General features: G+C 63.1%; 39 protein-coding genes and 1 tRNA gene. 21 read left to right on the forward strand and 19 right to left on the reverse strand.

Features of this window, described 5'->3' with window-relative positions:
- The 10 genes from VNS12_RS14395 to trxA form a co-directional block, all read left to right on the forward strand.
- The coding region (locus VNS12_RS14395; RefSeq protein ID WP_325488544.1) for a stimulus-sensing domain-containing protein at positions 1–1,310 on the forward strand (1,310 nt) is incomplete at its 5' end.
- Positions 1,307–1,774 carry an HPr kinase/phosphorylase gene (locus tag VNS12_RS14400; protein ID WP_325488545.1) on the forward strand — a complete coding sequence of 156 codons (468 nt, stop codon included), beginning with the start codon at positions 1,307–1,309 and terminating at the stop codon, positions 1,772–1,774. The genes VNS12_RS14395 and VNS12_RS14400, both read left to right, overlap by 4 nt.
- A 160-nt stretch (positions 1,775–1,934) precedes the next feature.
- Positions 1,935–2,333: a PTS sugar transporter subunit IIA gene (locus VNS12_RS14405; RefSeq protein ID WP_325488546.1), complete on the forward strand. Its 399-nt coding sequence runs from the start codon at positions 1,935–1,937 to the stop codon at positions 2,331–2,333.
- Complete coding sequence (locus VNS12_RS14410) at positions 2,330–2,653, forward strand: HPr family phosphocarrier protein (protein ID WP_325488547.1); 324 nt, start codon at positions 2,330–2,332, stop codon at positions 2,651–2,653. Before VNS12_RS14405 ends, VNS12_RS14410 begins: the two co-directional genes overlap by 4 nt.
- A 152-nt stretch (positions 2,654–2,805) precedes the next feature.
- The gene (gene ahcY / locus VNS12_RS14415) at positions 2,806–4,209 is read left to right on the forward strand and encodes an adenosylhomocysteinase (protein ID WP_325488548.1); all 1,404 of its coding nucleotides are present in this window, start codon (positions 2,806–2,808) and stop codon (positions 4,207–4,209) included.
- 356 nt (positions 4,210–4,565) lie between these two features.
- A complete protein-coding gene (locus VNS12_RS14420) occupies positions 4,566–7,037 on the forward strand; it encodes a sensor histidine kinase (protein ID WP_325488549.1) in 2,472 nt (823 codons plus the stop codon).
- A gap of 2 nt (positions 7,038–7,039) precedes the next feature.
- On the forward strand, positions 7,040–7,507 hold the full coding sequence (tsaE, locus tag VNS12_RS14425) for a tRNA (adenosine(37)-N6)-threonylcarbamoyltransferase complex ATPase subunit type 1 TsaE (protein WP_325488550.1): 468 nt from the start codon (positions 7,040–7,042) through the stop codon (positions 7,505–7,507).
- A gap of 106 nt (positions 7,508–7,613) precedes the next feature.
- Positions 7,614–10,688: a double-strand break repair protein AddB gene (gene addB / locus VNS12_RS14430; protein ID WP_325488551.1), complete on the forward strand. Its 3,075-nt coding sequence runs from the start codon at positions 7,614–7,616 to the stop codon at positions 10,686–10,688.
- Positions 10,688–14,119 (forward strand): double-strand break repair helicase AddA, encoded by a 3,432-nt coding sequence (addA, locus tag VNS12_RS14435; protein WP_325488552.1) that lies wholly within the window; start codon positions 10,688–10,690, stop codon positions 14,117–14,119. The genes addB and addA overlap by 1 nt, the downstream gene beginning before the upstream one ends.
- Before the next feature lie 110 nt (positions 14,120–14,229).
- Positions 14,230–14,553: a thioredoxin gene (trxA, locus tag VNS12_RS14440; RefSeq protein ID WP_325488553.1), complete on the forward strand. Its 324-nt coding sequence runs from the start codon at positions 14,230–14,232 to the stop codon at positions 14,551–14,553.
- Positions 14,554–14,657: 104 nt separating this feature from the next.
- Here trxA and VNS12_RS14445 read toward each other — a convergent pair whose 3' ends face one another.
- The 10 genes from VNS12_RS14445 to VNS12_RS14490 all read right to left on the reverse strand — a co-directional run bounded on the left by VNS12_RS14445 (position 14,658) and on the right by VNS12_RS14490 (position 22,542).
- Complete coding sequence (locus tag VNS12_RS14445; RefSeq protein ID WP_325488554.1) at positions 14,658–15,950, reverse strand: bifunctional folylpolyglutamate synthase/dihydrofolate synthase; 1,293 nt, start codon at positions 15,948–15,950, stop codon at positions 14,658–14,660.
- Between the two features lie 79 nt (positions 15,951–16,029).
- On the reverse strand, positions 16,030–17,025 hold the full coding sequence (gene accD, locus VNS12_RS14450) for an acetyl-CoA carboxylase, carboxyltransferase subunit beta (RefSeq protein WP_325488555.1): 996 nt from the start codon (positions 17,023–17,025) through the stop codon (positions 16,030–16,032).
- Positions 17,026–17,101: 76 nt separating this feature from the next.
- Entirely contained in the window at positions 17,102–17,929 is an 828-nt protein-coding gene (gene trpA / locus VNS12_RS14455) for a tryptophan synthase subunit alpha (protein ID WP_325488556.1), read from the reverse strand.
- Positions 17,930–18,075: 146 nt separating this feature from the next.
- Positions 18,076–18,258, reverse strand: coding sequence for a hypothetical protein (locus VNS12_RS14460; RefSeq protein ID WP_325488557.1), 183 nt, complete (start codon positions 18,256–18,258; stop codon positions 18,076–18,078).
- A gap of 172 nt (positions 18,259–18,430) precedes the next feature.
- Complete coding sequence (gene trpB / locus VNS12_RS14465) at positions 18,431–19,651, reverse strand: tryptophan synthase subunit beta (protein WP_325488558.1); 1,221 nt, start codon at positions 19,649–19,651, stop codon at positions 18,431–18,433.
- An 8-nt stretch (positions 19,652–19,659) separates the two neighbouring features.
- Entirely contained in the window at positions 19,660–20,316 is a 657-nt protein-coding gene (locus tag VNS12_RS14470) for a phosphoribosylanthranilate isomerase (protein ID WP_325488559.1), read from the reverse strand.
- Positions 20,316–20,666, reverse strand: coding sequence for a lipopolysaccharide assembly protein LapA domain-containing protein (locus VNS12_RS14475; protein ID WP_325488560.1), 351 nt, complete (start codon positions 20,664–20,666; stop codon positions 20,316–20,318). Before VNS12_RS14475 ends, VNS12_RS14470 begins: the two co-directional genes overlap by 1 nt.
- A 52-nt stretch (positions 20,667–20,718) precedes the next feature.
- Positions 20,719–21,000 (reverse strand): integration host factor subunit beta, encoded by a 282-nt coding sequence (locus tag VNS12_RS14480; protein WP_325488561.1) that lies wholly within the window; start codon positions 20,998–21,000, stop codon positions 20,719–20,721.
- Positions 21,001–21,055: 55 nt separating this feature from the next.
- Positions 21,056–21,997, reverse strand: coding sequence for a signal peptide peptidase SppA (gene sppA / locus VNS12_RS14485; RefSeq protein ID WP_325488562.1), 942 nt, complete (start codon positions 21,995–21,997; stop codon positions 21,056–21,058).
- 41 nt (positions 21,998–22,038) lie between these two features.
- Positions 22,039–22,542, reverse strand: coding sequence for a GNAT family N-acetyltransferase (locus tag VNS12_RS14490; RefSeq protein WP_325488563.1), 504 nt, complete (start codon positions 22,540–22,542; stop codon positions 22,039–22,041).
- A gap of 221 nt (positions 22,543–22,763) precedes the next feature.
- Between VNS12_RS14490 and VNS12_RS14495 the strand changes: the two genes are divergently transcribed.
- The 4 genes from VNS12_RS14495 (at position 22,764) to VNS12_RS14510 (ending at position 26,938) form a co-directional block, all read left to right on the forward strand.
- Entirely contained in the window at positions 22,764–23,972 is a 1,209-nt protein-coding gene (locus VNS12_RS14495; protein WP_325488564.1) for an MFS transporter, read from the forward strand.
- 121 nt (positions 23,973–24,093) lie between these two features.
- Complete coding sequence (locus VNS12_RS14500) at positions 24,094–24,963, forward strand: division plane positioning ATPase MipZ (protein WP_325488565.1); 870 nt, start codon at positions 24,094–24,096, stop codon at positions 24,961–24,963.
- Positions 24,964–25,243: 280 nt separating this feature from the next.
- Positions 25,244–25,951 carry an adenylate/guanylate cyclase domain-containing protein gene (locus tag VNS12_RS14505; protein WP_325488566.1) on the forward strand — a complete coding sequence of 236 codons (708 nt, stop codon included), beginning with the start codon at positions 25,244–25,246 and terminating at the stop codon, positions 25,949–25,951.
- A 63-nt stretch (positions 25,952–26,014) separates the two neighbouring features.
- On the forward strand, positions 26,015–26,938 hold the full coding sequence (locus VNS12_RS14510) for a TIR domain-containing protein (RefSeq protein ID WP_325488567.1): 924 nt from the start codon (positions 26,015–26,017) through the stop codon (positions 26,936–26,938).
- Positions 26,939–27,278: 340 nt separating this feature from the next.
- Here VNS12_RS14510 and rpsA read toward each other — a convergent pair whose 3' ends face one another.
- The 3 genes from rpsA to aroA form a co-directional block, all read right to left on the reverse strand.
- Positions 27,279–28,985: a 30S ribosomal protein S1 gene (gene rpsA / locus VNS12_RS14515; protein WP_325488568.1), complete on the reverse strand. Its 1,707-nt coding sequence runs from the start codon at positions 28,983–28,985 to the stop codon at positions 27,279–27,281.
- A 209-nt stretch (positions 28,986–29,194) separates the two neighbouring features.
- Positions 29,195–29,839 (reverse strand): (d)CMP kinase, encoded by a 645-nt coding sequence (gene cmk / locus VNS12_RS14520; RefSeq protein ID WP_325488569.1) that lies wholly within the window; start codon positions 29,837–29,839, stop codon positions 29,195–29,197.
- Entirely contained in the window at positions 29,836–31,182 is a 1,347-nt protein-coding gene (gene aroA / locus VNS12_RS14525) for a 3-phosphoshikimate 1-carboxyvinyltransferase (protein WP_325488570.1), read from the reverse strand. Before aroA ends, cmk begins: the two co-directional genes overlap by 4 nt.
- 276 nt (positions 31,183–31,458) lie before the next feature.
- Between aroA and VNS12_RS14530 the strand changes: the two genes are divergently transcribed.
- The 3 genes from VNS12_RS14530 to VNS12_RS14540 all read left to right on the forward strand — a co-directional run bounded on the left by VNS12_RS14530 (position 31,459) and on the right by VNS12_RS14540 (position 33,229).
- Positions 31,459–31,899, forward strand: a complete 441-nt coding sequence (locus VNS12_RS14530; RefSeq protein ID WP_325488571.1) for a TIGR02300 family protein — start codon at positions 31,459–31,461, stop codon at positions 31,897–31,899.
- A gap of 322 nt (positions 31,900–32,221) precedes the next feature.
- Positions 32,222–32,297: transfer RNA gene (locus VNS12_RS14535), tRNA-Ala, on the forward strand.
- A gap of 320 nt (positions 32,298–32,617) precedes the next feature.
- On the forward strand, positions 32,618–33,229 hold the full coding sequence (locus tag VNS12_RS14540; RefSeq protein ID WP_325488572.1) for a YdeI/OmpD-associated family protein: 612 nt from the start codon (positions 32,618–32,620) through the stop codon (positions 33,227–33,229).
- A 27-nt stretch (positions 33,230–33,256) separates the two neighbouring features.
- Here VNS12_RS14540 and VNS12_RS14545 read toward each other — a convergent pair whose 3' ends face one another.
- The 3 genes from VNS12_RS14545 to VNS12_RS14555 form a co-directional block, all read right to left on the reverse strand.
- Complete coding sequence (locus VNS12_RS14545; RefSeq protein ID WP_325488573.1) at positions 33,257–34,912, reverse strand: pilus assembly protein TadG-related protein; 1,656 nt, start codon at positions 34,910–34,912, stop codon at positions 33,257–33,259.
- A 3-nt stretch (positions 34,913–34,915) separates the two neighbouring features.
- Positions 34,916–35,356, reverse strand: coding sequence for a TadE/TadG family type IV pilus assembly protein (locus VNS12_RS14550; protein WP_325488574.1), 441 nt, complete (start codon positions 35,354–35,356; stop codon positions 34,916–34,918).
- Positions 35,357–35,537: 181 nt separating this feature from the next.
- Complete coding sequence (locus VNS12_RS14555; RefSeq protein WP_325488575.1) at positions 35,538–36,383, reverse strand: glycosyltransferase family 2 protein; 846 nt, start codon at positions 36,381–36,383, stop codon at positions 35,538–35,540.
- Positions 36,384–36,500: 117 nt separating this feature from the next.
- Here VNS12_RS14555 and VNS12_RS14560 point away from each other — a divergent pair, with 117 nt between their 5' ends.
- Both VNS12_RS14560 and VNS12_RS14565 read left to right on the forward strand, forming a co-directional pair.
- Positions 36,501–36,923, forward strand: coding sequence for an Hsp20 family protein (locus VNS12_RS14560; protein ID WP_325488576.1), 423 nt, complete (start codon positions 36,501–36,503; stop codon positions 36,921–36,923).
- A gap of 13 nt (positions 36,924–36,936) precedes the next feature.
- Positions 36,937–37,239: a DUF1150 family protein gene (locus VNS12_RS14565; protein WP_325488577.1), complete on the forward strand. Its 303-nt coding sequence runs from the start codon at positions 36,937–36,939 to the stop codon at positions 37,237–37,239.
- A 147-nt stretch (positions 37,240–37,386) separates the two neighbouring features.
- On the opposite strand, the gene ptsN is transcribed toward VNS12_RS14565, so the two are convergent.
- A complete protein-coding gene (ptsN, locus tag VNS12_RS14570) occupies positions 37,387–37,854 on the reverse strand; it encodes a PTS IIA-like nitrogen regulatory protein PtsN (RefSeq protein ID WP_325488578.1) in 468 nt (155 codons plus the stop codon).
- Between the two features lie 104 nt (positions 37,855–37,958).
- A complete protein-coding gene (hpf, locus tag VNS12_RS14575) occupies positions 37,959–38,528 on the reverse strand; it encodes a ribosome hibernation-promoting factor, HPF/YfiA family (RefSeq protein WP_325488579.1) in 570 nt (189 codons plus the stop codon).
- A gap of 301 nt (positions 38,529–38,829) precedes the next feature.
- Between hpf and irrA the strand changes: the two genes are divergently transcribed.
- The gene (irrA, locus tag VNS12_RS14580) at positions 38,830–39,279 is read left to right on the forward strand and encodes an iron response transcriptional regulator IrrA (protein ID WP_325488580.1); all 450 of its coding nucleotides are present in this window, start codon (positions 38,830–38,832) and stop codon (positions 39,277–39,279) included.
- Positions 39,280–39,296: 17 nt separating this feature from the next.
- Here the strand turns inward: irrA and VNS12_RS14585 are convergent, their stop codons facing one another.
- The gene (locus VNS12_RS14585) at positions 39,297–39,860 is read right to left on the reverse strand and encodes an SH3 domain-containing protein (RefSeq protein WP_325488581.1); all 564 of its coding nucleotides are present in this window, start codon (positions 39,858–39,860) and stop codon (positions 39,297–39,299) included.
- Positions 39,861–40,077: 217 nt separating this feature from the next.
- Between VNS12_RS14585 and VNS12_RS14590 the strand changes: the two genes are divergently transcribed.
- Positions 40,078–40,487 (forward strand): Rossmann-fold NAD(P)-binding domain-containing protein (locus VNS12_RS14590; RefSeq protein WP_473964703.1); only part of this gene is annotated, 410 nt, incomplete at its 3' end.

Genomic DNA, 40,487 nt, shown 5'->3' on the forward strand with positions numbered 1-40,487 from the left:
CCCGCACCCGCGCCCGCATCTATGACCGCGACGGGCTGATGATCCTCGATAGCAACAACATCTATGCCAGCGGTCAGATCCTGCGGACCGAACCGGCAGAGGCCGACCCCGCCGCTCCGCCATTTTTCTTTTCCGCCTGGAATTGGTTTTCCCGGCTGCTGCGCGGGGGCGATTACCCGCTCTATCAGGATTATCCGGCCCATGAGGGCCTGCGCTATCCGGAAGTCGCCTCGGCCCTGAACGGTTCGCCCGCCGATATCGTCCGGGTCGATGCGCGCGGGCAATTGGTGGTGTCGGTCGCGGTGCCCGTTCAGCGCCAGCGCTCCGTGGTGGGCGTGCTGCTGCTCTCCACCAGCCCGGGCGAAATCGACGCCATCGTCACCCAGGAGCGCTGGTCGATCCTGCGACTGTCCCTGGTCGCCGCGCTGGTCACCGGCACCCTGTCCGCCCTGATGGCGAGCACCATTGCCGGCCCGATGCGCCGCCTGTCGGCTGCCGCCGAACGGGTACAGCGCTCGATGAAGGCGCGGGCCGAAATTCCGGACTATACCGACCGGTCCGACGAAATCGGGCACTTGTCCGGCGCGCTGCGGGCCATGACCAATGCGCTCTACAACCGGATCGAGGCGATCGAACGGTTTGCAGCCGATGTCGCCCATGAGCTCAAGAACCCGCTGACCTCCCTGCGCAGTGCCGTCGAAACCCTGCCGCTCGCCAAGACGGCAAAAGATCGCCAGAGGCTGGTCGACATCATCCAGCACGACGTGCGGCGGCTCGACCGGCTGATCTCGGACATTTCCAATGCCAGCCGGATCGATGCCGAATTGGCGCGCGAGAACACCGAAACTGTGGATATGGCCGAGCTCGCCGCGGCCATCGTGTCGATCCAGTCCGACCTGGCCGCCAGCCGCGACGTCGCCGTGGCGCTGGTGATCGACAAGGGGCGCTACGCTCCGCTGATCAAGGGCCATGACACGCGACTGGCGCAGGTGTTCACCAATCTCATCGACAACGCCGTGTCGTTCTCGCCCGCCGGAGGCACGGTGACGGTGCGGATCGCGGCCGATGCCGAGCACGTGACCGCCACGGTCGAGGACGAGGGGCCGGGACTGGGCAGCGACAGCGCCAAGGTGTTCCAGCGCTTTTATACCGACCGGCCCGAAACCGAGAGCTTTGGCGACCATTCCGGGCTCGGGCTGTCGATCTCGCGCCAGATCGCCGAGGCGCATCAGGGTACGCTTGACGCGGGCAGCCGAACCGGGGCAACTGGGGCGATCTTCACTCTCATTCTACCGCGAGCGAAAGCGTGACGGCGCGACAGCACAACACCCACGGCACCGGCATTCTGATCGGCGAGCATGGCCTCCTGCTCACCGGGGTTTCGGGGGCCGGAAAATCGTTGCTGGCGCTCGACCTGATCGAACAGGCGCGGTTGCGCGGCGAAACTGCGCTGCTGATTTCCGATGACCGGGTGCTGTTGTCCACCGATGAGGACGGGCTGGTGATGGAAGCGCCCCCGGCCATTGAGGGCATGATCGAATTGCGCGGGCGCGGCATCATCACGCTGCCCTTTACCAAAAGGGCCCATGTGCATCTGGTGGTCGATCTGATCGAGGACGGACACCGCCTGCTCGAAGAAAACGAGTTGACCACGCAGTTGCACGGGATCTGGGTGCCGCGCTGCCCGGTTCCCCGCCGGGGGCAGATCGACGGGCTGCACCAGCGGTTTCTGGTCCATGCCGCCTTGCGCGCCCTCGGCACCGACCTTGGTTAAGCGCGAAATGCCTTGGTGGAAAAGACTTGAAACCTGCGCCCAGCCGTTCAAGACTGCCCTTTGGGCCTAGCGCCGGGCCAACATGTACTGCTTCTTTTCGACGCTCACCAACACCGTTCGGTGGTGTCGGGAACGCTCTAGACAAAAGGTTTTCAATCCGATGATGGGCTTGGTCCTTGTGACCCATGGAAGGCTGGCCGAAGAATTTTGTTCGGCGCTCGAACACATCGTAGGCCCCCAGGAGGCCATTGCGGCGGTCTCGATCGGACCGGAAGACGACATGGAAGGCCGCCGCAACGACATCGTGGCTGCGGTCGAGCGGGTTGATGGCGGTGATGGCGTGGTGATCCTGACCGACATGTTCGGCGGCACCCCCTCCAATCTTGCCATCTCGGTGATGCAGGATCGCGATATCGAGGTGATCGCCGGGCTCAACCTGCCGATGCTGGTCAAACTCGCCCGCATTCGCGCCGATACCGAAATCCGCGAAGCGGTTCGCCTTGCGGCGGATGCCGGGCGCAAATACATCAACGTTGCCAACGACGTTCTGGGCAAATGAGTACCTGTGTGACCGAGTCGGGCCGGGCGATCTGCCAGCAGCTCACCATCTGCAACAAGCGCGGCCTGCACGCGCGGGCCTCCGCCCGCTTCGTGCGCACCGCCGAGCATTTCGACGCCGAGGTCAGCGTTACCCGCGATGGCGTGACCGTGGGCGGGACATCGATCATGGGCCTGATGATGCTCGCCGCAGGGCCGGGCTCGACTATCCTCGTTCAGGCCTCCGGCAATCAGGCGCGCGAGGCGATCGATGCCCTCACCGATCTGGTCAACAACGGCTTTGACGAGGATCAGGACGCAGGCGGCGACGACATGCCCTGATCGGGGACCCCGCATCGCGCCCATTGAGGGCCGGTTGCGAACCGTAGCGCGCAAGGATATAAACTATTCTTTATGTCCCGGTTGCAGGACCGGCCCACCCTCGCGTATAAACGCGGCACAAAAAGCGTACTTTGAAAAATTGGAGATCGGGCATGAGCGCCGTAGCCCCCGACTATGCCGTCAAGGACATTTCGCTGGCCAATTTTGGCCGTCAGGAAATCGAGATGGCCGAAATTGAAATGCCCGGCCTCATGGCCATAAGGCGTGAATTCGCCGCTGCCCAGCCCTTGAAGGGCGCGCGCATCGCCGGGTCGCTGCACATGACCATCCAGACCGCCGTGCTGATCGAAACCCTGGTCGCGCTGGGCGCCGATGTCCGCTGGGCTTCGTGCAATATCTTTTCCACCCAGGACCACGCCGCTGCCGCCATCGCTGCCGCCGGCATTCCGGTCTTTGCCCATAAGGGCGAAACGCTGGAAGAATACTGGGATTTTGCCGACCGTATCCTCGACTGGGGCAATGGCGAAGTCGCCAACATGATCCTCGACGATGGCGGCGACGCCACCATGCTGGTGCTGCTGGGCGCCAAGGCAGAAACCGACCCCTCGGTGCTGGCCAATCCGAAAAACGAGGAAGAAGAAGCCTTCTTTGCCACCATTCGTCGGCGCCTCGACCGCGAACCGGGCTTTTATTCCAAATGCCGCGCCGCCATTCAGGGCGTTTCGGAAGAAACCACCACCGGCGTCATGCGCCTCTATCAGCTCCAGGAACGGGGCGAATTGCCGTTCCCGGCGATCAACGTCAACGACTCGGTGACCAAGTCCAAGTTCGACAACAAGTATGGCTGCCGCGAAAGCCTGGTCGATGCCATCCGTCGGGGCACCGACGTGATGATGGCCGGCAAGGTCGCCATCGTTTGCGGCTATGGTGATGTGGGCAAGGGCTCGGCAGAATCCCTGCGGGGCGCGGGCGCGCGAGTGCTGGTCACCGAGATCGACCCGATCTGCGCTTTGCAGGCGGCCATGGACGGTTACGAAGTGGTGACGCTGGACGACGACGTCGAACGCGCCGACATCATCGTCACCGCCACCGGCAACAAGGACGTGCTCACCATCGATCACATGCGCCGGGTCAAGAACATGGCCATCGTGTGCAATATTGGCCATTTCGACAATGAAATTCAGGTCTCGGCCCTGCGCAACCTGAAGTGGACCAACGTCAAGCCGCAGGTCGATATCATCGAATTCGCCGACAACAAGAAGATGATCCTGCTCTCGGAAGGCCGCCTCGTGAACCTGGGCAACGCCACCGGCCACCCCTCTTTCGTGATGAGCGCCTCGTTCGCCAACCAGACGCTGGCCCAGATCGAGTTGTGGACCAAGGGCGACCAGTACGAGAACCGGGTCTATGTGCTGCCCAAGCATCTCGACGAGAAGGTCGCGAGCCTGCATCTCGACAAGCTGGGCGTCAAACTCACCACGCTCAGCCAGGAACAGGCCGCCTATATCGGCGTCGAGCAGCAGGGCCCGTTCAAGGCCGATCATTACCGCTATTGACGGGTCGCGGGGCCTGCCCCCGCGTTAACCTTTCCCATGTTCAGGGGCGCTACGGCGCCCCTTTTTTCGTGGCAAACGCAGAACAAATCAGGACCGGACAGCCCCGGAATTCCTGTGCAAGAGCGAAGTTATCCACGCCCGGACAGTTTGACTCTTTTTCCCGATTCGCAGGGCTTGTATGGTTAACTGATTCGGGGGGCCTTCCCGGCCATCCCAAAGGGCGGTCCGGGGCAGTTTATCGCAAACGCGCTGAAATGCACCGGGTTCTTGTTTGGTCGCGCTTCCGAACCGCAAAGGTGAATCCCACCCTTGCAGGAAACGCTTTAGGTCAAATCATTGGAAAAGGGGCATCAGGCATGCAGCCGGCTCGATTCCGGAAATTTGCGGGATTGGTGTCCGTTTCGGTTGCAACCAGTGCCCTGTTTGCTGCCTCCCCGGCTCTGGCGGCTCCCCTCGCCACCATCACCATGTCCGGCGCGACGCCCTATGCCATGATGCTGGGCGCGGCAGGGTTTGGCCTGGTTGCCACCCTGTTTGCGGTCAAGTGGCGCCGCGAGGCCGATGCCGCCCGCTTCGATGCGGGCAAGAAGCTTGGGACCATGCGCGCCGCCCTCGACGAGTTCGAGAGCCTTCTGGCCGGCATGCCGGAAGTGACGGTGATCTGGCGCGACACGGGGATCGAACCTTCGGTGATCGGCCCGGTCGCGGCCCTGCTGCCCGGCGAAACCCGGGCCCATGCGGTGCTTGAATTCCGCACCTGGCTGGAGGATGAAGCGGCGCGGGCGCTGGCCACCCGCCTCACCGATCTGCGCATCGAGGGCAAGGTGTTTGAAACCTCGGTCACCGCCCGCGATGGCCGCATCATCCGCGCCACCGGACGATTGGTGGGCGGCGCCGCCGTGGTGCGATTGCGCCCCTCGGGCACCAGCATCGAACCGCCGCTGAAGGGCGCGGACCTCACCCGCCTGCCCTCGCCCGCCGAAACCCAGGCCGTGCTGTCCAATCTCACCATCCCCGCCTGGCTGCGCGACAAGGATGGGCTGCTGATCTACGCCAATGCCGCCTATCTGCATTTCACCCGCACACTTGGCCTCAAGGGCGACCGCGGCACCGCCCCCGATATTTTCGATGCCCCCACCCGCGAGCGCCATCTCAAGGCCCTTGAAGATGCCGCCGATACCATCGCGCTCGCCGATGAGCACCCGGTCGCCGGTGCACTCGATCTGGTGCTGTTTCCGCTCTCGGGCGGCAGTGCGGGCTATTGCTATCTGCCGGTCGCCCGCCCCAAGCCGAGCGAATTTACCGCCTCCGAGCCCGATCTGGGACACCTGACCACGGTGATCGATGCGCTGGCCACCCCGATCGCGGTGTTCGACCGCCGCCAGATGCTGTCGCATTACAACACCGCCTATGCCGAGTTCTGGGGGCTGGACCCGAACTGGCTCAACACTGCGCCGGACGAAAAATCCATCCTCGACCGGCTGCGCACCCAGGGCATGCTGCCTGCCGAAACCGATTATCGCGACTGGCGCGGCAAACATTTGATGAGCTATGCGCTGACCGCGCCGCGCGAGACCCCCTGGTATCTGCCGGACGGGCGTTGCGCCAACGTCATTGCCGCCCCGGCCACCGGCACCGGTGGCGTCATCTATGTCTTTGAAGACATGACCGAGCGCCTTGCGCTCGAAACCCGTCACAACGCCCTTATTCACGTGCAGCGCGAAACCCTCAACGCGCTGACCGAGGGAGTCGCGGTGTTCGGCACCAATGGCCGTTTGCGGCTGCACAATCCGCGCCTGTCGCATCTGTGGAAGCTGCCGATGAACGAATTGGGCAGCCATCCCCATATCGACGATATCGCCCGCAGCTGCGCCGCCGCATTCCCCGAGGATGGCCGCCGCATCTGGGACGGCCTCAAGCACCGCATCATCGATCTCAACCCCAACCGCACCGATACCAAGGGCCGGATTTCGCGCACCGATGGGCGGTTGCTCGATTATGCCGTGGTGCGGCTGCCGGACGGGCAGACGATGATGACCTTTGTCGATGTTTCGGAAAGCGCCAATTACGAACGGGTGCTCAAGGAGCGCAACGAAGCGCTGATCGCCGCCGATCGGCTCAAGGACACGTTTGTGCAGAACGTGTCCTACGAATTGCGCTCCCCGCTCACCAACATCATCGGCTTTGCCGATCTGCTGGCGTCGGGCGAAGTGGGCCCGCTCACCGAAAAGCAGCGCGCCTATACCGACTACATCCGCGCATCGAGCGCCAATCTGGGGCTGCTGATCGACAATATCCTCGATCTGGCCACCGTGGATGCGGGCATTGCCGAACTCCACCCCGAAGCGCTCGATATCGCGGCCCTGATCGAGAAGGCCCGCGCCGGGCTCGACGCCACCTTCTCGGGCGGCGCTGAAAAGGTCGACCTGCGGGTGTCGATTGCCGACGATCTGCCGGTGTTCGTTGCCGATGGCACGCGGATCGTTCAGGTGCTCTACAATCTGTTGTCCAACGCCGCGCGGTTCTCCGATCCCGGCGCGCAAGTGCGGCTGCGGGTTTTTGCGCGCGGTGAAGACCGGATTGCCTTTGCGATCGAAGATGACGGGGTCGGCATCCCCGAAGACATGCGCGGCTCCATGTTCCAGCGCTTTGAAGGCCAGTCGGTGGATGGCCGCCAGCGCGGCGCCGGGCTGGGCCTTGCCATCGTCAAGACCTTCGTCAACCTGCACGGGGGCACGGTGCTGATCGAAGGGCTGGAGCCGCGCGGCACCCGGGTGACCGTGCTGCTGCCCGCCAATGCGGCGCTGGCGCTCAACGCGGGCGAATAGGCGTGATCACGCTTCTGGCGACCAGCGAATCAGCAACATTGGCCATCGGCACGGTCATCGCTGCGCACCTGAACCCAGGCGATGTGGTCACCCTCGATGGCGATCTGGGCGCAGGCAAGACGGCGCTGGCCCGCGCCATCATCCGCGCCCGCCTCGCCCAGCCCGATCTCGACGTGCCCTCGCCCAGCTTTGCCATCGTTCAGCCCTATCCCGGCATCATCCACGCAGACCTCTACCGGCTGGCCGATGACTCCGAACTTGACGAGCTGGGGCTGTTCGAGGACGAGGCGGCAATCGTGCTGGTGGAATGGCCCGAGCGCGCGCCCGACGTGTCGCGTCATGCCGGTCTGGGCATTACCATCACCCTCCTGCCCGGCGGGGACGCGCGCCGGATCACCATCGAAGGCCGGGGGCGGCCAATGGCAGACCTTGAGGCGGCGCTTGCGAACTGGCGTGAGGCCGGGCCATAACTGGGGCCATGGCCGATTCGTTTCCCGCCCGCCTTCCGCATGGTCTGCCCCTGTCCCGTCCTGACGCCGCGCCGGGCCACGCCCCAAGGCGCGAGGAAACCCGCCGATGACGCGCCACGGATCGATCTTTTCCATCGCGCCGCATGCGCCGTTTCTCCATACCCTCGCTTCGGCGCTGCTTGACGGACGGATCGCGCCCGGCTGGGCCCGCACCGGGCCGTTCTGGCTGTCGGACATGACCGTCTATCTGCCGACACGCCGCGCCGCCAATGCGCTCTCGCGCCTGTTGGCTGATCGGCTCGCCGACCAGCCGCTGTTGCTGCCCGATATAAGGCCTCTGGGCGGTGAAGACCCTGAGCAGGAGCCCTTCCTGCCGCCCTATGAGCCGCTTGATCTCCCCCCGCCGATCAACCGCTTCAAGCGCCGCCTGCTGCTGGCGGAACTGGTCGAGCGCTGGCTGGCGGTGCGCAGCGACAACCCGTTTTCCTCCCCCGGCCTGGGCGGGGTCACCGGTGCGCCCAATGGCGCTGAAATCCTCGCCCTCGCCGATTCGCTGGGCACGCTGATCGACGATTTCACCATCGCCCGTATCGATCCGGCCACCCTGATGCAGATCGAGAGCGATTTGCTACCCGCGCAATGGCACGAACATCTCGATTTCGTGAAATTCGTGCTCGACGCCTGGCCCTCCATTCTCGCTGCCGAGGGCGAGATGGAAGCGGCGGCGCGCACCAATTTCCTGCTGGAACGCAAGGCGTCCTCGCTGGCTGAAATCCACGGAGACAGGCCGGTGATCGTCGCCGGTTCCACCGGGTCGATGCCCGCCACCGCCGACCTGATCGCCGCCATCGCCAATCTGCCCAACGGGGCGGTGGTCCTTGCCGGTCTCGATACTAACCTCAAGGATGCGGCCCTCGACAGCCTGCATGCGCCGGAGCGCAATCCGCATGGCCACCCGCAATACGGGCTGGCACGTCTGCTGCGCCGGTTGGGCACCCCGCCCGATACCGTGATCGAACTGGCACCCTCGGCCCACCCGCGCACCGCGATCCTCAACACCAGCCTTGGCCTGCCCGACGAAACGGCGCGTTGGCCGCTGATCGTCGAACACCTGGGCCCGGCGCTGGACGAAGGGACGTCCCGGTTATCCCTGATCCGGGCGCGCACACCCGAGGAGGAGGCGCGGGCCATTGCCGTATGCGTCCACGATGCCCTCGATAGCGGGCAGAGCGTTGCCATTCTCGCCCCCGACCAGACGCTGGCCCGGCGCATCTGCGCTGAGCTTGCCCGCTTTTCCATCGCGCTTGACGACGCCGCGGGCACGCCCTTGCTGCTCTCGCCCGCCGGGCGGCTGGTGCAGCAGGCCATTTCCGTGCTGGCCAATGGCCTTGCTGCGGTCGATGTGATGGCGCTGTTGCGCAACCGCCACGTCGCGCTGGGGCTGGGCCGCGCCGATGTGGCGCTGGCGGCGCAATGGCTCGATCTGGGGGTCTTTCGCGGCCAGCGGCCCCTGCCCGGGTTTGACGGGCTGCGCCGGGCCGTCGCCGACAATCGTGATCGGACCACCGCTCGCCCCGCCCTGCGGCTTGAGGGCGAAAGACCCGACGCGGTCCTGACGATACTCGACGCGCTGGAGGCCGCCCTTGGCCCGCTCGCCGCGTTGTTCGGGCGCGACAATTTCACCGCCAGCGAGGTCGCGATCGCGCTCGACGCGGTGCTCAGCGCCTTGCGCGCGGTGCCCGAGGACCAGAGCGCCCCGACGCTGGGCGGCGAGGATGAACTGGCCCGCTGGATCGAGCTGGCATCCCGGCAGAGCGCGCGCGGCCCGTCCCTGACGCCCGCCACCCTTCCCCTGGCGCTGGAAGGGCTGTTTGCCGGCCAGACGGTGCGCCCCCACCAGCCTGCCACCGAGGATGTGGTGCTGTTCGGACGTCTCGAAGCCCGGCTGATGCAGGCGGATCGGATGATCATTGCCGGCATGATCGAATCGGTCTGGCCCGAAATCGCCGATCCCGGACCGTGGATGAGCCGGGGGATGCGGCTGGCCGTCGGGCTGGAGCCACCGGAAAAACTGCACGGATTGGCCGCCCATGACTTCGTGATGGCCGCGGGGCACGGCGATGTGGTGTTCTCGCTCGCTGAACGCTCCGGCACTGCGCCCGCCACCCCGTCGCGGTTGCTGCAACGGCTCGAAGCGTTCATCGGCGAGGAGCTTACGCGAGAGATGAGTGAGCGCGGCACGCCATGGGTAGAAAAGGCACGGCGTCTCGACGCCACCGGCCACCCGCCCGTCCCTGCCGTCCGGCCTGCCCCCCGTCCTCCCGCCACAGTGCGCCCGAAGCGGATTTCGATCACCGAAGCTGAAACCCTGCTGCGCTCGCCCTATGACCTTTATGCCCGCCACGTTCTGGGGTTACGCAAGATCGATCCGCTGGGTGCCGATCCCGATTACGCCGAGCGCGGCACGCTGATCCACGACATCTTTGGCGATTTCATCGCTGACGGGAACGACCCGGTCGCCCCCGCCGCTTTGGATATCCTCATGGCAGCGGCCCGGGAGCGCTACGCCCGCCTCGACGCGATTCCCGCTCGTCGCGATATCTGGCTGGCCCGCCTTGAGACCATCGTCCGCACCTTTCTCGACCATGAGCGCAGCCGCCCCTCCATCGCCATGCGGTACGCCGAAATTTCCGGTGAGATCACCGTCCCCGTGGCCGGCCACAGCGTCGTCCTGCATGGTCGCGCCGACCGGATCGACCGGACCACTGCAGGCGGGCTGGAAATCGTCGACTTCAAAACCGGCCAGGCGCCCCAGGTCGTCGAAATGCGCCAGTTCTTTGCGCCGCAATTGCCGCTAGCGGCCTATATGGCCCGGCAGGGCGGCTTTGGGGATGGCCTCGCAGCGCGCGCCGAACTGATGGAATATATCAAGCTCTCCCACGGCCCCAACGCGCTGGCCCGCGTTGGCTATGCGGTGCCCGGCTCCATGGATCTGGACGCCGCCATCGACACCGTGTGGCGGCTGTTTGTCGGCCATGTCGAAGCGCTGCTGCTGCGCGATGATCTGCCGATGGCGGCGCGGGTGCTGCCCCGAGCCAGCCAGCGCCACAAGGGCGACTATGACCATCTGGCGCGCACCGAGGAATGGACGCTGCTCGATGGCGGCGACGAGGGCGAGTGATGGCGCAGGCAAAAGAACAGCTCCACGTCCCCACTGACACCACGCTCAAGCAGATCCGCGCCGCCGATCCGCGCGCCCATGCGTGGGTATCGGCCAATGCCGGGTCCGGTAAGACCTACGTTCTGGCGCGCCGGGTGCTGCGGCTGCTGCTCGACGGAGCCCAGCCCGAGGCCATTTTGTGCCTCACCTACACCAAGGCGGCAGCGGCGGAAATGCGCCACCGGGTGACCTCCATCCTCGCGGGCTGGGCACGGGCTTCGGACGATCTTCTCGCCACCGAACTCACCGGCCTGCTCGACCGGGCTCCCACGGCGGCGGAAAGCCTCCGGGCGCGAAGCCTGTTCGCCCACGCGCTCGACACGCCGGGCGGGCTCAAGATCAACACCATCCACGCCTTTTGCGAAGCGGTGCTTCAGCGTTTTCCGCGCGAGGCGGGAGTTCCGGTCGATTTCCGGGTAATCGAAGAAGATGTCGCCGCCCGCCTCCTGCGCGATTCCCGTGAGCGCGTGCTGGCCGATGGCCTCAAGGCCCCGGGTGTGCTCGGCGATGCGGTCCGCACTCTGTTCGCGGCGCTCAGCGACAGCCAGATCGAGACGGCCATTGGCCAGTCCTTGAGCAATGCCCGCAAACTTGGTCCCGTACTCGCTGATCCTGAAGCGGCCATTGTTGCCCTTCGTGCCAGCCTGGGGCTCGATCCGTGCGATACCACCGCGCGCCTCGGCGAAGAGATCATCAGCGGCATGCTGGTGTCTCCCGATGAATACAGTGAGATCTGGTCACTGACCCCGCCCGGCGCGTCGAAACGAGCCGGGTTCGAGGACAAGCTGCTTGAGGTCGATCGCTCAGCGCCAACCCCGGCGCAATTGTTTGCCGCCTATCTCACCAGCAGCGGCACGGTTCGCAAGCAGGGTTTTCCCAACAAGAAGATCATCGCCGCCAACCCCGGCCTGGCCGAGCGGCTCGCGGCGGAAACGGCGCGGCTCGAAAACCTGTTCGACCGATCCAAGGCCCTGACCATCGCCGCCAATTCCGCAGCGCTGACACGCGTGCTCGCTGCGATCATCGGGCGCTACGAGGCCGAAAAACGCGCCCGGTCGCTGATGGATTTCGACGACCTGGTGGCGCGCACCGCCCGGCTGCTCGGCGACAAGGGGTTGGGCGCGTGGGTGCGCTACAAGCTCGATGCGGGTATTGACCACATCCTCGTCGATGAAAGCCAGGACACCAATCCCGAGCAATGGGCGGTGATCGACGCCCTTGTCGATGACTATTTTTCCGGTGACGGTGCCGCCCAACGCCCCAAAACGGTGTTTGCGGTCGGCGACCCCAAGCAATCGATCTATTCCTTCCAGGGAGCAGAACCGAAACTGTTTCTTGAAAAGGGCCGTGCGCTGGCCCAGGCGGCCCGCACTGCTGGCCAGACCTGGCACGGGGAAACGCTCAGCACCAGCTTCCGCACCCTGTCGGAAATTCTCGATGGGGTGGACAAGGTATTCAACCGCGCCGATATCGCCGCCTCGCTGCTGGCCGAGTCGGGCGCCATCGCCCATGAGGCGGCCCGCACCCGCACGGGCGGACGGATCGAAATCTGGCCGGTTGTGGAAAATCCTCCCGCCGCGCTGCCCGAGGATGTCTGGCCGACCGCGCCGGTGGAAAGCCTCGCCGCCGCGCCGCGTCAACTGGCGACCCGGATCGTCGATACCATCGCCGGCTGGATCGAGGCCCGGGCCCCGATCGGGCCGGGCGGACGCCCGATCCAGCCCGAAGACATCCTGATCCTTGTCCAGAAGCGCCAGGGGATTTTTCCCGAAATCGTGCGCGCCCTCAAGCATCGCAACATCACCAGCCCCGGTGCCGACCGGTTGCCGGTCTCGGCCCATATCGCGGTCGATGATCTGTTGGGGCTGGCCGATGTGTTGCTGACGCCCGGCGATGATCTGACCCTCGCCGCCGTGCTGCGCTCGCCCGTGTTCGGGCTCGATGAGGACCAGCTCTACGCCCTCGCCCATGACCGGCCCAGGGGCGTGACGCTTTTTGACCGGCTCAAGGACAGCCCGCTGCCCATCGCGCAACAAGCCCATGAGCGCCTTGCCCTGTTGCGCCAGCGTCTCGATTTCGACCGGCCCTATGAGTTCTTCGCCCATGTTCTCTATGCCCAGGGCGGCCTGAAACAGTTTCACGCCCGGCTGGGCGAGGAGGTCGATGAGGTCATCGCCGAATTCCTCGATCTGGCGCTGGAGCAGGAGCGATCCGACCAGCCTTCCCTCACCGGGTTTGTCGCCGCCATGCGCGCGTCTGATATCGTCATCAAGCGCGATCTGGTGGCCAAGGCGGCCGGGGTGCGGGTGATGACCGTGCACGGAGCCAAGGGGCTGGAAGCGCCGGTGGTGATCCTCGCCGACGCCGCCACCAAGCCCCGCGCCGTCTCCGACAGCGTCTATTTCGGCACGCATCAGGGCGAGCCCTTCCTGCTCCATTGCGCCGGAAAAACGGCCCATTGCGCGGCGTCCGAGCCCCTGCGCGAGGCGATCGAAGCGAGCAATCAGGCCGAATACTGGCGCAATCTCTATGTGGCAATGACCCGGGCCGAAGACGCCCTGCACGTCGCCGGTGTTCTGGTCAAAAACACCAAGCCCGAAGATACCTGGCATGGGGTCATCGCCGATGCCCTTGGCCCGCACAGCGCGCGGATTGAGGATCATCGCGGTGCCGTGCACCGTTTTCCTGCCGGAGGCTCCGAGCCCGAACCGGGCGCTGCCGAAGCGGCTTCAGCCAATGTGCTTCTTGAGCCGCTGACCCTGGGGCCGCCGAGCCGCCGGGCGGTGATGCCGGTTGTGACGCCGTCTGGCTCCAGCGGCTCAAGATTGCCTCAAGGGCTCGAACCCGCCGCCGAAACCCTGCTTGGCGCACGTGGTGCGCGCCAGCGCGGCATTGCGCTGCATGCTCTTCTCCAGCATTTGAGCGATGTGCCTCCTGCCCGCCGGGCCGATATCGCGCTCAGCGCCGCGCAAACGCTGTTGCCCGACGATCCTCACCTCGCCGAACCGGTCGCCCAAAAGGGCCTCGCCCTGCTGGCCGACCCGGCGCTTGCCTGTCTGTTCGAACCCGGCAGCCGGGCCGAGGTGCCGTTTTCGCTGCGCGTCGAGCACAAAGGCATCGTTTCCCGGCTTGAAGGCCGGATCGACCGTCTGGTGGTGTCTCATGACCGTGTGCTCGTCGTCGACTACAAATCCGATGCCGTCGTCCCGCCCGCGCCATCCGCAGTCTCGCCGGGCTATCTGCGCCAGCTCGGGCTCTATCGGCTGGCGGCGATGCGGCTGTTTCCCGGCGTTGCGGTCGAGGCGGCAATCTTGTGGACACAAACAGCGCAGGTGATGGCTATTGCCGAACCGATGCTGGAAACCGCTGTCGGCGACGTGACGGCTCTGTGAACCACCGGCTTTCGGTACAGGCTTGAACTGGCTTCCGACTCTGCCTAGCTATGGTGCGACAGTCTATTTACCGCCCCATATGTAGGGCTATTACTGGAAGGTATGCTCAAATGACCGGTCACGTCACAGACGCCACATTCGCCACCGAAGTGCTTGGAGCCAAGGAACCTGTCCTCGTTGACTTCTGGGCGGAGTGGTGCGGTCCGTGCCGGGCGATCGCGCCGATCCTTGAGGAGATTTCGACCGAAATGCAGGGCAAGGTGAAGATCGTCAAGCTCAATGTCGATGAAAACCCGGGCACCGCCGCCCAGTTCGGCGTGCGCTCGATCCCGACCATGATCCTGTTCAAGGGTGGCGAAGCCGCCGACATGAAGATCGGCGCGGGCACCCCCAAGGCTGGCCTTGTCAAATGGCTCGAAGGCCACGCCGCGTAAGGGAATTTTAATTCGATAAGTTTGCAGCGGTCCGGCGAAAGCCGGGCCGTTTTTTATGCGTGCTCCGGAACGCTGCCAAAACGCGGCAGCGTTTCAGCGTCCCCTCACTCCGGTGGTGTCCGGTTCTGGCGCAGCACCGCCCCAGCCAGATAGAGCGAACCGCAAATGACGATGCGCGCACCGGGGAAGTGCGCGGCGCGCTGCAACGCCGCGGGCACCGAGCGGGAAATGGTTGTCGGAATGCCGAGCGCCTTGGGAAATCCGGCCAGCGCCCGTGCCGGAAGCGCCCCGCTCTCGCCGGGAATGGGCACGGTAAACACATGCGCTGCCGTTTGCGCAAACGGCGCGAAGAAATTGGCGGCGTCCTTGCTGGCCATCATGCCACACACAAGAACCAGCGGAGCGGGCCGATGGCGCTCCATGTCGGCCAGCGCCGCAGCCAGTGCATTGGCCCCGGCGGCATTATGGCCCCCATCGAGCCAAAGCTCGTGGGTCTCATCGAGATAGGATGTGAGCGCCCCGCGCAAGGGCGTCAGCCGCGCGGGCCAGACCACATTGCGCAGTCCCGCTGCGATCGCCGCCTCGTCTTGCGCCAATCCGAAATGGCGCAGCGCAGCAATGGCAAGCGCGGCATTGTCGATCTGGTGGCTGCCCACCAGCACCGGCAGCGGCAGATCGAGCAGCCCGTCCTCGTCCTGATAGACCAGCTTGCCGCGCTGGGCGAAGCCGTCGAAATCGGTGCCCGCCACAAACGGCACAACCCCATTGGCCGCCGCTTCCGCGGCGATCACCGCCATCGCCTTGTCGGGCTGGCGCGCGACGACCAGAGGCGCGCCGGGCTTGATGATCCCCGCCTTGGCACCGGCGATGTCCGTGAGCGTCTCGCCCAGGAATTGGGTGTGGTCCACCGAGATCGGCGTGATCACCGTCCCCAGCGGCTTGTCGATCACATTGGTGGAATCGAACCGGCCCCCCAGTCCCACTTCGAGCAGCAGGACATCGGCTTCGACCCGCGAAAACAGCAGGAACGCAGCGACGGTGGTGATTTCGAAAAACGTGATGGGCTGGCCCGCATTGGCCTGTTCGCACTCTTCCAGCGCCGCGTTGAGCGCCCGCGACGACACCAGCTTTCCCGCCAGCCGCACCCGCTCGCGGAACGCCACAAGATGGGGCGATGAATAGACATGGACCCGCTTGCCCTGCGCTTCGAGCAACGCGCGCAAGGTGGCGACCGTCGAGCCCTTGCCGTTGGTTCCCGCCACGTGGATGACCGGCGGCAGCCGGTCCTGGGGCCGCCCCAGCGCGTCGAGCAGGCGCAGGGTGCGCCCCAGTTCGAGGTCGATCAGCTTGGGGTGCAGCGTCAGCAGCCGCTTGAGGATCGCATCGGTACGGGACACAGGCAGCCGGTCTTCTTGATCGAAAAGAGATTGAGAGGGGCCGAAGGCGCGCGAAAGGGTCCGGCCGCCTTCGCCCAGCCTATTCGGCGTGACCGGCGACCGGGAGATTGGCCAGCAGATCGTCGTCGCCATCGCCTTCCGCCGCAATGGCCACGTCACGCATGGTGATTGCAGTGCTTGCGGCCGTCTCGGAAGCGGCGCGCGGCGCGGGCAGCGCGGCGTTGACCGGGGCCTTGGTCAAAATCCCGATGATCGAGGCGATCGTCGAGCGCAGGTCGTGCCGGTGCACGACCATGTCGACCATGCCGTGATCGTAGAGATATTCCGAGCGCTGGAAGCCCTTGGGCAGCTTTTCGCGGATGGTCTGCTCGATGACGCGGGCGCCGGCAAAGCCGATCAGCGCGCCGGGCTCGGCGATCTGAACGTCGCCCAGCATGGCATAAGAGGCGGTCACCCCGCCGGTGGTGGGGTTGGTCAGCACCACGATATAAGGCAGGCCGGCCTCGCGCAGGCGCTGCACGGCAACGGTGGTGCGCGGCATCTGCATCAGCGACAGGATGCCTTCCTGCATCCGCGCCCCGCCGGAGGCGACAAACATCACGAACGCCGTGCGGGCATTGAGCGCCGCTTCGAGCCCGGTGACGATGGCCGAACCGGCCGCCATGCCGAGCGAGCCGCCCATGAAGTCGAAATCCTGAACGCCCACGGTGACCTTTTCGCCATACAGGTCACCCTGGGCGATGATCACCGAATCCTCATAACCGGTCTTGGTGCGGTATTCCTTGAGCCGGTCGGTATAGCGCTTGGTGTCGCGAAATTTCAGCGGATCGGCGACGACTGAGGGCAGGTCGAGCTTGGTATATTCGCCCTCGTCAAAGAAACTGGCCAGCCGGTCAGCGGCCTTGATCTTCATGTGATAGCCCGAATTGGGCACCACCCACTGATTGGCTTCCAGATCGCGGTGGAACACCATTTCCCCGGTTTCCGGGCATTTGACCCACAGATTGTCCGCGACCTCACGACGATTGAGGAAGGAGCGAATCTTGGGGCGAACGAGGTTGTCGATCCAGTTCATTTCTTAAGCCTGAATGTTTCGGTCCGGCCACATGCATGGCATGCACGTGATCTAGGGATCAATTGTGGCAACACTATCAGTTTCTGGCGGCGCGCGCACCCTCAGAGAGCGTGCGGAGCAGATTGTGAACAGCGGGTACGGTCTGCTCCGTGGCCTTGCCCTCGCTCAGCGAGGATTCGATGGCCCCGACCAACGCCGATCCGACCACCACGCCGTCGGCGTCGCGCCCGATCAGCCGCGCATCCTCGGGGCTTTTGATGCCGAACCCGACCGCCACCGGCAACCGGGTATGCGACTTGATGCGGTTGACCGCATCGCCAACGGCACCGCGATCCTTGATCTCGGCCCCGGTGATCCCGGTCATCGACACGTAATAGACAAAGCCCGAGGCGTTGGTCAGCACCCGGCCCAGCCGCTTGTCATCGGTGGTGGGCGCGGCAAGGCGGATGAAATTGAGGCCAGCCGCCAGGGCCGGCAGACACAATTCGTCGTCCTCCTCGGCGGGCAGGTCGACAACGATCAGCCCGTCGACACCCGCCTCCACCGCGTCTTTGACGAAGCGCTCGACGCCATAAATATAGATCGGATTGTAATATCCCATCAGCACCACGGGGGTTTCGGCATCCTTTGCGCGGAACCGGGCAACCAGCGCCAGGGTCTTTGCAAGGCTCATGCCCCCGGCCAGGGCCCGCTGCCCCGCCAGCTGGATGGCGACGCCATCGGCCATGGGGTCGGAAAACGGCATGCCCAGTTCGATGATATCGGCCCCCGCCGCCGGCAGTCCGTGCAGGATGGATTCCGCCGTTTCCAGATCGGGGTCGCCCGCCATCAGAAAGGAAACGAAAGCAGGCCGGTTTTCGGCCCGGGTCTTTTCAAACCGCTTGTCTATGCGCGAGACGCCCATGGGAACTCCGAGATCAGACAGGAAGCGCATCTAAGATGCTCTGGGGCGATAAAGTACACCAACCAGGCCAAGTCAACACCGCCAAAAACAAAAGGCACCCGGTTGGCGTCGGGTGCCTTTTTAACAGTGCTCTGGTTCAATCATGGCTATTTATCGGAAAAAGCCTTGTCGAACGCGATACGGGCCAGATCGGCGCGATCAATGCCGCGGGCCTGCAATGCATCATCGGAAAGTCTGGAGAAATCCGAATACAGGTGCGAAGCGCGGCGGGCGCGACCAATATCACCGAAGAAACCGGAAATTGCGTCGAAAGCATTATTACGGGCCATTGCTCGTCTCTCCTTTGTCGTGCTCTTGTGTACACACTACAAATGAGGCCAGAGGCGCTTTTTTACAACTGCCGGAACGGCATCCCAGCCATGCGAAAAATGCGGGGCTGCCCGTGGGGCGGGGGTTTGGCCGCATTCACGAGATGAGGACCGGCGCTCTTTAAGTCTCTTGTCAGAGCGCCATGCCCAGATGGCGGCCCACCGATTCCACGTCCTTGTCGCCCCGTCCGGAAACGCACAGGACGATGATGGCGTCCTTGTCCATGGTCGGCGCGATCTTGATCACATGGGCCAGCCCGTGGGAGCTTTCAAGGGCGGGGACAATGCCTTCGAGCTTGGTGCAGGCCATGAACGCATCGAGCGCTTCGGTATCGGTCACCGGCACATAGCGCACCCGCCCCTCGTCGCGCAGATAAGCATGTTCGGGGCCGACGCCGGGATAATCAAGCCCCGCCGAGATCGAGTGCCCTTCCAGAATCTGCCCGTCATCGTCCTGGAGCAGATAGGTGCGGTTACCATGCAGCACGCCGGGGCGGCCCCCGGTGATGGCAGCGGCGTGGCCATTGGCAACATCGAGCCCGTGCCCGCCCGCCTCGACGCCGATAATATCGACATTGGGCTCGTCGAGGAAATCGTGGAACGTGCCGATGGCGTTGGAGCCGCCGCCAATGCAGGCGACCAGCGTGTCGGGCAACCGGCCCTCGGCTTCAAGAATCTGGGCGCGGATTTCCTCGCCGATCACCTTCTGGAAGTCGCGCACCATTTCCGGATAGGGGTGCGGCCCGGCGGCGGTGCCGATCAGATAATATGTGGTATCGACATTGGTCACCCAGTCGCGCAGCGCCTCGTTCATGGCGTCCTTGAGCGTTCCCGCACCGGCAGAAACGGGCCGCACCTCGGCCCCGAGCATTTTCATGCGCAAGACGTTGGGCATCTGGCGCTCGACGTCGGTGGCCCCCATAAAGACCGTGCAGGGCAGGCCAAACCGGGCACAGACGGTGGCGGTCGCCACCCCGTGCTGGCCAGCGCCGGTCTCGGCGATGATCCGCGTCTTGCCCATGCGCTTGGCGAGCAGAATCTGGCCCAGGCAGTTGTTGAGCTTGTGCGAGCCGGTGTGGTTGAGGTCTTCGCGCTTGAAATAGATCTTGGCGCCGCCCAGTTCCGCCGTCATGCGCTCGGCAAAATACAGCGGCGAAGGCCGTCCGGCGAAATGGACACGCAAATCTTCGAGCTCAGCGGCAAAGTCCGGGTCCTTTTGGGCATCCCGATACGCCTGTTCCAGATCGAGGATCAGCGGCATCAGGGTTTCGGCGACGAACCGCCCGCCATAGATTCCGAATGTTCCGTTCTCGTCCGGCCCCTGGCGCAGGGAATTGGCGCTCGTCTGGCTCATCTTTCCGATCAGTCCTCGTTCTGTGCCGCCTGTCGCGCGCGGGCGATGAAAGTAGCGATCAGGTCCGGGTCCTTGATCCCCTTGCTGCGCTCGACGCCCGAAGAGACATCGAGCCCGAAGGGGTGGACGGTTCTGACCGCTTGCGACACGTTATCGACGTTGAGGCCACCGGAAAGCATGAAGGGCAAGCCAGGGTCAAGGGCTTCGAGCAAACTCCAGTCAAACACCGCCCCCAGCCCGCCGGGTCGGGTCGCGTCCTTGGGCGGCTTTGCATCGAGGATCAGCCGGTCGGCCACCGCGCCATAGGATGCCACAACGGCGATATCGTCCGCGTCTCCGACCGGCAGCGCCTTGATCAGGCGACGGCCCGACACCGCCGCGATCTCGCCGATTCGATCAGTGGTTTCGCGCCCGTGCAATTGCAGCCAGTCAACGCCTGTGGCACCTGCCGCCTCGATGTCCGCGTCCGTGGGATCGACCAGCAACACAACAGTTTCGATCCGCCCCGCCGCCTGTGCGACCAGCGGCGCAATCGCGTCAAAGGACAGGTGGCGCGGGCTCTTGGCGAAATGGACGAACCCGACCATATCGGCGCCGCAGGCGATCACCGTTTCGAGGATCGTCGGGGTCATGACCCCGCAAATCTTGATCAAGGGCGCGGCCATCAGATCAGGTCGTCAGCAGCGAGCAGGGCCGGGTCCTCTGGGCGTGACGGAACGCGCCGGACGCGGTCGAGGTCCGCCTTGAGCTTTTCCGCTTCGCGCCGCAGGCGCTTTTCCTCGCGGCGGTGCCCGGCCTGGGTAAACCATACCGCCAGCCCGCCAAGGGAAATCCCGGCAAACAGCACCGCATAGATCACGAGGAACAGCGGCACCCCGAACCCGGGGGCGGCCTCATCGACGGCCACCAGCGGGTTGAAATTGACGGCCACCATGTGGCGGTTTGCCAGCGCGAAAATCAGAATCACAAGGCACAGCGGCACCAGCACCAGCCAGCCGACAATGCGTTTACGCATGGAATTTCCATTCGTGTTGCGCCAGCGTCAATCCGCCTGATGACCTCGGCGTTCAGCCGCCGTTGAGCCGCTCGCGGATTTCCTTGCCGGCCTTGAACTGGGGCACGTATTTTTCGTCCACATCGACCTGTTCGCCGGTGCGCGGGTTGCGCCCTACCCTGGCCGGACGGTTCTTGACCGAAAAGGCGCCGAAGCCGCGCAATTCCACCCGATCCCCCCGGGCCAGCGCGTCCCCGATCTCGTCGAGGATGGCGTTGACGATGTTTTCCACGTCACGGTGGAACAGATGCGGGTTCTCCGCTGCAAGCTTTTCGATGAGTTCGGACTTGATCATGTCTGGTCGCACGCCCCCCGGGCAAGCTGCTAATGGCTTTTCAGGCATTGAGAATTTACCGGGACGAAGGGTGCCAAAGCGAGACCAGCCCGTCAAGCGGGAAGCCTTGCCATCCGGTATCGGACAGAGCGCCCGCGACCGCGCCGAGCAAAAAGTCGAGCCAGCCGCGCGACCCGCGTGGCGGCCATACATCGAGAACCGCCAGTTCGGTATCGATCCCGTGTTCGGCCTGGAGCCACTGGCGCGCCTCGGCCTGTCCTCCCATCGCATCGACCAGCCCGGCCTGGGCCGCCATCACGCCCGACAAGATCCGTCCATCCGCTAGCGCAAGGGTTTGCGCCCGGCTCAGATCGCGCCGCTCAGCCACCACATCGACGAAATACTGAAACGACGAATCGACCAGCTGTTCGAGGCTGGCCCGCACCTCGGGCGTGATCGGCTCATTATAGTCGGGCCGCCCTTTCAGCGTTCCCGACGCCACTTTTTGCAGGTCGACCCCAATTGTATCGAGCAATTTCCCGGCATCGACATGCTGGTAAAACACCCCGATCGACCCGACGATCGACAGGTTGCGGGCGAAAATCCGGTCGGTGGCCACCGCGCCCATATAGGCTGCTGAGGCCCCCAATTCGCCGATGGTTGCCACCACGGGCTTTTGCTCACCGAGTTGCCGCAGCGTCTCATAGAGCTCTTCGCCCCCCGCCGTGGTGCCGCCGGGGCTGTTGATGGCAACGATCACCGCGGCAACGTCATCATCCTTGGCCAATTTGTCGAGCAGTTCGGTGCGGGCAGCGTCGGTAGCGATGGTGCCCGAGATCGTCACCCGCGCGATCGCAGGCCCCGTTCCGGCATAGCCCGGCACCAGCCGGACAAACGCCAGCGCCACCGCGATGGCCAGCACCACAAAGGCAAACAGCCGCCAGCGCCCGCGCGAACGCCGCAGCGCCCGGGTCACGGGAATGGTTGTGGCGGGGTGGTCATCTCCAGGGAGCGTCATGGGCGATCCAGTCTGATGGCTATCACGTTTGATCGCTAACCCTATCGGGCGTCCGGCGCAACCGCCGGGCGGATCATATAGGCGGCGTCCGGGCCATATCCGGCCAGTTGCCGCGCCACATTCGGATCGGTGTCGGGCGCAAATCCCATGCGGGTCCAGAAGGGAACCGACCCGTTGACCGCCACCAGACTCAGCGCCCCGAATGGGTGCGCAGCGGCGACGAGATGGTCGACGATTGCGCCTCCCGCCCCCGTGCCCCGCGCCCCGGCCAGCAAGGCAAGATCATGAATATAGAGCGTATCGGGCGCGCCATCGGGCAGCGTGATCAACGCATCAAGGTCCGGCACCGCACCAAGCCGGTACGGATGGGCGAGGCAATAGCCCAAGCTTTCCCCCTCCCGCTCCAGCAGGAAACAGAACTGCGGCGCGACCTCCAGCTTGTCGGCAAACACCGCGTCGGCTTCGGGAAAGTCCGGATGAACCTTCGCCGCGATCGCGGAGACGGCGGGAAGATCGGCAGCAACAAGCGGACGCCAGGCAGGCATGAGATCACCACAAGGTTCAAGACATCAGCACCCTTGAGGTTCTGGTGCCGGCAGCGCGCGACACACCAAGCCAATATGGCATTTCGATGTTGCGCGCCGTCCCGGTCCCGCATCACCGCAAAATCCGATTTTGGTTCCGCGCCGGTTTGGCCTATACCTTGCTACTCACCGGACGCGTCGCGCGCCCGCGACACCGTCCAGACCAGACACAAAGCGCCGCCATGACCACTGCCTACCCGTCCGCCACCGGCCGCCCGAAAACCCATATGGCCGTTCTGGTCATTCTCGGCGTCTCCCATCTGCTCAACGATCTGATGCAATCGCTGATCCCGGCGGTCTATCCGATCCTGCAGGAAACCTACGCCCTCGATTTCGTCCAGATCGGGCTGATCACCCTCACCTTCCAGCTGGCCGGGGGCCTGCTGCAACCGGTGATCGGCATGGTCACCGACCGCCGCCCCGCCCCCTATTCGCCCGTCATGGGCATGATGTTCACGCTTTCGGGGCTGGTCAGCCTTGCCTATGCCCAGAGCTTTTTCGCCATCCTCGTTTCGGTGGCGCTGATCGGCATCGGCTCGTCGATCTTCCACCCCGAAGCCACCCGCATGGCGCGCTATGGCGCGGGCGGGCGCCAGGGGCTCGCGCAGGGGATTTTCCAGGTCGGCGGGCAGGCGGGCGGCGCGCTGGGCCCGGTGTTCGCGGCTTTGGTCATCGTGCCCTGGGGCCAACCCAGCCTTGCCTGGTTCGCGGTCGCGGCATTGATGGCCATGCTGCTTTTGGGCTGGACGGGCAGCAAGCAGCGCCAGATCAGCGCCGAGTTTTCCGCCGCGCGTTCGGCCAGCGAGGCCAATGGCCATGTCGCCATCCGCCATGCGCCGCTGACCATCGGCATTGGCCTGTTCGTGCTGATGGTGCTGATGTTCTCCAAGAACGCCTATAATGAGAGCTTCCGCTCGTTTTACACCTTCTACCTGATGGATAAGTTCGACCTGTCGATCCCGGCCTCGCAGATGATGCTGTTCATCTTCCTCGTCGCCTCGGCGGTCGGGGTGCTGGTCGGCGGCATTGTCGGAGACCGCATCGGCCGCCGCCGCATCATCTGGATTTCGGTGCTTGGCCCCCTGCCCTTGACCCTGATCCTGCCGTTTGCCGATTTGTTCTGGACCGGCACGCTGACCGTTTTGATCAACCTCATCATGGCCAGCGCGTTCGCCTCGATCCTCATCTACGCCATGGAGTTGCTGCCCAAACGCATCGGGCTGATCGGGGGGCTGTTTTATGGCCTCAATTTCGGCCTTGGCGGCATCGCGGCGGCCATCCTGGGGGCGATGGCCGACAGTCTTGGCGTCCAGACCGTGTTCCAGATCTGCGCTTTCCTGCCACTGGTTGGCCTGCTCACCTGGTTCCTGCCAAAAATCAACGAGGGGTAGGACCGAAACCCTTGTTGAAAACGGCGCGACCGAGCGGCGCAGCGCGGATTTCTTAAGCCCCTGTTAACCATGCTGGCGATTGATGGGCCTTGCCTGTCTTGAGCAGATGGAAGGGAACGGCATGTCGCAGACGAACGCACACGTCATTGTGGTGGGCAACGAAAAGGGCGGCTCGGGCAAATCGACGACCGCGCTGCATCTGGCCATCTATCTGCTGCATCAGGGCTATCGCGTGGGCACCGTCGATGTGGACAGCCGGCAGCAGACCCTGACGCGCTATGTGCGCAACCGGCGCGAGACGGCCCGCAGCGCCGGGCGCGACATTCCCCTGCCCAGCCATCTGCACGTGCCCACTGCCTGGGGCGATTCGATCAGCGAAAACCAGCAGGCCGAACGCAACGTCTTTGACCGTTCGCTGGCCGACATGCGCGAAAGCGTCGATTTCATCGTCATCGATACGCCGGGCTTTGACAGCAATCTGGCGCGGACGGCCCATGCCATGGCCGACACGCTGGTCACCCCGCTCAACGAATCGATGATCGACCTCGACGTTCTGGCCCGCATTGACGATCAGAGCGGCGAACCAATCCAGACCAGCCCCTATTCACGCACCGTCCAGAAGGCCCGCGCCGAGCGCCTGGCCCGCACCGGCACGGGGATCGATTGGGTACTGGTGCGCAACCGCATCTCCCACCTGAACTCGCGCAACGCCGAGCAGGTGCAGACCACAATCGAAAAAGTCGCCGCCAGTCTGGGCTGCCGGGTGGCCGAAGGCATTGCCGAACGGGTGATTTTTCGCTCGCTGTTCACGCAGGGCATGACCGTCTTCGATCCCCTCGACGCCGACCTTCTGGGCAGCACCCCCTCGATGTCCCACGTCAACGCCCGCCTCGAATACCGCTCCCTCGTCTCCGCCCTGCGCCTGCCGGTCAAACTGCCGGTGCCGAGGGCGGATAATGAGGGGGAGGGTTCAGCAAGAGCGTCGGCGTAGGGATAAGCCAGCCCACGACGGGAACTGAGTAACTGCGGGTTGTACTTCCGCTTCCGACCCCATTGCTGCAGTTCGTAGCGGTTCCGGTGCCGCCCGAAAGCTGCCATTCGTTCAGTTTGCGGACGGCAGAAGTTGGGGCAGTGAGTGGAATGTTGACTTTGCGACGACCGGAGTGAAAAGGTGGCCGTTCGCTCTATTTACAAGACGCCGCGTTTATGCTCGATAGTTCAAGATACTATATTTTCCGGGCCGGCATCAGAGCTACTAATAGGGTGGGTCAGTGAACGAAGAATTCTTGAAGGGACGCGTCGATACATTGTTCGGCACTACCTTTAATGAGCGGGAAGGACGGGTCGTACCCACTACCACAGACGTTGCGCTCAAGGACGGCGCGGTCAAAATTGGTGCGACCTTTTTGTATACAGATCTGGCGGGATCGGCAAAATTGTCGGCGGTGTGCCCTTGGTCGACTACAGCGAAGATCATTCGAGCGTTCTTGGACTGCTCGACCAGACTGATCGTGAAGCACGGTGGTGCAATACGGAGCTTTGACGGCGATCGCGTGATGGGGGTCTTCATCGGGGATGCAAAGAACAGCAACGCGGCAATTTGTGGGCGTGAAATCCACTGGACAGTGAGAAAGATCATTAGCCCGAAGGCTAGAGCCAAGTTTGATTCAATCAAGAACAACGACATCGATATTCGTAATTGTTCCGGAATCGACACGGGCGAAGTTAGGGCCGTCCGTTCAGGGATACGAGACAACAACGATCTCATTTGGATTGGCAAGGCCGCAAGCTTCTCCGCCAAGCTCTCTGACGTACGCGACACAGGTTATCACACTTACATTTCGAGCCGCGTCTACAACATGCTGAATGACAAAGCCAAGCAGGACGATAATGGCGGAAACGCCTGGCTGAGCACGACGTTCAGCTTCGCTGGTAAGTCTGAGACTGTGTATAAATCAAACCACTGGATGAAGCCTTAGGTTTGCAGCCAGATGCGAACACAACAACGAGGAGATTTATTCCTCGATATTGGAGGATATCCATTGAACAAACTTGTCGATCGATTCAAAGGAGATGCCGGGCATAGCAACCTCATCGACTCAATGCTGCAGCAACAGATCGTAAGCGGTAACCGACAACTCGCCGAGGAACTGGCCGATCTAGCTGAGCTGGTTGAAGTCGCCGAGGGGGAAGCCATCATTTCCCAAGGAGGAGACGACGATGATCTGTTTCTGATAGTTTCAGGCAGCTTCAGGATTGTAGTGAATGGGCGAAATGTGGCATCGCGTGGAAGAGGCGACCACGTAGGCGAGATGGTGTTGGTCGAGCCGTCGCAGCGCCGCTCTGCCGACGTTGTGGCAGCGGAAACGGCGCTCGTCGCTAAGCTCACCAGCGCGAATGTGTCCGAACTGGCGTCACGATATTCCGACATCTATCGTGTCATTGCGAGGACTTTGGCCCGCCGCCTACTCGAGCGAAATAAGCTCGTAGGACAGCACCGTGAGAAGGTCAGAGTGTTCATCATCTCCTCCGCCGAGGCGTTAGAGGTCGCGCGAACGATCCAGAACGCGCTGGCCCACGATGGTTTCGTCGTAAGGCTCTGGACTAACGACGTATTCAAAGTCGCCAGTTATTCCATCGAATCTCTTGAGACAGAACTGGACGATTCCGACTTCGCAGTTGCAATCGCTCACAGTGACGATACGACGCTTTACCGCGGGCAAGACTGGCCGACACCGCGGGACAACGTTGTGTTCGAACTCGGCATGTTCATGGGACGGTTGGGTCGCACCCGTGCAATCCTGATGGAACCGAGAGAGGATAAGGTAAGGCTCCCAAGCGACCTAGCCGGTGTGACTACCATTCCCTACAGTTACCAAGCAGGTAAAGATGCAGCGGCAATCATGGCACCGGCATGTAACGCGCTCCGTTCCCACTTCAATGAATTGGGGCCATTCAATGGATAGAAGCCGCCAGCCAGCCTCCATCCCTAGATCACGCCCAACATTCCCGCGCGCGTTTTGCTATCAAACGCTTGTGGAATAGATTTCGGGTAGTGAGCACAGGCTGCATTTAAGAACAGCATCTCAGCGCGTTTAACGTCCGTCATAGGAGTGCTTCGCCCCCAGGGTGCGGCAGCACCTAAATGTCCTCTTTCTGTGCTTGGACGCCCATAAGCTGCCAGCCTGCTTCCCACCCTATTTCTACCTCCATCCTACCACCAGTCCAGACCCGATAGCCCCAGCACACAACAAAAAAGGCCCGCGCCGGCGCGCGAGCCTTCTAAAGTCAAACACACTATGTGTGTTACTTCTTGTCGGTCTGGCCCTTGAGGGCGGCGCCGAGGATGTCGCCGAGCGAAGCGCCGGAGTCGGACGAACCGTACTGTGCGACTGCTTCCTTTTCTTCAGCGATTTCCAGAGCCTTGATCGACAGGCCAATGCGACGGGTCTTCTTGTCGAACTGGATGATGCGCGCATCGACCTTCTCGCCCACGGCGAAGCGCTCGGGGCGCTGGTCGTCGCGGTCGCGCGAAAGGTCCGAACGGCGGATGAAGGCGGTCAGATCGGTATCGGCGATCTGCACTTCCACACCACCATCGGTCACAGCCGTCACCGTCGAGGTCACGATTGCGCCCTTGCGCAGGCCATCAGAGCCCGCAGCGGCATCGGCAAAGGAATCGGTGCCGAGCTGCTTGATGCCGAGCGAAATGCGCTCCTTGTCGATATCCACGTCGAGGACCTTGGCCTTGACGATATCGCCACGGTTGTAGTCTTCAAGCGCTTCTTCGCCCGGACGGTTCCAGTCGAGGTCGGAGAGGTGAACCATGCCGTCCACATCGCCATCGAGACCAATGAACAGGCCGAATTCGGTCTTGTTCTTGACCTCGCCCTCGATTTCCGAACCGATCGGGAACTTGTCGGCAAAGCTTTCCCACGGATTGGAGAGAGTCTGCTTGAGGCCCAGCGAAATGCGGCGCTTTTCCGGATCGACTTCGAGCACCATGACTTCGACTTCCTGCGAGGTCGAGACGATCTTGCCCGGATGGACGTTCTTTTTCGTCCAGCTCATTTCGGAAACGTGGATCAGGCCTTCGATGCCCGGCTCCAGTTCCACGAACGCACCGTAATCGGTGATGTTGGTGACGCGGCCGGTGAACTTGGCCCCGACCGGGTACTTGGCAACGATGCCGTCCCACGGGTCGGCCTGGAGCTGCTTCATGCCCAGCGAGATACGGTGGCTTTCCTGGTTGACCCGGATGATCTGGACCTTGATGGTCTCGCCGATCGACAGCACTTCGTTGGGGTGGTTGACCCGACGCCACGCGATGTCAGTGACGTGCAGCAGGCCGTCGATACCGCCGAGATCAACGAACGCACCGTAATCGGTGATGTTCTTGACCACACCCTCGACCACCTGGCCCTCTTCGAGCTGCTGGACGATTTCCGAACGCTGTTCGGCACGGCTCTCTTCGAGGATGGCGCGGCGCGACACGACGATATTGCCGCGGCGCTTGTCCATCTTCAGAATCTGGAACGGCTGGGGCACGTTCATCAGCGGGGCGATGTCGCGGATTGGGCGGATATCCACCTGCGAGCGCGGCAGGAACGCCACGGCGCCATCCAGATCGACGGTGAAGCCGCCCTTGACCTGGTTGAAGATCTGCCCTTCGACCTTCTCGTTCTTTTCGTAGAAAGCTTCGAGACGGACCCAGCTCTCTTCGCGGCGGGCCTTCTCACGGCTGAGGACAGCCTCGCCCATCGCGTTCTCGACGCGGTCGACATAGACTTCGACTTCCGAACCGACGGCAATAGTGCCATCGCGACCGGCGGCGCCGAATTCCTTCATCGGCACGCGGCCTTCGGTCTTGAGACCGACGTCGATGATCGCCAGGTCCTTTTCAATGGCAACGACCGTGCCCTTGACGACGGTGCCTTCGACCGGATCGATATCGTGGAAGCTCTCAAAGAGCAGCTGTTCAAAATCTTCTGCGCTAGCAGTTTGGTTGGCCATTAAAACTCCATTCCGGGTGCACCGGAACATATTGGGTTAGAGGTTGATGATGTCTGTTTGCGTCGGGCCGATACGGCAAGCGGCGCTCCAGTCCCAGATGGGGATTGGCGCGCAAAAATGCAATCGGCATACGATGCGGGGCAGGCAGGAAACATGGCGTCCTGGCGAAGCCTTTTCGACCCAAGGCCGCAAGTTTGGATTTGCAGCGCCTAATCGGGCCCTGCTGCCTTGCGTACCATGGCCGCTTCGACTTGCGCGATCGCTGCCTTGATGGCGGCTTCTATATCCAAATTGGTGGTGTCGAGCAAGACCGCATCGGCAGCGGGGCGAAATCCGCCATGGGGCGCCGCCGCATCGCGGGCATCGCGGGCTTCGATCTCGGCGCGCATCTGCGCCCGGTCCACCACAATCCCGCGCGATTCGAGCTGGCGGGCCCGCCGTTCGGCCCGCACCCCGGCATCGGCCACGATGAACAGCTTTGCGTCAGCGTTCGGGGCAATCGTCGTGCCGATATCGCGCCCGTCGAGCACTGCCCCAGCCGGCAGGCGGGCGAAATCGTGCTGAAACGCAAACAAGGCCGCCCGCACCCCCGGGAATACCGCAATGCGCGAGGCGAGCACGCCGGTATCGGCTCCCAGCAGCGCTTCGGGGTCGATCGTATCGGGATCGATGCAACTGGCTGCTTCAACCGCCCGCGCTTCGATGTCGGGAGCATCGATATGGTCGGCCACCGCCCGCCCCACGGCACGATAGAGCAGGCCGGTATCGAGATAGGGCAGGCCGAAATGCCGGGCGAGCGCCGCGGCGATGGTGCCCTTGCCCGAGGCCGCCGGCCCGTCCACCGCGATGATCATTTCGCCTCACCGGCCTCAAACCCGGCGCCCATGCGGGTAAAATCCTCCATGAAGCTGGGGAAGCTGGTGGCGATCATGCGGTCGTCATCGACGGTGACGGGTCTGTCGCTCGCCATGCCCATCACCAGAAAGCTCATGGCGATCCGGTGATCGAGATGCGTCGCAACGGTTCCCCCGCCCGGCACGCTCCCCGTGCCGTCGACGATGAGGTAATCGTGCCCCTCCTCACACACCACGCCATTGGCTTCGAGCCCGCGCGCCACGGCCGCCAGGCGGTCAGATTCCTTCACCCGCAACTCGTCGAGCCCGGTCATTTCGGTCCGCCCCTCGGCAAAGGAAGCGGCCACCGCCAGCACCGGGTATTCATCGATCATCGAAGGCGCGCGCTCGGGCGGCACCACCACGCCCTTCAGCCGCGAATGGCGCACCCGCAGATCGGCAATTTCCTCGCCCGCCGAAATCCGGCGGTTCTCGATTGTGATATCGCCGCCCATCTCGATGAGCGTATCGATCACCCCGGTGCGGGTGGGATTGAGCAGCACGTTTTCGATCACGATGTCCGAGCCCGGCACGATCAGCGCGGCGACCAGCGGGAACGCCGCCGAGGACGGATCGCCCGGCACCTCGATATGCTGGCCGCGCAGCTCGGGCAGCCCCTGAACCGTGATGGTGCGCACGCCCTCATCGTCGGTCTCGATGGTGATATCGGCGCCAAACCCTTCGAGCATCTTTTCGGTGTGGTCACGGGTGAGGATCGGCTCGACCACCCGCGTCGTTCCCGGGATCACCAGACCGGCCAGCAGCACGCAGGATTTCACCTGCGCCGACGCCATCGGCACCCGATAGTCGATCGGCGACGGCGTCTTGGGGCCGCGCAGGGCGATCGGCATGCGGTTGTCGTGATGCTCGACCACCTCGACCCCGATGGCGCGCAGCGGATCGAGCACCCGCTTCATGGGGCGCGAGGACAGCGACGCATCGCCAACAAACCGCGTGGTGAAGGGATAGGCCCCGACCAGCCCCATGGTGAGCCGCGCGCCGGTTCCGGCATTGCCGAAATCGAGATCGGCCTGCGGCTCGGTAAAGCCGCCCACGCCGACGCCGTCGATCTGCCACTGGGCACCGACCCGTTCCACCTTGGCGCCCAGCGCGACCATGGCCGCCCCGGTGGCCAGCACGTCGTCGCCATCGAGCAGGCCGGAAACCGTCGTGCGGCCCAGCGCCATCGCCCCGAACATCATGGCCCGGTGGGAAATGGATTTGTCACCCGGAACGCGGATCGTGCCGGTCAGCGCCCCTTTGTTGTGGCTGGCAAGGGGACGGGGCGAAGAGGTAAGGGACATGGGCAAGTCCTCGAAAAACAGGGCCATCGAAATTTGTGCCGGGCTTAGCATGATCGCCCTTGCCTGCCAACGAGAGCGTAAGCGGTGCCCTTTTGCGTTGACAGGGCCGAACTATTCGGCTTAGAGCGGCGCACCCTTGCCGTCATCAAGCGCCTGCGTCACGGTCCGGTTGGTCCATGACGGGTGCCCGGAGCGTCCGGACATGCGCGGTTTGGCAAGGCGGGCACAGCGCCCATATACCCAAACCCGACAGCTCGCGATGAATGGGGAATTGCCTTGGCCAGTGACGAACGCGGTACCAAGCGGACATGCCCGGTGACAGGCCGGAAGTTCTACGATCTCAACAAGGACCCCGTGGTTTCTCCTTATACGGGTAAATCCTATCCCTTGAGCTTCTTCGAAGCGGCCCAGGAAAAGGCCGCCGTCAAGTTCGGCGCCAAGGAGCGCAAGAACAAGGATGAGGACGAAGAAGAGGAAACCGAAGAAGCCGACATCGATGTCGCCGCCAAAGAGGCCGGCGCCGAAGTCATCTCTCTCGACGACGCCGAGGATGATGACGACGACGATGATGAGGCCGAAGACGACATTCCCGATGTCGAGGACGTCGAAGTCGACGAGGAACTGGGCGGCGACGACGACGACACCTTCCTTGAAACCGACGATGAAGACGACGAAATTTCCTTTGACGTCGAAGTCGACGAAGACGACGAGCGCTAAGGCGTTCGTGGCAAAAGCAATTTGCGCTTTTGCTACTGTGATCCGGCGGGTCGCGTCACCAGCGCGACTCGCAATAAAAACCTCGTATTGACGCGTCGCCTCGACCCGGATACGAGACAGGTTACCGACCGTTGAAAACGCTGCGCAGCGCCCCAAAACAAGGCTTTACGCGGATTTTCAGAAAATTTGCTGAACGGGCAAAATTGCTCTTGCTTCGTCCGGCAGTCTCACTTAGGTTCGCGCCCGTTCGGTCAGGGCATCTGACGAACCACCCAGGCTTGCGCCGCGGACCTTTGGTCCGGCTCGGACGCAACCACCGGAAGGGGCCATAGCTCAGCTGGGAGAGCGCCTGCATGGCATGCAGGAGGTCAGCGGTTCGATCCCGCTTGGCTCCACCATTTCTTTTTATTTCACGGCAGTTCGCTTCGCTCACGCCTCCGATAGGGCGCGCAACGGTGCGCGGGCCGCCGTCGCGGCCTTGTTCCGGTTCACGGATATTCCGCTCACCATTTTCTTTATCTCACGCGCCGTATCGTTCGCAGCATGACGCGCTAAAGCCGCGCTATGCAGCTCTCTGGCGCTCCGATGGGGCGCGCGAAACGTCGCGCGGGCCGCGGTCGCGGCCTTGTTTCTCACGCGCCGTACCGCTCGCCGCAGGCGCGGCCTTTGCGGGGCGGCAAGTTGGCGGTAGGGTGGATGCTCTCCGAGGACATTGCCCATGCCGCCCATCGTTCCTGATCCTGACAAAATCCGTCCGTTCGCCGATTTCAGGACGTTCTATGATTGGCTGGCTCAGCATGGCGATGCGTGGGACGAGGTCTGGGTGCAGTTCTTCAAGAAGGGATCGGGGATCGAAACCCTGTCCTATGAGGATGCGGTGCGGGCCGGGCTCAGTTGGGGCTGGATCGACGGCATCAAGAAAAAGCACGATGACATCTCTTTCCTCCTGCGCTTCACTCCCCGGCGGAAAAAATCGATCTGGAGCCGAATCAATACACGCCACGCTGAAAAGCTGATCGAAGACGGCCTGATGGCCGCGCCGGGTCTGGCCCAGATCGAGGCGGCGAAAGCTGATGGGCGCTGGGACGCGGCCTATGCCTCGGGGGCGGAGATGGAGATGCCCGCCGATTTTCTCACCGCCATCGCAGCCGTGCCCGAGGCTCTCGAAACCTTTGGGACGCTCAACAGGGCCAATCTCTTTGCGCTGATGTTCCGGATCAACGGCGTGAAAAAGGCAGAGACGCGCGCGAAAAATATTGAAAAATTCGTCGCCATGCTGGCCAGGGGCGAGACGCTCCATCCCAATGGCAAGGGCAAGCCGGGCGGCTGATCGATTCCCCCACCTGCTTGCGCCCTCTTACTGCACCAGCGCGGCATTGCGGCAGTCAAAGCCCAGAACCCTGACATCGACTTCACCCACCGCAATTCCCAGGGCATCGAACAAGGTGATCAGCACGTCATCGAGCGGCCCTGCCAGCGGCGTGATCAGACCGCCGACGATGCCCAGAACCCCGGACAAAAGATTACCCAGCAAATTTATTGAGAGAATTTCCAGTTTCAGGTTCAGGTTGCCGAGCAGCGAGGCGGTCAGGCTGCTAACCGGCGTCGTGGTTTTAACGGATTGAACCACCCCATTGCGCGCATCGCCAGCAGAAAAATACAGCGGCTGCGGGCTCGATTGCTGCATGGAAACGTCCGCCAGAGCAGACACCCTTGCCACTCCAGACAACACATTGACGAGCCCAGTGCGTTTGACCACCAAAGGCGACCTGGTGTCGAGAAACGCTGCGGCTGGTGTCTCGCCCACCGCCAGCCGCAAAACGCCGGGCCGGGCAAGAATGATCGTGTGGGCAAGATCAGGCCGACCGGGCGGGCAGGTCAAGCTTGAGACGTGCGCTTCCGCTGGAGCAAGCTCCACATAGATGGGCAATTTGATCGCCAGCAGGCCGAATATTCCGCCGTCGCTGAGCAGCGAAATATCGATCCGCAACCGGGTCTGCGCCGTCCGCAAATACGCGCCCTCACCCGACAAGGTAAACCAGCCGGTCTGAGGGGGCTCACCAACAACGAGAGACACGTCGATCCCGGTCACGTTGGGGAGAGTGAGCCCCAGTGCCAGCTTGATGTGGCGCTCGCCGTCGGCAATCAGTGCGGCGGCGGTCAAAAGGTTCAGGGCATTGACCTGCGCTTCAACCGCTGCCGACGTGCCGATCGCCAGATTGGCGAGCCCGTCGGCCACGATCAGCCGGGCCATTTCCACCATGATCGAATCATTGATCGGCCCGGCCAGCTGCGCGAGCACCGCATTGCCGCCTGAGGCGACATCGAGAGCGGCGACAATATCGGCCAGAGCGACATCGGCATGGAGCAGATCGGAATAGGTTCCCACCGACAGCCCCACCTCTCCGGCCAGCGCATCGAGGAAATCGAGCAGCTTCACGTCCACGCCGGCGATCGCTTGGTAGTCGAGCAGCGAAAGAGACAGTTCGGTACCCAGCAAGCCGCCCAGAACGGCGTTGAGCATGCCCCCATCGAGGCGAGCAAGGCGCGAGCCGATCGACCAGGCAACGCGGGGCGTGGCGCTGGCGGTCGCCGTCACCCCGATGGTGGGCGGCGGGAATCCGAGCACCGAAGCAAAATACACGCGCCCGGTTTGCTGCAAACTCACGCGCGCCGCATTGGCCGGCCCGGCATCCAGTTTGAAGCGCTGGCTCGGGGACAGGTTTGCGTCTGCCGTGTAGCGGCCTGTCTGGACGAGGACAGAGTCGAGTGGCGTGGGGTATTTGGCATCGGCAATTGACAGCGCCGCGCGCTCAGCGGCGTTGGAGGGCTCTGCGGCGGCATAGATCGCCGCCAGATCGGCCACCGATTGCAGGCGGCGTTTTTCCAGATGCAGCGACGCCTCGTCCACGGCAAAGGCAGCCACGGCAATCAGCAGCGGCGAGAGCAACGCAAACAGCGTTGCAATGTTGCCCGAGCTTTCCCCGGAAAACCGTCGCAAAAGGCCAAACACGGCTCACACTCCGCCATTGCGGATGGTGGAGGTAAACGTGATGATTTTTGAGTTTGGCAGTGGAATGGGAGGGTAAAGGTTCCAGATCGGCAACGTCGATGCGTCATACGACAGCGCCACGGTGAACTGGTCCGGATCCGTTCCGCTTGGCCCCGCGTCCAGCTCCAGCCGGGTCGGGTCGATCAGCACATAAGCACCGCCATTGGCATCGATGAAGGACACCGCCAGCGTCGCCCGCTCGGTGACGTTCAATCCCGCCACCGCCGCCCGCGCCGCATCGGCGGCCAATTGCTGCACCGAGTGGGCCGCGCCGAAATAGATTCCATAGGCCAGCGCGCCAAACACCAGCAGCAGGAACACCGGCGTCACCAGCGCAAACTCAACAGCAGAGGCCCCTCGACAGTCCCGGGCAAGCAATGACTTGTAGCGTTCCCAAAGGGCCATCTTGCGGTTCCTTTCCTGCCCCTTCCCGCACAGCGTCGCATTGCACTCACTGCGACATGGTTGCTAGCGCTCCTGAGTGAACTACGAGTGGGAGATATGCGCAGATTGCAGGTCTCGATCTTCCAGCCAATTGCACCTCAACCGCATTAAAGGTTTGGCAATCTGCCAGCCATCTTTTGGCCTAAATTGGAAGCATCGGCTCGATATGATCCTCGAACAGATCGGGCGGATTGGCCCCCTCTCGCGGGGCAAAACTTTGCTCCGCCGCCAGCGAAATGGCCAGAAACCGATCGATTCCAGCACCCCCTGCGGCGTCGGCCAGAGGGTAGAACCCATCCCTTAACCGCTGCCGCAACAGACGCTTTGTCGCCACCATCCGCTCGGTCACCCCGGGTCCATTTGACACCGAAACCGGCAGTTTCACATAAGTGTGCAAGGGCATTCCGACATGGTAACATGCTGGAATCGTTGCAAAAATCTTTAAAAGAAAATCGAGATCCGTGAGACAGGGCAACCCCGGATCATAGCGCGGATCAGCCCGGCGACGGTCATGGACCAGCATCGAATCCATGGAAAAATTGGTGAATTTGTAGTCCCCTGGCGTGAGGATTTTGTCCTCTCCCACGCCCACCCGCCGCAGCGCGGTGCCATCGGGCAAGGCCACGTCCAGCGCACACGACACCAGCCCATACCGCTGGGCCAACGGCACCATCGCTGTCAGCTTCTCCGGCCTGAACCCATCATCCGCATCCAGGATCGCCACCACGTCAAAGCGCGCCGCATCGAGCCCGACATTGCGCGCGGGGGGCGAGCCGCCGCCAATCAGCCCGCTGTCGAGATAGCGAATCCGGCGGTCTGCGATGCCCGCGGCGCCAAGCACGGCTTGGTAATCGGTCTCGTCGTCGGCAACGATTATCAGTTCAAATTCAACACCCTGCTGGCTCAGCACCGAAGAAACCGCGCGCGCAATGGTCGCCTCGGCGCCATAGGCAGGCATGACAACGGACACTGGCGCAATCGGGTTCACCCCAGGCTCCCTTGAACGGATGGTCGGGTAACCCATATCATAGCCAACCGGTAATGACGCCGCTTCAATTGGGTCAGCTCCGGGATGTTGCTTGACTATCAAGGACATGAACGACCGATGACACGGATATCGCTGTTTTCCGCTCCCTTCCTGCTCGGATTCGACGCCTTCGAGGAGCGTCTCGACCGGCTGCAACGGGCCTCTGAAGGCTATCCTCCCTACAATATCGAACGGGCGACCGCCGATAACGGGGATGAAACCTATAGGATCGCTATTGCCGTCGCGGGTTTCTCGCGTAACGATCTCGAAGTGATTGGAGAGGATAATCAGCTTATCGTGCGGGGCCGACAGACGGAAAACGGTGCGCGTGAATATCTGCATCGCGGCATTGCCGCCAGGCAGTTTCAGCGGACTTTCCTTTTGGCGGACGGCATGAAGATCGAAGGGGCCGAACTGCGGGACGGTCTTCTCGTTATCACCGTGTACCGGCCCATCACCCACCCGGTGACGCGCCGTATCGACATCAGGTCGGTCGAGTAGAAAGGTATGCGTTATGAACAAGCCACTTGAAAAACCTGCCTTCAGCGATGCCCATTCAGGGCACGCAGCCGAAGCGCTTCGCACCCTGACGGCCGCCCAGTTCGCCGCGCTCGGGGCCGGGGATGTCGTGTTCTGGCGCCAGATGGATGCCGGCAATCTCGCCGAATTTATTCCACAAGCCGCGATGGCACCCGCCGATCAAAGGCTCGAACTGCTGATGAGCGCAGACGGCGCGCCGGTCCTGATCGCTGATTCACGTGAAGCCATCATCGATTGGATCGATGGCCACGAGGTGCAGTTGGCGACCCTGCACTAAATGGGGATGTGACCGGAAGCGTTACGTCGCCTGATGGTGGACAGGCCGGTCAAGAACCCTTGCGACTTTTTGCGTCCTCAAAGCGCGTGGCCGACAGCCACGCGCTCACAAAACGCCATATGGACGAAATGTCAGTCCTCGTGCCGCTCAGGCAGCATTGATCGCTTCGAGCGGCGTCGTCAGGATTTCGCGCAGTCTGGTTTCGTCGCGCGTTGAGCGAAGCTGATCCACCACCCCTTCGGCCCGTAACAGCCGCGCGACGCGACTGAGAGCCTTGAGATGATCGGCGCCGGATCCCTCCGGCGCCAAAAGCATGACCACCAGATCAACCGGCTGATCATCGACGGAATCGAAATCGATCGGCTGAGCGAGGCGGGCGAACACGGCGACAACGCCGGGAAGGCCCTTGATCTTGCCGTGGGGGATGGCAATGCCATTGCCCAGACCAGTCGAGCCAAGCTGTTCGCGGCTCAAAAGTGTTTCGAACACCAACTGGGCGTCAATGCCCGCGATTTCGGATGCACGATCGGCGAGTTGCTGGAGAAGCTGGCGTTTGCTCGCGACCTTAGCGCAGGCAATGATAGAGTCCTGCGACAGAATGTCAGCAAGTTCCATTGAGATAACCTTGTGGTGCTGTTTGCTGTGATGACGGCCTGGCCATCCCGGCTGGGCCCGCGCCATTCCAATTGTCCTTTGCAACTGTATGGGGGCAATGCGCGTCAAGTGCCCGACAGGGCCGGATCAATCCATCCGATGTTCCCGTCGGCCCGGCGGTAAACCACATTCATGCCCCCATGTCCAGCATGGCGGAACACAATGACATCGGATTGCGCCAGATCCAGCTCCATGACGGCCTCGCCCACGCTCATCGTTCGCAGGCTTTGCGTGCTTTCGGCAATGACCGGTGGCGCGAAATCTTCGTCGAGTTCGATTTCGTCGTCGGGCGCGGCCAGGATATAGGCAGCATAGCCGCCGCTGTCGCCATTGGCGAGCCGACGATGGTTCTTGAGCTTGCGCTTGTAGCGTCGCAACCGCTTTTCGATATGGGTCGCCATGTCTTCATAAGCGGCAGTCGGATCCACAGCCTTGGCGGAAGCCTGCAGGACGACACCGGTATCGAGATGGATCAGGCAATCGGCCCGAAACCCGATCCCCTCGGGTTCGAGGGTTAGATGCCCATCATATCCGCCATCGAAATATTTGCCGACAACGGCATTGAACCGGTCGGTTGCCTTCCCACGAAGCGTTTCGCCGACGTCCATGTTTTTGCCAGATACGCGCAAGCTCATGATGACCTCTTGGTCTGGTTACGGTCGCCCGGCCAAGGCGTAGCGCCCAATCGTGCTCCGGGCAGGATCGAGTCTAGCCCCGTTAACTGACGCTTGGCAATCGCATCCGGTGTCGTGCGGTCAGTTTCCGGTCTTGACGGTGGACAAATCAGTGCTGGGCACCATGCCCCGAACCTGCCGGCCTTTACGATCCGACGCGTATCAATCCAGCCGAATTGACGCGAAACCGGGGCTTCTTGTTTCGGCGGGCCCGGGGGGCTATAGTTTGTCCACACCTTGCAACAACGAATAAAAAACGCCAATGACTGCATCGATACGGGCCGAGGCGCACCCCTCACGCGGCCCCTGCCTTATGGCTGTGCTGCGCATGGCCGGGCTGCGGCCGACCCGCCAGCGGCTGGCGCTGGCGGAATTGCTGTTTTCCGGGCCTCATCGCCACGTCAACGCCGAACAATTGCGCACCGAAGCCGACGCGGCCGGCGTCCAGGTTTCGCTCGCAACCATCTACAATTCGCTGCATCAGTTCCGGCAGGCTGGTCTTTTGCGGGAAATATCGGTGGACGCTGCGCGGTCCTATTTCGACACCGATACCACAGATCACCATCATTTCTTTATCGAGGACGAGCAAAGGATCGAGGACATCCCCTCGGATTCGATCAAGATCGCAGGGATTCCCGACGCTCCAGACGGCATGGCCGTCACCCATGTGGACGTGATCGTCCGGGTCAAAAAAGTAACGCCGCGCCAATAGGTGCAGGCACGTCTGCGTTAGTCGATGATTTCACCCGCATAGACGCCCCAGAGCGCATCCTGGGGCACATAGCCCTGCCAGGTAACCGCCCTGCCGTCGGGGTCGGCATGATTGAGCCGGACCTCACAGGCCTCACCGTTGCACGAGCGCACCGACACCAGCATGCGCGGCGACAGCCAGGCCCGCACGCGCGCGTCTGCACCGCTATTGCTACGTAAAGCGACAGGGCTATCCTCCTGCCAGGGCGCAATCAGCGCGGTCCTGTTGCCGACCACCAGATTCTGGTGCACCCAGCCCTCGTCGCCCTCCACATCGCGAATCTTGCGCCAGGTGTCGAATTCCTGAACAATCTCGACGGGAACGCCGGCGCGAAGGAACGTGAAGGCAACGTCATATTGCGTTCCGGGGCCGACGCGAACATTGGTGGGAGCATTGCGCACCGAAACGAACCGCGGCATCGGCAGCCCGCTGGACGGACCCACCGAAGCGGTTTGCGCCTGAGCCGGAACGCCGGACATGCCCCCTCCGGCCAGCGCCATGGCACACACGAGAACGACACGGAACACAAACTGAAAACGCAACGGGGTAGTCCTGGACATGACAATGGCAGCGCGAACGCACCCGGTGGGGCTTTGCAGTCCGTCGCAATTTGCCTAACAGTACTGCCGCGATCTTAATGGTCGCTGAAAGTTTGAACCACCGTTGCCGGAGCCAGAACGCAAACATGGTGATCGCGTGACCCGAAAACGGGCGAAAATCGTCGTTTCCCGTCGGCTGCCGCAGCCGGTGGAGGCCCGAATGGCCGCCTTGTTCGACGTCAGGTTCAACGAGACCGACACGCCCCGGGATCCGTCCGATCTGCTGGCGGCCCTGCACGGGGCAGAGGTTCTGGTCTCCTGCCTCACCGACCGCATCGATTCGGCCATCATCGCGCAGATGCCCAGTTCGGTGAAAATGATCGCCCAGTTCGGGAACGGGTTCGACAATATCAACATCGAGGCCGCACATGCGGCGGGAATCACCGTCACCAATACGCCTTCGGTCCTGACCGAGGACACCGCCGATATGGCGATGGCACTGATTCTGGCCGTGCCGCGCCGTCTGACCGAAGGCGCCCAGGTGCTGCTTCAGGATGGAACCTGGCCGGGGTGGTCGCCGACCTGGATGCTGGGCCGGCGGCTGGGCGGCAAGGCGCTGGGTATCGTCGG

Origin of the sequence: Pelagibacterium sp., assembly GCF_035555455.1 — a bacterium.
Lineage (GTDB): Bacteria > Pseudomonadota > Alphaproteobacteria > Rhizobiales > Devosiaceae > Pelagibacterium.

What these genes read in the sequence shown, in the direction of transcription:
- VNS12_RS14480 (WP_325488561.1), bottom strand. Translation starts at nt 21,000, where the DNA reads ATGATCAAGTCCGAACTCATCGAAAAGCTTGCAGCGGAGAACCCGCAT.
- VNS12_RS14460 (WP_325488557.1), bottom strand. Translation starts at nt 18,258, where the DNA reads ATGGCCCGTAATAATGCTTTCGACGCAATTTCCGGTTTCTTCGGTGAT.
- rpsA (WP_325488568.1), bottom strand. Translation starts at nt 28,985, where the DNA reads ATGGCCAACCAAACTGCTAGCGCAGAAGATTTTGAACAGCTGCTCTTT.
- trpA (WP_325488556.1), bottom strand. Translation starts at nt 17,929, where the DNA reads ATGGGCGTCTCGCGCATAGACAAGCGGTTTGAAAAGACCCGGGCCGAA.
- ahcY (WP_325488548.1), top strand. Translation starts at nt 2,806, where the DNA reads ATGAGCGCCGTAGCCCCCGACTATGCCGTCAAGGACATTTCGCTGGCC.
- aroA (WP_325488570.1), bottom strand. Translation starts at nt 31,182, where the DNA reads ATGTCCCTTACCTCTTCGCCCCGTCCCCTTGCCAGCCACAACAAAGGG.
- VNS12_RS14490 (WP_325488563.1), bottom strand. Translation starts at nt 22,542, where the DNA reads ATGCCTGCCTGGCGTCCGCTTGTTGCTGCCGATCTTCCCGCCGTCTCC.
- cmk (WP_325488569.1), bottom strand. Translation starts at nt 29,839, where the DNA reads ATGATCATCGCGGTGGACGGGCCGGCGGCCTCGGGCAAGGGCACCATC.
- trpB (WP_325488558.1), bottom strand. Translation starts at nt 19,651, where the DNA reads ATGAGCCAGACGAGCGCCAATTCCCTGCGCCAGGGGCCGGACGAGAAC.
- irrA (WP_325488580.1), top strand. Translation starts at nt 38,830, where the DNA reads ATGACTGCATCGATACGGGCCGAGGCGCACCCCTCACGCGGCCCCTGC.
- addA (WP_325488552.1), top strand. Translation starts at nt 10,688, where the DNA reads ATGGCGCAGGCAAAAGAACAGCTCCACGTCCCCACTGACACCACGCTC.
- addB (WP_325488551.1), top strand. Translation starts at nt 7,614, where the DNA reads ATGACGCGCCACGGATCGATCTTTTCCATCGCGCCGCATGCGCCGTTT.
- trxA (WP_325488553.1), top strand. Translation starts at nt 14,230, where the DNA reads ATGACCGGTCACGTCACAGACGCCACATTCGCCACCGAAGTGCTTGGA.
- VNS12_RS14410 (WP_325488547.1), top strand. Translation starts at nt 2,330, where the DNA reads ATGAGTACCTGTGTGACCGAGTCGGGCCGGGCGATCTGCCAGCAGCTC.
- VNS12_RS14475 (WP_325488560.1), bottom strand. Translation starts at nt 20,666, where the DNA reads ATGCGTAAACGCATTGTCGGCTGGCTGGTGCTGGTGCCGCTGTGCCTT.
- sppA (WP_325488562.1), bottom strand. Translation starts at nt 21,997, where the DNA reads ATGACGCTCCCTGGAGATGACCACCCCGCCACAACCATTCCCGTGACC.
- VNS12_RS14540 (WP_325488572.1), top strand. Translation starts at nt 32,618, where the DNA reads ATGCCGCCCATCGTTCCTGATCCTGACAAAATCCGTCCGTTCGCCGAT.
- VNS12_RS14550 (WP_325488574.1), bottom strand. Translation starts at nt 35,356, where the DNA reads ATGGCCCTTTGGGAACGCTACAAGTCATTGCTTGCCCGGGACTGTCGA.
- VNS12_RS14405 (WP_325488546.1), top strand. Translation starts at nt 1,935, where the DNA reads ATGATGGGCTTGGTCCTTGTGACCCATGGAAGGCTGGCCGAAGAATTT.
- VNS12_RS14500 (WP_325488565.1), top strand. Translation starts at nt 24,094, where the DNA reads ATGTCGCAGACGAACGCACACGTCATTGTGGTGGGCAACGAAAAGGGC.
- VNS12_RS14470 (WP_325488559.1), bottom strand. Translation starts at nt 20,316, where the DNA reads ATGGCCGCGCCCTTGATCAAGATTTGCGGGGTCATGACCCCGACGATC.
- accD (WP_325488555.1), bottom strand. Translation starts at nt 17,025, where the DNA reads ATGAACTGGATCGACAACCTCGTTCGCCCCAAGATTCGCTCCTTCCTC.
- hpf (WP_325488579.1), bottom strand. Translation starts at nt 38,528, where the DNA reads ATGAGCTTGCGCGTATCTGGCAAAAACATGGACGTCGGCGAAACGCTT.
- VNS12_RS14495 (WP_325488564.1), top strand. Translation starts at nt 22,764, where the DNA reads ATGACCACTGCCTACCCGTCCGCCACCGGCCGCCCGAAAACCCATATG.
- VNS12_RS14565 (WP_325488577.1), top strand. Translation starts at nt 36,937, where the DNA reads ATGAACAAGCCACTTGAAAAACCTGCCTTCAGCGATGCCCATTCAGGG.
- VNS12_RS14560 (WP_325488576.1), top strand. Translation starts at nt 36,501, where the DNA reads ATGACACGGATATCGCTGTTTTCCGCTCCCTTCCTGCTCGGATTCGAC.
- ptsN (WP_325488578.1), bottom strand. Translation starts at nt 37,854, where the DNA reads ATGGAACTTGCTGACATTCTGTCGCAGGACTCTATCATTGCCTGCGCT.
- VNS12_RS14420 (WP_325488549.1), top strand. Translation starts at nt 4,566, where the DNA reads ATGCAGCCGGCTCGATTCCGGAAATTTGCGGGATTGGTGTCCGTTTCG.